General features: G+C 69.9%; 58 protein-coding genes, 1 tRNA gene, 1 pseudogene and 1 riboswitch (2 of these 61 running past the window's edge). Of the genes and pseudogenes, 27 read left to right on the top strand and 33 right to left on the bottom strand.

Features of this window, described 5'->3' with window-relative positions; all coding sequences use genetic code 11:
* A protein-coding gene (locus AB0M36_RS16115; protein WP_364157626.1) for a hypothetical protein crosses the window boundary here: on the top strand, positions 1-89 show its 3' end. 376 nt of this gene lie to the left of the window's left edge; only the last 89 of its 465 coding nucleotides appear in the window; the start codon falls outside the window, past its left edge; it ends in the stop codon at positions 87-89.
* Here the strand turns inward: AB0M36_RS16115 and AB0M36_RS16110 are convergent.
* The 11 genes and pseudogenes from AB0M36_RS16110 to ssb form a co-directional block, all read right to left on the bottom strand.
* A complete protein-coding gene (locus tag AB0M36_RS16110) occupies positions 86-664 on the bottom strand; it encodes a GNAT family N-acetyltransferase (protein ID WP_364157624.1) in 579 nt (192 codons plus the stop codon). The genes AB0M36_RS16115 and AB0M36_RS16110 overlap by 4 nt on opposite strands.
* A gap of 168 nt (positions 665-832) precedes the next feature.
* The gene (locus AB0M36_RS16105; protein ID WP_364157621.1) at positions 833-2401 is read right to left on the bottom strand and encodes an ATP-dependent DNA ligase; all 1569 of its coding nucleotides are present in this window, start codon (positions 2399-2401) and stop codon (positions 833-835) included.
* A 447-nt stretch (positions 2402-2848) separates the two neighbouring features.
* Positions 2849-3055 (bottom strand): hypothetical protein, encoded by a 207-nt coding sequence (locus AB0M36_RS16100; RefSeq protein WP_364157618.1) that lies wholly within the window; start codon positions 3053-3055, stop codon positions 2849-2851.
* A 124-nt stretch (positions 3056-3179) separates the two neighbouring features.
* Complete coding sequence (locus AB0M36_RS16095; RefSeq protein ID WP_364157615.1) at positions 3180-3359, bottom strand: hypothetical protein; 180 nt, start codon at positions 3357-3359, stop codon at positions 3180-3182.
* Positions 3360-3397: 38 nt separating this feature from the next.
* Positions 3398-4882: an FAD-dependent monooxygenase gene (locus tag AB0M36_RS16090; protein ID WP_364157612.1), complete on the bottom strand. Its 1485-nt coding sequence runs from the start codon at positions 4880-4882 to the stop codon at positions 3398-3400.
* Between the two features lies 1 nt (position 4883).
* Positions 4884-6236 (bottom strand): dipeptidase, encoded by a 1353-nt coding sequence (locus AB0M36_RS16085; RefSeq protein WP_364157609.1) that lies wholly within the window; start codon positions 6234-6236, stop codon positions 4884-4886.
* 98 nt (positions 6237-6334) lie between these two features.
* Entirely contained in the window at positions 6335-7405 is a 1071-nt protein-coding gene (locus AB0M36_RS16080; RefSeq protein ID WP_364157606.1) for a M48 family metallopeptidase, read from the bottom strand.
* 21 nt (positions 7406-7426) lie between these two features.
* The gene (locus tag AB0M36_RS16075) at positions 7427-8044 is read right to left on the bottom strand and encodes a hypothetical protein (RefSeq protein WP_364157603.1); all 618 of its coding nucleotides are present in this window, start codon (positions 8042-8044) and stop codon (positions 7427-7429) included.
* A gap of 76 nt (positions 8045-8120) precedes the next feature.
* Positions 8121-9683 carry a cobyric acid synthase gene (locus AB0M36_RS16070; protein ID WP_364157600.1) on the bottom strand — a complete coding sequence of 521 codons (1563 nt, stop codon included), beginning with the start codon at positions 9681-9683 and terminating at the stop codon, positions 8121-8123.
* Positions 9680-10651: a cobalamin biosynthesis protein gene (locus tag AB0M36_RS16065; RefSeq protein WP_364157597.1), complete on the bottom strand. Its 972-nt coding sequence runs from the start codon at positions 10649-10651 to the stop codon at positions 9680-9682. The genes AB0M36_RS16070 and AB0M36_RS16065 overlap by 4 nt, the downstream gene beginning before the upstream one ends.
* 1873 nt (positions 10652-12524) lie before the next feature.
* A pseudogene (gene ssb, locus AB0M36_RS16060) lies at positions 12525-12899 on the bottom strand (single-stranded DNA-binding protein); the annotation flags it as partial.
* A 171-nt stretch (positions 12900-13070) separates the two neighbouring features.
* Here ssb and AB0M36_RS16055 point away from each other — a divergent pair.
* Both AB0M36_RS16055 and AB0M36_RS16050 read left to right on the top strand, forming a co-directional pair.
* Complete coding sequence (locus AB0M36_RS16055; protein ID WP_364157594.1) at positions 13071-14144, top strand: alpha/beta hydrolase; 1074 nt, start codon at positions 13071-13073, stop codon at positions 14142-14144.
* Between the two features lie 48 nt (positions 14145-14192).
* A tRNA-Arg gene (locus AB0M36_RS16050) sits at positions 14193-14268 on the top strand.
* Between the two features lie 72 nt (positions 14269-14340).
* Here AB0M36_RS16050 and AB0M36_RS16045 read toward each other — a convergent pair.
* The 4 genes from AB0M36_RS16045 to AB0M36_RS16030 all read right to left on the bottom strand — a co-directional run bounded on the left by AB0M36_RS16045 (position 14341) and on the right by AB0M36_RS16030 (position 16748).
* Positions 14341-15117 (bottom strand): hypothetical protein, encoded by a 777-nt coding sequence (locus tag AB0M36_RS16045; protein ID WP_364157591.1) that lies wholly within the window; start codon positions 15115-15117, stop codon positions 14341-14343.
* A 115-nt stretch (positions 15118-15232) separates the two neighbouring features.
* A complete protein-coding gene (locus AB0M36_RS16040) occupies positions 15233-15394 on the bottom strand; it encodes a hypothetical protein (protein ID WP_364157589.1) in 162 nt (53 codons plus the stop codon).
* Entirely contained in the window at positions 15391-16515 is a 1125-nt protein-coding gene (locus AB0M36_RS16035; protein ID WP_364157587.1) for a radical SAM protein, read from the bottom strand. The genes AB0M36_RS16040 and AB0M36_RS16035 overlap by 4 nt, the downstream gene beginning before the upstream one ends.
* Entirely contained in the window at positions 16515-16748 is a 234-nt protein-coding gene (locus AB0M36_RS16030; RefSeq protein WP_364157584.1) for a hypothetical protein, read from the bottom strand. The genes AB0M36_RS16035 and AB0M36_RS16030 overlap by 1 nt, the downstream gene beginning before the upstream one ends.
* Before the next feature lie 395 nt (positions 16749-17143).
* Here AB0M36_RS16030 and AB0M36_RS16025 point away from each other — a divergent pair, with 395 nt between their 5' ends.
* Positions 17144-18160: a hypothetical protein gene (locus tag AB0M36_RS16025; RefSeq protein WP_364157582.1), complete on the top strand. Its 1017-nt coding sequence runs from the start codon at positions 17144-17146 to the stop codon at positions 18158-18160.
* 20 nt (positions 18161-18180) lie between these two features.
* On the top strand, positions 18181-19107 hold the full coding sequence (locus tag AB0M36_RS16020; protein ID WP_364157580.1) for an inositol monophosphatase family protein: 927 nt from the start codon (positions 18181-18183) through the stop codon (positions 19105-19107).
* A 20-nt stretch (positions 19108-19127) separates the two neighbouring features.
* Here the strand turns inward: AB0M36_RS16020 and AB0M36_RS16015 are convergent, their stop codons facing one another.
* Positions 19128-19331, bottom strand: coding sequence for a hypothetical protein (locus AB0M36_RS16015; protein WP_364157578.1), 204 nt, complete (start codon positions 19329-19331; stop codon positions 19128-19130).
* A gap of 358 nt (positions 19332-19689) precedes the next feature.
* On the opposite strand from AB0M36_RS16015, the gene AB0M36_RS16010 reads away from it, so the two are divergent.
* Entirely contained in the window at positions 19690-20784 is a 1095-nt protein-coding gene (locus AB0M36_RS16010) for an SPFH domain-containing protein (RefSeq protein ID WP_364157576.1), read from the top strand.
* A gap of 56 nt (positions 20785-20840) precedes the next feature.
* The gene (locus AB0M36_RS16005) at positions 20841-21590 is read left to right on the top strand and encodes a DUF4352 domain-containing protein (protein ID WP_364157574.1); all 750 of its coding nucleotides are present in this window, start codon (positions 20841-20843) and stop codon (positions 21588-21590) included.
* Between the two features lie 119 nt (positions 21591-21709).
* Here the strand turns inward: AB0M36_RS16005 and AB0M36_RS16000 are convergent, their stop codons facing one another.
* The 5 genes from AB0M36_RS16000 to AB0M36_RS15980 all read right to left on the bottom strand — a co-directional run bounded on the left by AB0M36_RS16000 (position 21710) and on the right by AB0M36_RS15980 (position 25706).
* Positions 21710-21895 carry a hypothetical protein gene (locus AB0M36_RS16000; RefSeq protein WP_364157571.1) on the bottom strand — a complete coding sequence of 62 codons (186 nt, stop codon included), beginning with the start codon at positions 21893-21895 and terminating at the stop codon, positions 21710-21712.
* Positions 21896-22166: 271 nt separating this feature from the next.
* Positions 22167-22727: a hypothetical protein gene (locus tag AB0M36_RS15995; protein ID WP_364157569.1), complete on the bottom strand. Its 561-nt coding sequence runs from the start codon at positions 22725-22727 to the stop codon at positions 22167-22169.
* 436 nt (positions 22728-23163) lie between these two features.
* A complete protein-coding gene (locus AB0M36_RS15990) occupies positions 23164-23628 on the bottom strand; it encodes a hypothetical protein (protein WP_364157566.1) in 465 nt (154 codons plus the stop codon).
* A 261-nt stretch (positions 23629-23889) separates the two neighbouring features.
* Positions 23890-24735, bottom strand: coding sequence for an ABC transporter permease (locus tag AB0M36_RS15985; RefSeq protein ID WP_364157564.1), 846 nt, complete (start codon positions 24733-24735; stop codon positions 23890-23892).
* The gene (locus AB0M36_RS15980; protein ID WP_364157561.1) at positions 24732-25706 is read right to left on the bottom strand and encodes an ATP-binding cassette domain-containing protein; all 975 of its coding nucleotides are present in this window, start codon (positions 25704-25706) and stop codon (positions 24732-24734) included. The genes AB0M36_RS15985 and AB0M36_RS15980 overlap by 4 nt, the downstream gene beginning before the upstream one ends.
* Positions 25707-25948: 242 nt before the next feature.
* On the opposite strand from AB0M36_RS15980, the gene serA reads away from it, so the two are divergent.
* Positions 25949-27178, top strand: a complete 1230-nt coding sequence (gene serA / locus AB0M36_RS15975) for a phosphoglycerate dehydrogenase (protein WP_364157559.1) — start codon at positions 25949-25951, stop codon at positions 27176-27178.
* Positions 27175-28533, top strand: a complete 1359-nt coding sequence (locus AB0M36_RS15970; RefSeq protein WP_364157556.1) for an FAD-binding oxidoreductase — start codon at positions 27175-27177, stop codon at positions 28531-28533. Before serA ends, AB0M36_RS15970 begins: the two co-directional genes overlap by 4 nt.
* Positions 28534-28551: 18 nt before the next feature.
* Here the strand turns inward: AB0M36_RS15970 and AB0M36_RS15965 are convergent, their stop codons facing one another.
* Positions 28552-29892: a hypothetical protein gene (locus AB0M36_RS15965; RefSeq protein ID WP_364157553.1), complete on the bottom strand. Its 1341-nt coding sequence runs from the start codon at positions 29890-29892 to the stop codon at positions 28552-28554.
* Positions 29893-30175: 283 nt separating this feature from the next.
* Positions 30176-30838 carry a response regulator transcription factor gene (locus tag AB0M36_RS15960; protein ID WP_364157551.1) on the bottom strand — a complete coding sequence of 221 codons (663 nt, stop codon included), beginning with the start codon at positions 30836-30838 and terminating at the stop codon, positions 30176-30178.
* A gap of 240 nt (positions 30839-31078) precedes the next feature.
* On the opposite strand from AB0M36_RS15960, the gene AB0M36_RS15955 reads away from it, so the two are divergent.
* The 5 genes from AB0M36_RS15955 to AB0M36_RS15935 are packed head-to-tail and all read left to right on the top strand — an operon-like array spanning position 31079 to position 34994.
* Positions 31079-31768 carry a hypothetical protein gene (locus tag AB0M36_RS15955; RefSeq protein ID WP_364157548.1) on the top strand — a complete coding sequence of 230 codons (690 nt, stop codon included), beginning with the start codon at positions 31079-31081 and terminating at the stop codon, positions 31766-31768.
* 60 nt (positions 31769-31828) lie between these two features.
* A complete protein-coding gene (locus tag AB0M36_RS15950; protein ID WP_364157546.1) occupies positions 31829-32467 on the top strand; it encodes a 50S ribosomal protein L11 methyltransferase in 639 nt (212 codons plus the stop codon).
* A gap of 29 nt (positions 32468-32496) precedes the next feature.
* Positions 32497-32982 (top strand): MarR family transcriptional regulator, encoded by a 486-nt coding sequence (locus AB0M36_RS15945; RefSeq protein ID WP_364157543.1) that lies wholly within the window; start codon positions 32497-32499, stop codon positions 32980-32982.
* Positions 32979-34649 (top strand): MDR family MFS transporter, encoded by a 1671-nt coding sequence (locus AB0M36_RS15940; RefSeq protein WP_364157540.1) that lies wholly within the window; start codon positions 32979-32981, stop codon positions 34647-34649. Before AB0M36_RS15945 ends, AB0M36_RS15940 begins: the two co-directional genes overlap by 4 nt.
* Positions 34650-34691: 42 nt before the next feature.
* Positions 34692-34994, top strand: coding sequence for an antibiotic biosynthesis monooxygenase (locus AB0M36_RS15935; RefSeq protein ID WP_364157537.1), 303 nt, complete (start codon positions 34692-34694; stop codon positions 34992-34994).
* Positions 34995-35076: 82 nt separating this feature from the next.
* On the opposite strand, the gene AB0M36_RS15930 is transcribed toward AB0M36_RS15935, so the two are convergent.
* Positions 35077-36471 carry an ANTAR domain-containing protein gene (locus AB0M36_RS15930; RefSeq protein ID WP_364157534.1) on the bottom strand — a complete coding sequence of 465 codons (1395 nt, stop codon included), beginning with the start codon at positions 36469-36471 and terminating at the stop codon, positions 35077-35079.
* 47 nt (positions 36472-36518) lie between these two features.
* A complete protein-coding gene (locus AB0M36_RS15925) occupies positions 36519-36722 on the bottom strand; it encodes a hypothetical protein (protein ID WP_364157531.1) in 204 nt (67 codons plus the stop codon).
* Between the two features lie 369 nt (positions 36723-37091).
* Between AB0M36_RS15925 and AB0M36_RS15920 the strand changes: the two genes are divergently transcribed.
* The gene (locus AB0M36_RS15920) at positions 37092-37277 is read left to right on the top strand and encodes a hypothetical protein (protein WP_364157528.1); all 186 of its coding nucleotides are present in this window, start codon (positions 37092-37094) and stop codon (positions 37275-37277) included.
* A 15-nt stretch (positions 37278-37292) separates the two neighbouring features.
* On the opposite strand, the gene AB0M36_RS15915 is transcribed toward AB0M36_RS15920, so the two are convergent.
* Both AB0M36_RS15915 and AB0M36_RS15910 read right to left on the bottom strand, forming a co-directional pair.
* Positions 37293-37901, bottom strand: coding sequence for a DUF1360 domain-containing protein (locus AB0M36_RS15915; protein ID WP_364157525.1), 609 nt, complete (start codon positions 37899-37901; stop codon positions 37293-37295).
* Between the two features lie 10 nt (positions 37902-37911).
* On the bottom strand, positions 37912-38157 hold the full coding sequence (locus tag AB0M36_RS15910; protein WP_364157522.1) for a DUF6158 family protein: 246 nt from the start codon (positions 38155-38157) through the stop codon (positions 37912-37914).
* Between the two features lie 137 nt (positions 38158-38294).
* Here AB0M36_RS15910 and AB0M36_RS15905 point away from each other — a divergent pair, with 137 nt between their 5' ends.
* From AB0M36_RS15905 to AB0M36_RS15895, 3 genes are all read left to right on the top strand, one after another.
* Positions 38295-38783, top strand: a complete 489-nt coding sequence (locus AB0M36_RS15905; RefSeq protein WP_364157519.1) for a hypothetical protein — start codon at positions 38295-38297, stop codon at positions 38781-38783.
* Positions 38784-38813: 30 nt separating this feature from the next.
* Positions 38814-39143, top strand: coding sequence for a DUF3817 domain-containing protein (locus AB0M36_RS15900; protein ID WP_364157516.1), 330 nt, complete (start codon positions 38814-38816; stop codon positions 39141-39143).
* 204 nt (positions 39144-39347) lie between these two features.
* Positions 39348-39487, top strand: a riboswitch (cyclic di-AMP (ydaO/yuaA leader).
* 44 nt (positions 39488-39531) lie between these two features.
* Complete coding sequence (locus AB0M36_RS15895) at positions 39532-40458, top strand: NlpC/P60 family protein (protein WP_364157513.1); 927 nt, start codon at positions 39532-39534, stop codon at positions 40456-40458.
* Between the two features lie 179 nt (positions 40459-40637).
* Here the strand turns inward: AB0M36_RS15895 and AB0M36_RS15890 are convergent, their stop codons facing one another.
* Positions 40638-41639, bottom strand: coding sequence for a sigma-70 family RNA polymerase sigma factor (locus tag AB0M36_RS15890; protein ID WP_364157510.1), 1002 nt, complete (start codon positions 41637-41639; stop codon positions 40638-40640).
* Between the two features lie 609 nt (positions 41640-42248).
* On the opposite strand from AB0M36_RS15890, the gene AB0M36_RS15885 reads away from it, so the two are divergent.
* Positions 42249-42935, top strand: coding sequence for an SDR family NAD(P)-dependent oxidoreductase (locus AB0M36_RS15885; protein WP_364157507.1), 687 nt, complete (start codon positions 42249-42251; stop codon positions 42933-42935).
* Between the two features lie 74 nt (positions 42936-43009).
* Here AB0M36_RS15885 and AB0M36_RS15880 read toward each other — a convergent pair whose 3' ends face one another.
* A complete protein-coding gene (locus AB0M36_RS15880) occupies positions 43010-43855 on the bottom strand; it encodes a thymidylate kinase (RefSeq protein WP_364157504.1) in 846 nt (281 codons plus the stop codon).
* A 182-nt stretch (positions 43856-44037) separates the two neighbouring features.
* On the opposite strand from AB0M36_RS15880, the gene AB0M36_RS15875 reads away from it, so the two are divergent.
* The 7 genes from AB0M36_RS15875 to AB0M36_RS15845 all read left to right on the top strand — a co-directional run bounded on the left by AB0M36_RS15875 (position 44038) and on the right by AB0M36_RS15845 (position 49360).
* On the top strand, positions 44038-44622 hold the full coding sequence (locus tag AB0M36_RS15875) for a nucleotidyltransferase (protein ID WP_364157501.1): 585 nt from the start codon (positions 44038-44040) through the stop codon (positions 44620-44622).
* Between the two features lies 1 nt (position 44623).
* Positions 44624-44878 carry a hypothetical protein gene (locus tag AB0M36_RS15870; protein ID WP_364157498.1) on the top strand — a complete coding sequence of 85 codons (255 nt, stop codon included), beginning with the start codon at positions 44624-44626 and terminating at the stop codon, positions 44876-44878.
* Complete coding sequence (locus tag AB0M36_RS15865; RefSeq protein ID WP_364157495.1) at positions 44875-45618, top strand: metallophosphoesterase; 744 nt, start codon at positions 44875-44877, stop codon at positions 45616-45618. Before AB0M36_RS15870 ends, AB0M36_RS15865 begins: the two co-directional genes overlap by 4 nt.
* 99 nt (positions 45619-45717) lie before the next feature.
* Entirely contained in the window at positions 45718-45864 is a 147-nt protein-coding gene (locus AB0M36_RS15860; protein ID WP_364157492.1) for a GPGG-motif small membrane protein, read from the top strand.
* Positions 45865-46045: 181 nt separating this feature from the next.
* Positions 46046-46957 carry an MHYT domain-containing protein gene (locus AB0M36_RS15855; protein ID WP_364157489.1) on the top strand — a complete coding sequence of 304 codons (912 nt, stop codon included), beginning with the start codon at positions 46046-46048 and terminating at the stop codon, positions 46955-46957.
* A gap of 42 nt (positions 46958-46999) precedes the next feature.
* Complete coding sequence (locus tag AB0M36_RS15850; RefSeq protein ID WP_364157486.1) at positions 47000-47719, top strand: HD domain-containing protein; 720 nt, start codon at positions 47000-47002, stop codon at positions 47717-47719.
* A gap of 9 nt (positions 47720-47728) precedes the next feature.
* Complete coding sequence (locus AB0M36_RS15845) at positions 47729-49360, top strand: glycoside hydrolase family 13 protein (RefSeq protein ID WP_364157483.1); 1632 nt, start codon at positions 47729-47731, stop codon at positions 49358-49360.
* On the opposite strand, the gene AB0M36_RS15840 is transcribed toward AB0M36_RS15845, so the two are convergent.
* The 4 genes from AB0M36_RS15840 to AB0M36_RS15825 all read right to left on the bottom strand — a co-directional run bounded on the left by AB0M36_RS15840 (position 49338) and on the right by AB0M36_RS15825 (position 53934).
* Positions 49338-50759, bottom strand: a complete 1422-nt coding sequence (locus AB0M36_RS15840; protein WP_364157480.1) for an MFS transporter — start codon at positions 50757-50759, stop codon at positions 49338-49340. The two genes, AB0M36_RS15845 and AB0M36_RS15840, sit on opposite strands and share 23 nt — an antisense overlap.
* 9 nt (positions 50760-50768) lie before the next feature.
* A complete protein-coding gene (gene xylB / locus AB0M36_RS15835; protein WP_364157477.1) occupies positions 50769-52184 on the bottom strand; it encodes a xylulokinase in 1416 nt (471 codons plus the stop codon).
* 9 nt (positions 52185-52193) lie between these two features.
* Complete coding sequence (gene xylA / locus AB0M36_RS15830; RefSeq protein ID WP_364157474.1) at positions 52194-53369, bottom strand: xylose isomerase; 1176 nt, start codon at positions 53367-53369, stop codon at positions 52194-52196.
* Between the two features lie 91 nt (positions 53370-53460).
* The gene (locus AB0M36_RS15825; protein WP_364157472.1) at positions 53461-53934 is read right to left on the bottom strand and encodes a MarR family transcriptional regulator; all 474 of its coding nucleotides are present in this window, start codon (positions 53932-53934) and stop codon (positions 53461-53463) included.
* A 47-nt stretch (positions 53935-53981) separates the two neighbouring features.
* On the opposite strand from AB0M36_RS15825, the gene AB0M36_RS15820 reads away from it, so the two are divergent.
* A protein-coding gene (locus AB0M36_RS15820; protein WP_364157469.1) for a PP2C family protein-serine/threonine phosphatase crosses the window boundary here: on the top strand, positions 53982-55029 show its 5' portion. Its footprint extends 83 nt past the window's final position; 1048 of the gene's 1131 nt are visible here — the first part of the coding sequence; its start codon is at positions 53982-53984; its stop codon lies beyond the right edge, outside the window.

Genomic DNA, 55029 nt, shown 5'->3' with positions numbered 1-55029 from the left:
ACGTGGCGCGGATTCCGGTGACGGATCCGGATCAGGTCACGGACGTCCACCAGCGGGTCAACTACGTCAGGTCACTCGCCGCGATCTAGGACGCGGGTAGGTGCGGGACGTCGATCCAGTAACGCCGGGCCGGCCCGAACGGGGTGTCCCGGATGGTCTCGAAGACGCCGCCGCACCGCTCGATCACCGCCGCCGAGACGAGGTTGTCGACCGCGCAGACGGCCAGTAGGCGAGCGAGGCGGAGTCGTCGTGCCTCGGCGAGTATGTGGTTCAGAGCCCAGGTGGCCAGGCCGCGTCGGCGGGCAGACGGGCGGATGCCGTAGCCGATGTGTCCGGCCCAGCGGAGGTAGTCGTCGTCGCCGTAGCGCAGCGCGGTGGCGCCGAGCACGCGATCGTTCTCGACGATCCATCGGTGTAGGCAGCGGTGTTCGGTGCTTTGGCGGTCGGTGGTTGGCTTGCCCGCCGCCAGGGTGGGCGAGCCGGTCGAGGCCGGGCCGGACTGCGCTGTCAGCCTTGCCACCCAGACCGCGAATCCGGCCGGCGAGTCGACCTCATCGGACGGTCGCAGGCCGAAGCCGTCCTCGTGCAGCCCAGGACCCCATTCCGCGTGAGCGTCGAGCCAGGCGCTGTGCAGGCGGACGGTAGGTGCGATCAACTCGGGCATCCGGCCTCCGATAAGGATTCTGGGGCTTCTCGGCGTCATGTCCGCGCGTGGTGGTGCCAGTGCTGCGGACTTTGTCATGCAGCGGAGGACGCAGGCCCCGGGTCAGGCGGATTGAGCCTCGAGGCACACCGAAACGCCACCTGCCCGAGCGGCAAAAGGCCAGATCGGTCACGCTTCCGGGGGTGCTGGAAGGCCGAGTGCCTTGACCATGTCGATCGTGTCTGCCTCCTCTGCTCGCTTGTCGCCGCGGTAGCGCAGGACCCGGGCGAACCGCAACGCCACGCCGCCCGGGTAGCGGGGTGACGTCTGCACCCCGTCGAAGGCGATCTCGACGACCTGTTCGGGCCGGACCGTCACCACCCAGCCGGAGTCGTCGACGGCCAACTCCTTGAGGCGCTCGGTCTGCCAGCGCAACAGCTCGTCGGTCAGGCCCTTGAACGTCTTGCCGAGCATTACGAAGCCGCCCGTTCGGGGGTCGCGCGCACCCAGGTGCAGGTTGGACAGCCAGCCCTTGCGGCGGCCGTGGCCCCACTCCACCGCCAGGACCACGAGGTCGAGGGTGTGACGGGGCTTCACCTTGACCCAGGCGGCACCGCGCCGACCCACGTCGTACGGGGCCTCCTGAGCTTTGATCACGACGCCCTCCTGGCCAGCGGCGAGCGCCGCGGCGAAGGCCTCCTGGGCCTGCTCCGGGGTCTCGACCGTGCGGCGGCCGACGATGAGGTCGGCCGGGAGGACGTCGGCGAGCGCCGACCAGCGGACGCGGCCCGGCTCGTCCAGCAGATCGGTGCCGTCGACGTGGAGCAGGTCGAAGAAGAACGGCACGAGCGCCGGCAACTCGGGGCCGCCGGTGCCGCTCTGGCCACCCTTGCCGCCCCGGCGGGCGCCGCGGGTGGCCGCGCGGCTGGAGGTCTCCTGGAACGGGCGGGGCCGGCCGGTGGCGTCGAGGGCCATCGCCTCACCGTCGAGCACGAGTTCGCTGACGGGCAGCGCGCGAGCCGCGGCGACAACCTCGGGCAGCCGCGCGGTGATGTCGTCGAGGCTGCGCGTGAAGACGGCCACCTCGTCGCCGGAGCGGTGCACCTGGATGCGGATCCCGTCGAGCTTCACATCGGCGGTGGCGGGCGAGCCGGTGGCGATCAGGGCCGCCCCGACGTCGGGGGCGCTGCTCGCCAGCATCGGGGTGAGCGGTGTGCCGACCCGCAGGCTGATCTCGGCCAGCGCGGGGGCGCCGCCGGCGAGGGCGGCAACTGCCACCTGTTTGAGATCGCCGGAGAGCAGCAGCGCCCGGCGAACGGCGGCCACCGGAACCTCGGCGGCCCGGCCGATCGCGTCGGCGAGCAGGCCGGACTGGGCACCCTGGCGCAGCTCACCGCCGAAGAGCCCGACGAGATGCCGCTGCTCGTCCGCGGTGGCCCGGCTGAACAGCCCGGCCAGCAGGTCGCGACGGCGGGCCTGCGAGCCGGCACCGGACACCACGGAGATCTCGGCGATCCGCGCGTCGACCTCGGCGACGGTCAGGCTCGGCTCGGCGGCCGGTGGCGGCAGCTCCCGGAGGCTCGCATAGCCGACCCCGGTCTGCCGCTGCCGCAGCTCGCCGGCGAGATAGGCCGACCCGGGGGCGATCTCCTCCGGGTCGAGGCGTCGCAGGGCGTCGGCGAGCAGGTCGATCTTCGCCTTACGGCCCGAGACGGCGGTGACGGCTGCCGAGGTGGCTGCCAGGTCCAAGAACTGCACGGACTCATCCTGGCAGCCACCTACGACATTTTCCGGGCCGTCGAGACGCGCTCCCCCGTGAAGCACGTCCGGACGGCCCGGATGGCCGGATCCGCGGGCGACCCGCGGCGCGACTGGCCCGAGAGGGAACCTCCCTCTCACCCGGCACAGACCGACGGAGAGTCGGTCGAGACTGGCAGCGAATCCCTCACGGTTCGTGACGGTCACCGGGAAGCCCGAGCAGCAGTCCCCGCACCGGGGGCGAAGCTTGCCGGGCCGGCCTTCAGGGACATGCGGGCCGGCCCGGACCACCACCGGGTCAGAGGGACCCCGGCGGTCCGCCTGCCGTCCCTCCAGGCTTCGTGGCGACGAAACCCGGCTGACACCGGCGGCGGCCCTGCCACTCGTCTCGTCGTGCCCGCTCAGCAACAGGCACACGTTCCGAAGGCAGATAAACGCGAACCAAGATCAAGCGGCGACCGGCTCAACGATGCGGAACCCCCGGGCCCGAACCGCGTCGGCAACGCGACTGAGCTGGGCGTCGAGCTGACAGAGGAGTGCGGAGAGCTCCGCGAGGCGGTCGGTGAGTAGGGTGTCGTCCCACCCGGAGACGTCGATGTCTCCCAGAGCACTGCCGGCGGCGCGGAGCACCTCGAAGGCATCATTCGAACTCATGTTCGAATGCTATCAAGGCTGACCTCCCTTCCGCAGCAAACTCATCCGATCAAGCGAACCGGGGTCGCGACCGACGCCCCGAGGAGCCCATAGGCGACACCCGCCGCCCCTCACGCGGAGGCCGTCAGAGCCGACTCGCGGCTTTGACGCCCAGCGCACGGATTGCCGAGTCGCACGCGACCGGCTTTCTGTAGACCTCGGTCCCCACGTCGCCCTTACGCACCAGCACGGTCTTCGAAACGCTGTCTCCGAAGTCGATTTCCACCAGCAGCGCGTCGTCGCCGGCGAAGCCTTCGGCCGTCACGACCCGAGAGGACAAGCGCGGGAGAACCCGCGTCAGGATCAGTCTTGTGACGGCATGGCGCGACGGAACGCCTCCGCGGCTTCCTCCGGCGGCGCGGCCGCGGCGACGAATCCGTCCGGGCGCACCAGATACAGCAGGTCTTTCTTCAGCGCCGTCTGCGGTGCCGGCTCGAAGACGTGCGTCGGCAATCCGAGGTCGGGCGCGGAGCTCACCCCGCCGTACGAGTGGACCTGCCACTCCACGGCGCGCAGGACCGCATAGTTGTCGCCCGTCCATGGCAGCCGCCGTCCCACCACGGGGTCACGGGGTGCGTCCGGCAACATCGGATAGCGAATGCGCGTCTGGGACACATACTGGAAAAGGCGCGATCCGCCCGACGAGCCCGGCAACGCGCGGACGCCCACCGGGGCCAGCAGCGGCACGATGGCTCGGCGCAGCACCCGCAGCGACGTCCGCTGGGAGGTGATGAAGCCGAAGAGGCGGTCGGTCGTCGCCACAAGCGTCCGGGCTACCGGTCGACGCTCGGCTTCGTAGCGGTCCAGCCAGGACAGTCCCGCCCGGCCGTGGATGACGTCGGCAAGCTTGAACGCCAGGTTGTGCGCGTCCTGCAGCCCGGTGTTCATGCCCTGCCCGCCCACCGGCGAGTGGACGTGGGCGGCGTCACCGGCGAGGAAGAACGGGCCGTCGCGGAAGGACGCCGCCACGCGGTGATGCACGCGATAGGTGGCGAACCAGCGGGCGTCGCCATACGCGACGGTGAAATCGCGGCGGATCCGCGCGCGGGCGTCCTGCTCCCCCACCGCGCCGTCGCCGTCGTCATCGCGCACGAGGCCGATCAGCCGCCAGTTGCCGCTGCCGGTCATCGGGAAGCCGAGAAGGAAGTCGTCGGTGCCCGGCCGTACGTTGATCGCCTCCTCGACGAGCCCGGTCACGGCCGTCGCGTCGATCACGTAGAACAGGTGAGGATTGGTCACTCCGTCGAAGCCGATCCCGCAGGCCTTGCGGACGATGGAATTGGCGCCGTCCGCGCCGACGCAGAAGCGCGCCGTGATCGTCTCCCCGTCGATCACCGCCTCGACCCCGCCGCCGCCCGGGGCGACCGAGGAGACGGCGGCGCCCCAGCGAACGGCGCCGCCGAGAGCCAAGAGATTCTCGTAGAGAATCTCTTCGTTGCGACTCTGCTCCAAGACCTCGATCCATGGGTACGGCGTGAGGCCCTCGCCCAGTCGCCCCAGCGGGATCCGGCCGAACGCCCGTCCGCCGAAGCCCGGCGCGAGCGCCCGCGCCCGTTGCGCCGCCGCCAGCACCTTGTCGGCGATGCCGAGCTGGTCATACACCTCGAGGCTGCGGGCCTGCACCACCAACGCCCGTGATTCCCGGGTCGGCCCCTGCTTGCCGTCGGCCACAATGACCCGGACCCCGAGTTTGACCAGCCAGTTCGCCAGCATCAGCCCGGTGGGGCCGGCGCCGACCACCAGTACGTCGCAGCTTGGCCGGGCTCCACCCGGGGCCGGGGCCGTCACGTCACCGCTCCAGCTCTGCCACGTTGCGCAGCAGCAGGGCCTCGGCCAGGCACACCCTCGCGAACTCGCCGAGATGCAGACTCTCGTTGGGCCCGTGCGCGCTGGCGTGGGGGTCCTCGACGCCGGTGACCAGGATCGCCGCCTGTGGGAAGAGCTCCTGGAAAGTGGCGATGAACGGGATCGAGCCGCCGACACCCATGTCGACCGGCGCGACGCCGTCCCAGGCGGTGGCGAACGCCGCGCGGGCCGCGTCGAACGCCGGGCCGGTCGCGTCGATGACGCACGGCGCGCCCCCGCTCTCCAGCGTCACCTCGACGTGGGCGCCCCACGGCACGTACTTCTCGAGGTGTGCGCGGATCGCCGCATACGCCGAGACGGCGTCGTCGCCGGGCGCCAGCCGTACGCTCAGCTTGGCCTTGGCCTTGGGCACCAGGGCATTGGGTGCCTCGCTGGTCCTCGGGGCGTCGATGGCGAGCACCGCGATCGCCGGTTTGGTCCAGATGCGGTCGGTGAGCCGGCCGTTGCCGACGAGCTTGACGCCGTCGAGGATGCCGGCCTCGTGGCGGAAGCGGTCCTCCGGGTAGTCGACCGTCGCGCCCTCGCGACCGACCAGACCGTCGACCACGACCTCACCGTCGTCGTCGTGCAGGGTGCTGATCAGGCGGGAAAGCGCGGTGAGCGCGTCGGGCACCGGACCCCCGAACATGCCGCTGTGCACAGCGCTCTGCAGGGTGCTGACCTCGACGAAGCAGTTGACAAGCCCGCGCAGCGAGGTGGTCAGGGCGGGCACGCCGATGTCCCAGTTGCCCGAGTCGGCGATCACGATCACGTCGGAGCGCAGCAGCTCCTTGTGGGTCTGGACGATCTCGTCGAGGGAGTCGGAGCCGTATTCCTCCTCGCCCTCGATGAACAGCACGACGCCGACCGGCAGCTCGTCGCCGAAGGCCCGGAGAGCGGCGACATGCGCCATCACGCCGGCCTTGTCGTCGGCGGCGCCGCGGCCGTAGAGCCGCCCGTCGCGCTCGACCGGCTCGAACGGGTCACTGGTCCACAGTGCGGGGTCGCCGGCGGGCTGGACGTCATGGTGTGCGTAGAGCAGAACGGTCGGCGCCCCGGCCGGCGCGGCCTTGCGGCCGATGACCGCGGGGTGACCGCCGCCGGCCCGGACGATCTGCACGTCGAGCCCGCAGCCGCGCAGCAGCTCGGCGACGGCCTCGGCGGACCGCTCGACGTGCGAGTGGTCGAAACCGTCGAACGCGATCCCGGGAATGCGGACCAGCCGTTCGAGGTCGGCGCGGACACCGGGCAGCTCCCGCGCGATCGCGGCGCGCAGTTCGTCTTCAGTCAGGCTCATACCCTGATCCTAGGCCCGCGGCCCGGCCGGGTGCCGGGCCGCTTCGCGGGCCTGTGGACAACGGGTCGGGCCCGATCGGAACAACGGGTCGGGCCTGATCAGTTCGACGGCGGCGGCGGGTCCTCACCGCGCCGACGGCCGGCGGAGGACGCCCAGTCCCGAGCGCCACGGGCCGCCGATCCGGCCAGGTCAGCGGCGCCGTCGCCGACCTTGCGCAGGAGCCCGACCAGGGGATCCTGGGATTCGCTGAAGCTCTGCCGGTAGGAGTCGGCGGCCGCCTTCACGTCCTCGGAGACCGAGGCGTCGCCGTCGGAGTCGCGATGCGGATATTCGCCGCCGAGGATCCGCCCGTAGTCCCCGGAATCGATCCACTTGCGCAGCTCAGCGGCGCGCGCCACCGGCACGGGGTGGCTGCTCCACGCGGTCATGCCGAGTTTGTGGATGCTGTCGCGCAGGTCGCCCCCGCTCTCATACTCGGCTGCCTGCTCGAGGAACGCGGCCGTGTCGATCTGCGAAAGGTCGCCGCCGCCGGCCAGCTTCATCAGCAGGCGGGTCGAGGCGGCCGGGTCCTGGCCCGCGAGCAGGCCGGCGCGGTCGGCGGAAAGCTCGGCCTTGCGCCACCACTCGAACATCGCCGCGATGATGGCACGCAGGGCGATCGCCCCGATCGGCAGCCAGCTCAGATTGGCGGCCCAGCGGGTCAGGATCATCATGATCGTCTTGTAGACCGCGTGACCGCTGCGTACATGGCCGATCTCATGCCCGAGCAGGGCGCGCAGCTCGTCGTCCTCCAGCTTCTCCACCGCGGCGGAGGTGATCATGATGAACGGCTTGTCCATGCCGATCGCCTGCCCGTTGATCACCGGATCCTGGCTGACGTACAGCTCAGGGAGCTCGGCGACGTCGAGGGCTGTCGCAGCCTCGGTGAACCGCTGGTAGACCCGCGGATACTGGCGGTGATCGACGCGGATCGCACCGGCCAGGAACTGCAGGCGGAAGCCGCGCTCGTTCCACATGCCGAAGAACGCCTTCACCACATCGTCGAAACCACGCAACTCACGCAGAGCCGTCAGCGCACCACGATCCGCCGGGTGCTCCCACGCCCGGGAACTGATGCCGGTCAGCGTGACCCGTCGCCGCGCCGGCCGGTTGTCGTCGTCGGTCGTCATCGTCGTCCCCGTTCCCGCTGCTCACACAGCAGATCGTGGCCAATGAGGCGGCTGGCGCAACGCCTCGTAACGGTTGCCGGATCCTTCCACCGCGCCGTCGACCAGCAGATCTACGTGCGCGGCGGTGCCCTCCGCGGCGAAGTGCTCATACTCGGCAGCGCGCCAGCGCTCAAGGTACGCCCGAAAGGCAACATCGTCGCGCCCGTCCCGCGCCAAGGCCCGCCGCCACCGCATGTCGGCCGGGGCCGTGACAAAAACCGAGAAAGAAAGCTCCGGCCGGATCGCCCGGCGTGCGGACGAGACCCCTTCGATAAGTACGGCCGCAGCAGGCTCAACAGTGACAGGGCTGCCGCCGAACGCCTGCCGATGCCACAGGTAGCGCAGATAGGTGGCGGCACGGCCGCGCCGCAGCGGCTCCAGCACCTGTTCCTCGAGCCGGTCCCAGAAGGTGAATTGGTCGTCCCAGCCGTCGAGCAGATCGTCGGTGTGCACGACCGGAATGTCGGCGGCCTTCGCCAGCCGTCCGGCGAACCAGCTCTTGCCCGCGCCGCTCGGCCCGTCGACGGCGACGAGTCGAACGGGACCGAGCCGGGGCTCGGTCGCCAGAATCCGCGCGGCAAGATCGGCAAAGTCACCCATCGGGCGCTCCCGACGGAAAGCTATTCACCGGGCACCCCAGGCGGAAAGCTATTCACCGGGCACCCCAGGCGGGAAGTCACTCACCGGGCACCCCAGGCGGGAAGTCACTCACCGGGGCTCCCGGCGGGATGAAGGGGAGGCCAGCGGGTGGGCCTGACTCGATCAGCCGCCAGAGCGCATCCGTGTCGAGGTGTTGCTCGACGAGGTCGCCGAGGGTGTCGAGCGCCTTCTCGCGTACGTCGGCGAAGCGGGTGTCGGGAGCCACCACGAAACCGTGCCGGCCCGCCTGCCGCGCGGCCTGAGTCAGGAAGCGGCGGCGGAATTCGTCGGATTCGAAGGCGCCGTGCCAGTGCGTGCCGCAGACGGCGCCGACGACGGCTCCCTCGGGTGCGCCGTCCGCGTATCGGAGAAGAGGCTCCGGTGCGCCGCTGGAGACGTACCCGTGATGGATCTCGTATCCGGCGACCGGGACTTGCTCCCAGGCCGCGCCGCGCGAACGGGCCAGGGTCTTGCGCGCCCCGAAGGTGATCTCGACGGGCAGCAATCCGAGGCCCGCAACGGTGCCGCGGCGGCTCTCGACCTCGTCGTGGATGGTCTCGGAGAGCATCTGGAAGCCGCCGCAGATGCCGACCAAAGGCTTGCCGGAGGCGGCGTGCACGCGGATCGCGTCGGCCAGGCCGGTCTCGCGCAGCCACGCCAGGTCGCTGACGGTGGCCTTCGACCCGGGCAGGACGACGAGGTCGGCGTCCGCGATCTCGGCGGGCTCGACCGTGAGCCGCACGCGCACTCCCGGCTCGGTGGCCAACGCCTCCGCGTCGGTGGCGTTGGAAATGCGCGGAAGCCGCACCACGGCGACCCGCAACCATTCGGTGCCGCGCGGCTGAGCCGGCCGGCCGAGCGTCCTGCCGTAGGCCAAAGAGTCCTCGGCATCGAGCCAGATATCGAGGTCGAACGGCAGCACGCCGTGCACCGGCCGCCCCGTCGCCGCGGTAATCATGTCCAACCCGGGCCGCAACAGGCCGAGATCGCCCCGGAACTTGTTGATGACGAAGCCGCTGACCAGCGCCTGATCCTCGGGACTGAGCAGCGCCACGGTCCCGAAGAACGCCGCGAAGACGCCACCCCGGTCGATGTCGCCGACCACGATCGTCGGAAGGCCTGCCTGCCGCGCGAGCCCCATGTTGACGAAGTCGCCGTCCCGCAGGTTGATCTCGGCCGGACTCCCGGCGCCCTCACAGATGACGACGTCGTACTCCGCCCGCAACGCGGCAAGAGTCGCGTACGCAGTCTCGGCAAGCTTCGGTCGCAACGCGCGATAGTTGCCGGCGGTGACCGTGTCGACGGCCTCGCCGAGCAGCACCACCTGGCTGGAAAGATCGCTGCCGGGCTTGAGCAGCACGGGATTGAACCGAATGTCCGGCGCGATCCCGCAGGCGGCGGCCTGCATCGCCTGCGCCCGCCCGATCTCGCCACCACGCCCGTCGGCGCCGACCACCACCACCGAGTTGTTCGACATGTTCTGCGCCTTGAACGGGGCCACGTTGACACCCCGACGATGCAGCCACCGGCAGATCCCGGCAGTGAGCACGCTCTTCCCGGCGTCGGAGGTAGTGCCGGCAACCAACAGACCGCCGCTCATCGACGCCCCCCGGCCAGACCCCGGACCAGGGCCATTCCCGCCCCGATCGCGGCTGCCGCCAACCCGACCGCGCCGGAGACGCGTGCCGCCTTACGCAAGTGGGCGGCGGACGGCCGCGGCCCGTCACCCAAGAAAGGCCGCGTTTCCGTACGTCCGAAGTAGACGTTACGTCCCCCCAGCCGAACGCCCAGCGCTCCAGCCATCGCCGACTCACACTGCCCCGCGTTGGGACTCGGATGATCGAGCCTGTCCCGCCGCCACACGCGCAGCGCCTCCCCGGGCCGCCCCCGCACGAGCGGCGCGACGGCGATCGTCAGCAGGCCGGTCAGCCGTGCAGGCACGAGGTTGAGCACGTCATCGAGCCTGGCGGACGCCGTACCGAACCGGTCATATCGGGAATTGCGATGTCCGACCATTGCGTCCAAGGTGTTCGCCGCGCGATAGCCGAGCAGTCCGGGTAGCCCGGCGACACCGCCCCAGAGCAACGGGGCCACCACGGCATCGGAGGTGTTCTCGGCGACGGACTCGACGGTGGCGCGCGCCAGTTCGGGCTCGTCGAGGGCTGAGGGGTCGCGTCCGCAGAGATGGTTGAGCCGTCCCCGCGCGGCGTCGAGGTCGCCGCTCTCCAGATGACCCGCCATGACCCGGGATTCCCGCCGCAACGTCCGCCCACCGAGCACCGTCCAGGTCGCGGCGGCCACCAGGACGGCCCGGGCGGGCGGGCACCGACGCGTAACCAGGGAGAGACCAACGCCTGCCGCCATCGGAACACCGGCGGCGATGACGGCGAAGGCTGTGCCGGCACGCCTGGTCGGGGAATAGAGACGCTGCTCGAGCGCGGCGGCGGCACGGCCGAAGCCGGCGACGGGATGGAGGCGCCGCGGATCACCGAACACGGAATCCAGCACATAACCCGCCACGATCCCGGCCGCGTCGGCACCTATCGCGGCCCGCCTTGCTCGTCCCATCTGACCACCCTAATGAGCGTCGTCGCACCGTTTCGCAGTGCCTGGATATTGCCCGCATGCGGCCCTGCGGCGGGAAGCCACCACCGGGCGTTTTCGTGCCGCGTCGAGCGCTGCCGGAGCGGGTCACCTGCGTCACGCCAGGGACGGGCCACCACAATCCGGACCAACCCCACGCTCGGGACCGGCCACCTCAGTCCGGACCCTCCGCCGTGCTCGGGAGCGGCCGCCACACTCCGAACCGGCGAGCGCGCAGACCGGCCACCGCGAGGAGGCCGGGCACCGCGAGGAGGCCGGGCACCGCGAGGAGGCCAGGCACCGCGAGGAGGCCAGGCACCGCGAGGAGGCCAGGCACCGCGAGGAGGCCAGGCACCGCGAGGAGGCCAGGCACCGCGAGGAGGCCGGCCGCCGCCGGGACGGACTGGGCCGGCGGCGGCCGGGTTTCGCTGTCCGCCTCGGGTGGGCTCGGCGTTGCCCTGGGGGTGGCGCCGAGCCGTTTCCGGGTGCCACCACGGGAAGGGCAGGACAGCGCGGACGAACGGATGTCACTCACATCCGCCCGCCCGGCCGGTGGACCACGAGCTCACCCCTTGTGGCCCACCGGCTGTTCGGGGGCGGCGCAGCCGATCGGCAACGCCAGCCGACCAGACGCGCCGCAGTCGATCTGGGACGCCGCGGCCGATCAAAGACGGCACGGGTCGATCGGCAACGCCGCAGCCGATCAGAGGCCGCACGGGTTCGGTCGGTGGCGAGTCCGATCGAAGCCGGCGCGGCCGATCAGAGCCGGCGCGGCCGATCAGAGCCGGCGCGGCCGATCAGAGCCCGCGCGGCCGGTGGGGGCTCGGTTCGGGTGGGGATGAGCCCGGTCGCCGCCGGGGGGCGGCGACCGGGACTCGGCCGCTCGCTCGCGCCCGGTGCGACGAGCGGCTATGCCGCCCAGGTGGGTGCCGACCACCGAACACCCACCCGGGCGGGCCGGATGCCCGCGCCCGACCCTGGCGCAGGCTCCGGCTGCCAGCCCTCGCCGCACCCGATCGGGCGGATCGTCGGCGGCCGCGGAGGTTCGGCGCCGGTCGGATCGGCCCGTCAGGGGTGAGGGCTGGGGCTGGCGCCGCCGTTCCAGTGCCGCGGGGGTGGTGGCAGCGAAACGGCGGCAGCCCGTGGCGGGTCAGGCAGCGACCGGCTGGCGGCGCGAAGTCCGTCCCCGCACGCGTCGGGGACTCGGCTCGGCCGCTACCCGACGGTCCGCCGGCTCGGCGGAGGTCTGCTCGACGCGGCCCTGCCGGGCGGAAGCGGCTTCGTCGGCGGACGAAGCGGTGGAACTTGGAGCCGCCGAGCCGGCAGAGGTCGACAGTGCCGGGCCGCGACCAGCACCCGCCGATCCGGTTGACGTCGAAGTCGCCGAGCCGGGAGCAGAAGCGAGCGATCCGGTTGAGGGCGAAGCCGCCGAGCCGGAAGCCGGACTGGCCGAGTTGGTCGCGGCGGAAGCGACCGAGCCGGTTGAGGCTGAAGTCGTGGACGCGGAAAGGGCCGGTGCGGTGGCAGGGCTGGCGCTCTGCGCGTCGTCGGTGAGGGGCTCGACGAGCATCTCCGCTTCCTTTCTCAGAGTCGCCGCGACCGCGTCAGACGGTTGGTCGGTAGCCCGGGCTGTGTGGGCAGACACGGCCACCCCCGTGTCGAACGGCTCGAAGGCGCCGCCACGCAACGCCGGCACCGCGTCGAGTCCGTCTGGGGTGCGCGCCGGCACGTCGTCGAAGGTGGGTTCGTCGCCGTCGGGGAGGCCTTCGCCGTACACCGCGGGGGCGTCGGTGTCCGGGATCGGCGTGGCCGCCTCGCCGCGTACGTTGTCGGCCGATTCGGGGTTTTCTACGGCCGCGGTCGCGGCCGACCTGGTGCGGAAGAACTTGGCGCGGCCGCGGGACAGGTCGTGGCCGACGGAGACCGCCTCCATCTCGTACGTCGTTCGCAGGTTGCCCTCCGAGTCCGTCCAGTCGCGGGTGTAGAGGCGTCCCGCCACCACGACCGGGTCGCCGACCGTGACGGAGGACGCCACCCCCTCGGCGAGGCGGCGCCAGCAGTTGACGCGTACGCGAAGGTGGTTGCCGTCGACCCAGCGGCCGGTCTCCCTGTCCATCCGGCGTGCCGTCGACGCCACCCGGAAGTTGGCCACGAGGGTGTTGGAGCTGGCCGTCCGCCGCCATTCCGGCGCGGTGAGCACGTTGCCGATCACGACAATATTGGTGTCGAACATCGTTTCTCCTCAATCGGTCGAAGTTCGTGCGAAGAGCGTGCAGCGGATGCCACCTCGGCCGCTGAAAGTCGGGCGCCAGCCTGTGGACGAGTGCGCGATGGGGAAAACTCTGGAAGATCGACCGAATCTGCTATGGCGCTCACACCCCTACCCTTGGGTAACCTGACGGGCGTGGAGATCGACGTCCTGGGCCCGCCGTATGAGCGGCACACCATCGACCTGGGCACCGACGACGAGGGGCCGGTAGTCGCGACCCTCGTGCGGCGCCGCGGGGAGACCCCCTCACGGCGCGCGGTGCTGTATGTGCACGGCTTCGTCGACTACTTCTTCCAGACCCACCTGGCGGACTTCTTCGTCGAACGCGGCTGGGACTTTTACGCGCTCGACCTGCGCAAGTACGGCCGCAGCCTGCTCCCCCACCAGACGCCGAACTTCGCCCGCAGCCTGACGGAATACTTCCCGGAGCTCGACGAGGCTGCCCGCATCATCCGCGAGCAGGACGGCCACGACCAACTGCTGGTCGCGGGCCACTCCACCGGTGGTCTGATCACTTCCCTGTGGTCCCACGCCCGCAGCGACCGCGGCATCGTCGACGGCCTCTTCCTCAACAGCCCGTTCTTCGACTTCAACGTGCCGTGGCTGCTGCGCCGCCCTCTGGTCAAGCTTGTCGGGCGTACGAGCACACGCAACCCCTACCGCGCGCTGCCAGTGGGCACCCTCGGCGTGTATGGGCAGAGCCTGCACTCCGATCACCGTGGCGAGTGGACGTACGAGCTCGACTGGAAGCCGCTGCTGGGCTTCCCCGTACGCATGGGATGGCTCGAAGCGATCCGCCGTGGCCAGGCCCGCCTGCGCGCTGGACTGGCGGTGAACGCCCCGGTGTTGGTCGCGTGCTCCACGCGTACCTATCGGGGTAGAGCATGGTCGGAAGACGCTCGGGTGACCGACTCGGTTCTCGATGTGGAACACATCGTCAGATGGGCGCCACGACTCGGACCGCGGGTGACGATCGCCCGCTTCGACGGCGGCATGCACGATCTGACGCTGTCGGGCAAGGAGGTCCGCGAGGAGGTGTTCCGCGAGCTCGGCCGCTGGGTGGACGCGTTCATGCCGCCACGGGGAACGCCGCTGGAGGAAATCCCGCCGGCCCCGGAGGACAGCCCGGAGGCAACGGCAAGGGTGGAGGCCGAGGCGGCGAGGGCTGCCGAAACTGTCAGCGACAAAGCGGACACACCGACGGTCTGACATCTGGCTCGCCATGACGGCGCCTGGACTCTAGTATGTGCAGGCCAGGCGCTCGTAGCTCAGCGGATAGAGCAACGGACTTCTAATCCGTCGGTCGCAGGTTCGAATCCTGCCGGGCGCGCCAATCCCCTGATCTACCAGGGCGTTTCGGTCCTCGTCGATCGCGCGGATACGTATTCCTCGAGGTCGGCGCGGGTCAGGCACCGTTCGGGGCAAGCCGATAGTTGCTCCACGCTGTCGACGCTTCGACCATTCGGCGAGTCCACGGATCTGGATCCGATCCGCCGGCTTCGGCCCAAATCTTTGCGTTCGCCGCCGCGAACGCAGTTACTCCTTTATCCGGAGCTGAACGCCAGGCGGGCACCTTCGCGGCGCACCATTCCGCGGCATTGGGCCCGTGCCCAGCGGCGACGAGCCAGACAACCCAGTAGGCGGCATCGAGCCACGGCGCACCGCGCGTCGCCCAACCCCAGTCAACGATGCGCGCCCTATCGTCGCCGACGATGACGTTGCCGTAGTTCAGGTCGGTGTGCAGCAGTGCCCCACCGGCGAAGTAATGCAGGTCATTTGGATCGGCGTACGCCCGGAGGCGTTGCTCAGCGTGCCGCAATGCGATGTCAGGGCAGGCAAGCTGACCGACGTGCGTGAGAAGGTTCGCGACATGCGGCAGGTCGGGTGAGCCGGGGGCGTAATCTGCTTGGTGCCCTTCCAGCGCTTCGAAGACCAGGACATCCCAGCCGAGTTCAACCACTCGCGCTTGCAACGCCGGACCCAATGGGTGTACGTGCGGAGCGATCTCCGCCTCCCGCGCTTGCGTCCATGCCCAGCGATGATCAGACGGCAACGCCTTCACGAAGAACCGACCGTTCGGTGTGTGCAACAGAGCAGCGACCGAGCTGTTCAGGCCGTTGTCCACCGGCGGGGCTGAGAAGACTGATCCGGTGACGTCCTCGATGTTGTTGCGGACGACCATCGGGAGATGCCAGTACGAGATGCGAGCGTGCGGCACGACGAATCCTTGACGATGACGTGCTCCGGATCGCCGCGCCATGGCACGACAGCGATCCGGAGCGCTGGTGGGCGTTCGGTCAGTTGTACGGGTTGTCGTTGCCGCAGCCGCGCTCGTTCTCGATGGTGAGCGCGTCGACGCTCGTGATGACAATTCCGGCGGGTTCGTGCTTGGGCAGGTTCTTGGCGGTGTTGTAGGCCCGCGGCGGACGGCTGACGATCTCGACGGGAATGGCCGTCATGGTTCCTCCTTCATGCCGTGTTGGCAGTAGTGATTCAGTGGTGCCTTCGCTTCCTGGTACACACGGGCCATGGGTCGGCATACCCGGCAGGTGGCGGACAGCTTGCATCCGCTGCATCCACCTGTGCGAAGCATCTGGGCGTCTGCGATGGCGGGCAGACGCATGAGCCCTTGCGGGCTTTCGGCGATCAAGCTGATGGGGTTGTCGCGGCCTACCTTGCACATGGTCGCGAAGCCGTTCGGGTCGACGTGGAAAGACGTATGACCTGCCGGGCAGCCCTGGAAGACTTCACTCTTGCCGATCAGGCCGGGAACCTGCGTGGCGAGCGTGGTGCCCTTGCCGGTGTAGGTGGGCGAGATGGAGCCGTACTCCTTGAACGGCAAGCCGAGATCGCGGACGATGGCGCGCATCTCGCCGAGTTCCTCGACGTTGTGTTTGGTGATGATCAGCGTGACCTCGACCGGCAGACCAACTCCGGCCGCCGCGACCATTCCCCGGTAAGCGCTCTTGAACGCACCCCGTGTCTGTGTCAGAGCGTCGGCTGTCTCGGGGCTTGCTCCGTACATCGAGACAGTGATCTTGTGTGGTGGGTTCACGACGAAGGTCTGCAATAGCTCGTCCCGGTAGAGCCGAGAGCCGTTGGTCAAGATCTCCATCATCATTCCGGCGGCATACGCTCGCTGGTACGCGGGAACGAAGTCCTGGTCGATGAGAGGTTCCCCGCCGGTGATCTCGAACCAGATGACCCCCATGTCTCGGAGCATGTCGAGAAGACGCAGCTTCTCCGGAAGGGGCAGACCGGCGAACGGTCGCTGTTCCAGGTAGCAGTGCTCGCAGGAGAAGTTGCAGCCCTTGTTGATCTCCCACGACGCACGGCTGTACGTCACCGGGAGCACCGACGGTGCCCTCACCATCAGGACATCCCTGATCGGTAGGTCCGCAAGCTCGATGCCCCAGGCTTGACGTGCCGCGTCACCGAACCAGTCGGGCACAACGCCGTCGGAGTCCGTGAGGTCGGCCAGTTCGGCGTAGAAGGCGGACGGAAGCTGCATGGCAGCTTGCTGACCAGCCCGTACGGCGATGAACTTGTCCTCCTGCGGGCTGACTATCGCCTGGTACATCAACTCCTCCTGACTCCCATATCGATGGCTAGCTCGAAGTCGTCCGCGATCTCAGTCGGCGGCACGCTGCGAACCTGGGGGATCCATCCCATGAAGCGCGGCCAGAAGTCGATGTCGACGTCCAGCGGATGACGAACAGCGTCATCGATGGCTTCCTGCATGTGAGCTGCCATGTACATGCGCAGGAGCAATCGCGTGTGCTGGAAGGTGCTGAGCAGTTCTGCCCGCTCCACGCCGCACGGCCACAAGCTCGCCGCACTCGGGCACTGTGCAGCGCCAAGCCGGCCGCGAGGGGGAATGAACGCCCGCGGCGATTTGCCCGGCCATGCCTATCCCCCTTCTGGTGACCGCTCGCCGCCTTCGCTTGATCGCTGGGACGGCGAGCGGTGGATCCGGTGCGGCACTCGTCGTGCGAGCTGGGGAAACGTTCGCACTGGCGACGTACTCGGCACACCTGCGAAGCAGACCGCGTTCAGCCGGATTCCTGGGCAGAGCTGGCCTGCGAATTCACAGGCGATCACCGACATTGCCCGTCGGAATGGGCAACAGTAAGGTGACCGTCACGAACCGTGAGGGATTCGCTGCTCAGTCTCGACAGTGGAGAGGCCAGCATGGGCGTCATGAGCTGATGAAGCTCCATCAGGATCTGCCGAGTATCCAGGCGTTCCGATACGCGGCCGGCTTGTCGCAGGACCAAGCAGCGATCCGTTACAACGAGGTCGCCGGCAACCAGACCACCCTCGGCGGAACAACGATCAACGCGTGGGAGAGCTGGGCGCGGGCACGAGGCAGCGCAGGGGCCGGCTCCCCTCCTTCGTTCGCAAGTCTTCTCCTCCTCGCCGCCGCTTACGGACGTGGACCGCACGGCACAGCCGACGAAGTCATTTCGCCCGGCGACCTGGTCCAAGAGGCTTACGAGAAGCTCGCTCCGGAAGACCAGTTGGCGGTGAAAACCGCGGCGGGTCGCTCCTCAATCTCGGCGACGAGCGACACCCTGCGCGTACGTAACGCGGTAGTCGGCGGCTCTCCTGATGTCGACAACGTCATCGGAGCGGACTTCAATCTCGAAGTGCCGACGATCGACAACGGCAACCCGGCGATCTGCGCCTTCTCGCTCCCGAACCCGAATCCGGGGCAACTCCTGAACCTGACTTGGAACACCTTCGGCTTCGGCGTTCAGCGGTTGATGAGGCAGATCAAGAGCCTGGGTCGAAGACTCGATGCAGATCTCTGCTTCGGCGTGAACGAAGCGGGCCTGGTCATGGCGACCTTTTTGGCCTCCGCTCAGTTCAACCGCTGTGCGATCGGGTATCTGCGATGCAACCGAGTCAAGAACAGGATCATCTTCGCGGATGAGTCCCACTACCCCGAGTCGGTGGAAGCCCCGGTCATCGTGATCTGCGACTTCGAGGTCAAGCATGCCGACGTCGTCGGGCTTGTCGCCGGTGAGCTGCGCGAGCGATACCCCGGAGCAGAGCTGTACTTCGCAGCCTTCGGCGCGATGACCAAAGGCGACTTGTTGGAGGTCGACAGCTTCGAGGACCTCACCGGCGCAAAGATCATGAGAGCAGCGGACTTCGAGGCTGTGTTCATCGCCGCGACGATGAGCCCGCCCGGCATCGAGCCGCCGTTGGAACTTCGCTGAGAAGACTTGGAGACGTACTAATGGAGCACGCCAACGACATCCCGGAACTCGCCGGGAAGATCGCCGAGACGGTACGCGGAGTGATGCTGGATCTGCGTCCCCGACTCATCGAGGCGGCGCTGACGGGCAAGCGGGGCGAGAGCGAGAACCTGCGCCACGAGGACAACTTCCTGTCTGAGCACGACCTGTGGATGCACCGCCGCTACCGCGAACTCCTCACACCCGTCCTCGGCTCGTTCGTCTACGCGTCGGAGGAGGCCGAGCCAGAGGTGATCGGCGACAACCCCGCCCCCGACCTCTGCGTGCTTGTCGATCCACTGGACACGAGTGAGCTGGCGGTGCGCGGACTGCTCGGCTACACGCACGTCATGGTCTACTCACGCGCGGCGGCTCAGCCTGTCATCGCCGTGGTTGGTGACATCTTCCACCACCTGCAGCTCTTCATCGGCGCGCGAGACGACCGGGGCGTTGATCGAGCCTTCGTCACCACGGCCGACGGAGAGGCGTTCGAACTCAAGCAGAGATCCCCACGGAAGCTCTCGGAGTCGCTGGTCACCAACTTCCTCATGCGGCCCGGCGAGCGTTTCATCCCGCTGTCCCAGCAGACCCAGCTTCTCCAAGCGCTCGACGCCGAAGGCGAGGATGGCAAGCGCCGCGGTCGGATCGGCGTCGACTTCGGCTCGATCAGCCTGTGTCACGTCGCCGCCGGCATGACCGAGGCTGTCATCGAGTTCGCCAAGGGCTTCGCGATCTGGGACCTCGCCCCAGGGCACTACATCCTGCACGCCTCCGGCGGCACGGTCCTCGACCTCGAGGGGAAGCCGGTGCCCCTCGACTACCACCTCGACTCGTTCGCCGGAGTCGCCGACGCGATGGACCGGCGGCAACGTTTCGTCGCCGCTGGCAGTCTCGGCCTCGCCAAGGAGGTCGTCTCAAGCCTGCGCTAATCGCGCGCTACACGCCCAGCTCATGTCTCGCACTTCCTCGATCCGGTGTCCTGCGACGAAGACTGCTGCCCATTGCCGCCGACACCGCCGAAGTAGTCGGTCACTGCGACAGCGAACGTCGGTTGCCCTCCGCTGGGCGCCGCGCCGGTGAGGGCTGAGGCGAGGCTGGTGACAACCCCTTCACGCGCAAAGATGTGCGGGAAGTCGGTGGGAACGTCCAGCAAGGCCGTTTCACCTCGGCGCGACTGCCAGTACGCCGTGTAGTAGGGCTGAGATGGACCAGCCGCAAATCCGCGCCGAGTGGTAAGCCCTCAACATCCCACTCGATGGCCGCGCTCTCGTCGAACGGCTCGTGGACGATCAACGCGCAGATGTTGTGCCCCACGCGCGAACGTTACCGAGGCAACCGCGTTCATTTGCAATTTGCCCGATTCCTCGAGTGTGCCGTGTTGCAGAACGAGGATCGAGCGGGCCGCAGTGGATTACGGGGTGGCGAGTTTGATCATGGTTGATATCATGCGGCCGGATGATGCGGGCCGAGCACCGGCCGGCTGGGGAGATGTCGGGTAGGTCCGTATGGCGATGCTGGATAGGGTACGCGGTGAATTCATCGACATCGTGGAGTGGCTGGATGGCAGCCGCGACACGATCGTCTGGCGGTTCCCGCGGTACCACAACGAGATCAAGATGGGCGCCCGCCTCGTGGTGCGCGAATCGCAGGTGGCCGTTTTCGTCAACGAGGGCACCATCGCGGACGCCTTCGGCCCCGGCACACACACCCTGAATACCCAGAATCTCCCGGTACTGTCCACTCTCAAGGGATGGAAGTACGGTTTCGAGTCGCCTTTCAAGGCCGAGGTGTACTTCGTCAACACCCGGCAGTTCACCGACCTGAAATGGGGCACCCAGAACCCCGTCATCGTCCGGGATCCGGAATTCGGCGCGGTCCGACTTCGCGCGTACGGTGCGTACGCGTTGCGGGTCATTGATGCCCGCCGGCTGCTCACGGAACTGGTGGGCACGGACCCGGAGTTCCGTACGGAAGAAGTCGCCGATTATCTCCAGCAGTTGATCGTGAGCAGGCTGACCTCGGCGCTGGCTACCGCGCAGGTGTCCCTGCTCGACCTGGCGGCCCACCAGGAGGCCATCGGTACGCAGCTCACCGAGGTGCTCGCCGAGCAGCTCGCCTCGATGGGCCTGAAGATTCCGACCGTCATCGTCCGGAACATCTCGGTGCCGCCTGAGGTGGAGCAGGCGCTCGACCGGCGTACCCAGATGGGCATCATCGGCGACCTGCAGCGGTACACGACGTTCCAGACCGCCAATGCCATCGAGGACGCCGCCCGGAATCCCGGTGCCGCCGGGATGGGTACGGGACTGGGCATGGGGATGCTCTTCGGCCAGCGCCTGGGTGGGGCTATCGAACCGAACGCCGGCCACGCGCCCGCACCCGTGCAGCCGCCGCCGTTGCCGGCAACCCCGCAGTGGTACGTGGGTTTGGCCGGCAGTCAGCAGGGCCCGTTCGATCTCGGCGCCCTGGCCGGGCAGGTGGGCGCCGGTGCGATGACCCGGGAAACGCTGGTGTGGCGGGTCGGGATGGCTCAATGGGCACGAGCCGCGGACATACCTGAGCTCGCGCACCTGTTCGCCCACATGCCGCCCCCGATGCCCCGATGACCGGCCCGGGTAAGTCCACCGCCACCTCCTCCAGCTGCCCGTCCTGCGGAGCCGGGATGGAGGTCGACCAGGGCGCGGGGGTCATGCGGTGCCCGTACTGTCGCAGAGAGGTCCCCTTGCCGGCGCCGCAGGCCGCCGGGACCGGCTGGCCCTTCGGCACGGGTGGCGTGGGCATGCCGAACATCACGATCAGCACCACTGGTGCGTTCGCGCAGACGCCCGAAGCGATTCGTCGCCAAAAGAAGATGGTGTTGGCTGTCGCGGTGGGGACCATCCTGGCGATGGGCGCCGTCCTGACCTTCGTCTATTCGTTCATCTTCTCCACGGCGTCGACCTTCGCCGACTCGTCGTCTGGCGAGGCGGAGAAGGTGGAAGAGGTGGCCGTTGGCGCTACGGCGCGGGTCCAGTCGTTCGAGGCGACGGTCCGCGGCGTCGACTGCACCAAGCAGGAGATCACCAAACCCGACGACCCGGCGACCTCCTGGGACGACGCCACGACCGAGAAGGCCAAGGGCAAGTTCTGCGTGGTCTCCTTCTCGGTGAAGAACGTCGGCGAGAAGACCGAAGACTATCGAACCTGGAACCTCGAGGCCACGAGCCCCACGGAACGCGTGCTCGAGAGGAACAGGACCGCTGAGAGCTATGCCAACAAGGAGAAAGACGCTCTCAGTGAGCCGATCGATCCAGGAAAGACTGTCGATCAGTTTCTGGTCTTCGACGTGCCGACCGACACGTCCCTCGCATACCTGCAGCTTCTTGATGATCCGTTTGCCGATTCCATCGTCAAGGTGAAGTTCGGCTCATAGTTGTCGCTGTCCGACCTGCCGCTTCGGGCAGGTCGGACCTACCGAGCTCATCGGGCCAGACGACGGCAAGGGCACCGGGGCCGCCCGGCTTGCTGAACGGAAGTGGCGCTCACGAGGCGCTAGCTGATGACGAGAGCAGCCCAAACGGCCAGCCCGAGAGTAAGAGTGCCGGAGAACGCCGCGGCTGAATAGCCGGCGACGACCCTCGGAGTGACCTTCTCCGAGGCGCCGAGCCAGGCGGTGACGATCGAGACAATGATGGCAAACTGGATCAAGTTTGCGAGAATCAGGATGCGCGAGGACATACTCCAAATAACACATTAAGGATCGCGCTCAGGACATCAATCGGACGGACGGACAAGCTCGTCGGTCGGATGGACGGTTCAGCGGACCAAACGGCTCACCCGAGTGACCGACCGGCAGCCGCATCCACCGTTCGGCTATTTGCCGCGACACCCCGGGCAAAGCGCAGACCTGCCTACTGGGCTTGGAAGCGCCGCTCGAACTCGTCGACCACGGAGGGCTCGAAGTAGTCCAGCCGGGTGCGAGCACCAGAGACCAGCGCACCCGCACACGTCAGTACCAGCGGCACCGGCGGACGGTCGCGTAGCGCAGCACGAAGGAGTACTCATCCGGAGAAACGCTCAAGAGGCACACCTCTCCCAACAATGGCGCCGCGTCGGGCCACCAGCCGCTCTCCTCACGCTGAATCTGTCGCCATGCGGCGTTGCGGTCGGGAAGCTGGTTGAGCCAGGCGGCGAACTCGGCAGCACCTGAGCGCAACACCCGCTGACGCAGCGGCTTCGCAAATCCCAGCGGCGAGGCGGAGGGCTCGGTCCGCCTGATGCACAGCGTGACCTCGGTGGCGCCGGGAGGCACCAGCTCGCCCGGGGCGTCGACATCCGGATAGAACCCATCGGAATGCGTCGGACACCCGTCCGGTCCGAGCGGAATCTCAAAAGCGGTGCCGACGACTGACGGCCAAGGCGGTGCGGTGCGCCGCACCCAGGCGATCACGCCCGAACCGCCGAGCCCCAAGACCGCCGTCACCACCACCGCGGCAAGCCATCTCCGGCGTGGACCACGCTCGCACATAGAGATGACGGGGTGCCGTGGTGGCCGGACCGGGTTGAGCATGATCGCCAGCCTAGGAGCAGCCAGCCCGGTCACGGACCGGCAGCGCGTCGCGCAGACGGCCACAAACGGCAAGCAGCGGCCAGCCGTCCGCTGCTGCGACCTGCCCTTTCGGCCATCGTCGCCTCCTGCCCGAGAAAGCTGCAAGCCGAGAATCTACGGGCCGAGAAAGCTGCAAGCCAAGAAAGCTACAGGCCGAGAAAGGGTTGAGGGGGCGGCCGCGTGGCCTCGTACCGGTGAATCCCGCACTGTCCGCTTCGTGTCGTATCGGATTTCTCGTCCGCCGCATCCATCCTGCAACCGCACCGCTCGGCATCCCGCTACGGGCCCGACCGAGACTGACACGCAACGACGGGGGCAGGGGAATCTCGCATATGTATCTCACCTGGGCTGACATCGCGCAGACACTGCTCGCCGGCCTTGCCGGCATGCTGGGCGTCTATCTGGTGGAGGAAGGGCTGCGGGCTCTGTCCCAGCGTGGCCTGGTTCCGGCTCGATGGGCCCACAACCGGACATTCCTCACACCGCGTGGCCGCGCCCTCCAGCCGGCGTCCGACACGGATGCCCCCTGAGCAGCACTTAAGGGAGCCCGGTTGACCGGGCCGTCCACCGCCGCCATCGCGAGGCCGATGCCGAAGAACATCACGGACAGGTTCATGGCGGTGTAGCCGTAGAACGGCGTGACCACCAGCACGATCACCGGAATGGAAGCGCTGGGATCAGCGAACACGCCGATCCAGCCGAGCGCGACCATCGCGAGCCAGAACAGCATGAGCGGCTGGAACAGGCTCGCCCAGCTCATCCCGCCCCGGGCGCAGTTGTAGACGTACAGGTAGACCAGGAACGCCGCGATCACGAAGCCGAGACGCAGGCCGTGAATGAAGAGCGCGGTCACCTTCTCCATGCGGGTCGCGCTGACCACGATGAGTCCGATGAGGACCAGCCACAGGCTATTCGGAACAGCCGGGGTCGGGCGCGAAGGGGTGCGAGCCCTCCCGCAGACGTGCCAGCCGCGCCGCGTGTCGCGCCGTCAGGCCGTGGGCGCGCCGTTGCCGACGGTCGCGCCGGGCCGCCGCGGCAGCCGCCCGGCAGCGTGTCGTCTCCTCAGTGCGCGCCCGCAGCCGCTGCCGCCATTCCTGTTCCCGTTCCTGTTCCCGTGATGGCGTCATTTGCGGTTGTAGAGACGCATGGTGAGCGGGCCGAAGACGGCCACGAGGACCGCGCTCGCGATCAATACCCAGGCGGTCTCGCCGGTGTCCCAGTCGCCGGCCATCAGGGAGCGGACCGCCGCCACCAGGTGGGTGATCGGGTTGACCTCGACGAAGGCCTGCAGCCAGCCCGGCATCGTGCGCGGGTCCACGAAGACGTTGCTGAGGAAGGTCATCGGGAACAGCACCAGCATGCTGACGCCCATGACCGACTTCTCCGACCTGAGGAACAGGCCGAACATGGTCCAGATCCAGGAGAAGGCGAAGGAGAAGACCACCAGCAGCCCCACGCCGGCGACGACGCCGGCGAAGCCCCCGGACGGACGGAAGCCGAGGATCAGGCCGACCAGCATGATGGTCGTCGCGGCGAGGATGTAGCGCAGGACGTCGCCGAAGATCATGCCGACGAGGGCGGCCGGGCGCCAGACGGGCAGGGACCGGAAGCGGTCGAAGACGCCCTTCTCGATGTCGGTGTTCAGGCCCACGCCCGTGTACATCGTGATCATCACGACGCTCGTGACCATGATGCCGGGGAGCAGGAACTGCAGGTATTCCCTGGTCGAGCCGGCCAGTGCGCCACCGAACAGGTAGGTGAACATCAGCGTCATGATGATCGGGAAGGCGGTCACGTCGAAGAGCTGCTCGGGGACGTGCTTGATCTTCAGCATCGCCCGCCACCCGAAGGTCAGGGACGCGGCGAGCGCGTTGGGCCGGCTCGGCCGTTCCTCGCGGGTGAGCACGGCGGCCAACGTCTCCGCCGACGGCGTGTAGACGGTGGTGGCTTCGGTGGTCGTCGCGGTCATGCGGTCACCTCCTCGGCGATCGGCTTGTCGGTCAGCGCCAGGAAGACCTCGTCGAGGCTGGGCTGACCCAGGGAGAAGTCGTCGACCACGATCCCGGCGCCGGCCAGCGCCGCGAGGGCTCGCGACGCCTGCTCGGCGGCGCCCTGCTCGGAGCCGCTGGCGCCGGCCCGGGCGGTGAGCGCGACCTCGGACTCGGCCTGCACGCCGGTGCCCAGCACCGCCGCCAGCAGCCGCTCGGCCTCGGGGCGCTGCGCGGCGTCGCGCAGCCGCACGTGCACGGTGCCCGCGCCGATCGAGGCCTTGAGCGATCCGGGCGTGCCCTCCGCGATGACCTTGCCATGGTCGATCACGGCGATCCGGCCGGCGAGCCGGTCGGCCTCGTCGAGGTACTGCGTAGTGAGCAGAACCGTGGTGCCGTTGGCCACCACGACCCGGATGATGTCCCACACCTGGTTGCGGCTGCGCGGGTCGAGGCCGGTGGTCGGCTCGTCGAGGAACAGCAGGTCGGGGGTGTTGAGGATGCTGGCGGCGATGTCGATGCGCCGCCGCATGCCACCGGAATACTTCTTGACCTGCCGGCCGGCCGCCTCGGTGAGGCCGAACGCGTCGAGCAGCTGCCCGGCCCTGGCCCGGGCGGCGGGCTTGCCGTGGCCCAACAGGCGGGCGAGCAGCACGAGGTTTTCCGTGCCGGTGAGGTCCTCGTCGACCGAGGCGTACTGACCGGTGAGGCTGACCCGTCCGCGAACCGCGTCGGCCTCGCGGACCACGTCGTGGCCGAAGACCCGGGCCTGGCCGCCGTCGGGTCTCAGCAGGGTGGCGAGCATGCGCACGACAGTCGTTTTGCCGGCGCCGTTGGGGCCGAGCAGCCCGTAGACGGTGCCTTGCGGGACGGTCAGGTCGACGCCGTCGACCGCGCGGTTGTCGCCGAAAACCTTGACGAGACCGGACGTCTCGATCGCCGGTGCGTTCATCTCCTCATGTCCCTTCACTGGGCATGGACGCATCCTGCCGCGACCGTGTGACATTTTTCCCCGTGCGACCACCCCTGTCAGGTGCTTTCCACCCGCGGGAAGCCAAGCCCTGGAAGCGAGGAGGGCCGCCCGGCAGATGGGACCTCCGGCACACCGTCGAAGGTCCGGGCAATCCCGGGCATTAGGCTGGGACGCCTGTGAACTGGGCTTCGGCGTGGCGGCCCGGGTGAGGCGAACCCCACATGGAACGGACAATGATGATCGACCAAGCCAAGGTGCGAGTTCTGCTGCTCGAGAGCATCCACCCCGACGCGGTGTCCCGGCTCGAGGCCGAGGGTTACCAGGTCGAGGCCCTGCGCAACGCCCTCGACGAGGCCGAGCTCATCGACCGCATCCCGGGCGTGCACCTGCTCGGCATCCGCTCCAAGACGCAGGTGACCGCCAAGGTGCTCGAGGCGGCGGACAGCCTCGTCGCCATCGGCGCCTTCTGCATCGGCACGGACCAGATCGACCTCGGCACCGCCTCGCGGGCCGGCATCGCCGTCTTCAACGCGCCGTTCTCGAACACCCGCTCGGTGGTCGAGCTGGCGCTGGCCGAGATCATCGCGATCACCCGGCGGCTGACCGAGAAGAACGAGCTCATGCACTCCGGCGTCTGGGACAAGGCCGCCAACGGCAGCCACGAGGTCCGGGGCCGGCGGCTCGGCATCGTCGGGTACGGCAACATCGGCACCCAGCTCTCGGTGCTCGCTGAGAACCTCGGCATGCACGTGTCCTTCTTCGACACCGCGGACAAGCTCGCGCTGGGCAACGCCCAGCGGTGCAGTTCGCTGGACGAGCTGCTCGCCTCCACCGACGTGGTCACCCTGCATGTCGACGGCCGGCCGGGCAATTCCGGCTTCTTCGGCGCGGAGCAGTTCGCGCGGATGCGGCAGGGCGCGATCTTCCTCAACCTCTCCCGGGGCATCGTGGTCGACCATGTCGCCCTGCGCGAGGCGCTGACCAGCGGCCACCTCTCCGGCGCGGCGGTGGATGTGTTCCCCAAGGAGCCGAAGGGCCGCGGCGACGAGTTCGTCTCCGAGCTGCGCGGCCTGCCCAACGTCATCCTGACCCCGCACATCGGTGGCTCCACCGAGGAGGCCCAGGCCGACATCGGCGACTTCGTCGCGAACAAGCTGGCCCACTTCGTGCACGAGGGCAACACGACGCTGAGCGTCAACCTGCCCAGCGTCGCCCTGCCGGCCCAGGCGGGCATGAGCCGCATCGTGCACGTCCACGTCAACATGCCCGGCGTGCTGGCGCAGGTCAACAGCATCCTCGCCGAGCACCAGGTCAACGTCGAGGGTCAACTGCTGAGCACCCGCGGCGAGTACGGCTACCTGATCACCGACATCAGCGGCGAGTACAGCGACGACGTCCTCGAACGGCTGCGCGGCATGAGCCAGACCGTCCGCCTCCGGGTGCTGTCGTGAGTGACCTCGAGGACGTCCTGCGCGGCGTCGTCGGCGACCAGCACGTCCTCGTCGACGAGGACCTCAAGGCGCAGTACCAGACCGACTGGACCCGGCGTTTCTCCGGCGAGGCCCGTTGCGTCGTTCGGCCGGCGGACACCGCCGAGGTCGCCGCGGTCGTGCGGGCCTGCGCGGACGCGGGCGTGTCCCTCACCGTGCAGGGCGGCAACACCGGTCTGGTGGGTGGCGGCGTCCCGGCCGGCGGCGAGGTGCTGCTGAGTCTGGGCCGGCTCACGTCGTGCGACGACGTGGACGTGCTGGAGGCCCAGGTGACCGTCGGCGCCGGCGTCACGCTGGAACGGCTTCAGCAGCATGCCCGGCCGCACGGCCTGGACGTCGGCGTCGACCTGGCGGCCCGGTCCGCGGCCACGATCGGCGGCCTGGTCGCGACGAACGCGGGCGGCATCCGGGTGGTGCGCTACGGCAGCATGCGCGAGCAGGTGACCGGCATCGAGGCCGTCCTCGCGGACGGCAGCGTGGTGAGCCGGCTGGTCGGCCTCGCCAAGGACAACACGGGGTACGACCTCGCCCAGCTGCTCGCCGGCAGCGAGGGCACGCTGGCGATCGTGACGAGGGTCCGGCTCCGGCTCGTGCCGTTGTTGCCCGCCCGCTGCGTCGCGCTGGTCGCCGTCGACGGCGTCGCGGGCGCGCTCGACCTGCTGGCCGCGGCGCGCGCCGGGCTCCCGGCCCTGGCGGCGGCCGAGCTCTTCCTGTCCGAGGGCCTCGATCTGGTACGGGCACACGGCAATCTCGCCGCCCCGTTCGCCGAGGCGCACCCGGCGTACGTGGTGCTGGAGTGCGCGGCACGCACCGATCCCACCGACGATCTGCTCGAGGTGCTCGGCGAGTGCGAGGCGGTCCGCGACGCGACGGTGGCCTCGGACGTCACCGGTGTGGCGAAGCTCTGGGCGTACCGGGAGACGCATACCGAGGCGATCAGTGCCGCCGGCGTACCGGTGAAGCTGGACGTCTCCGTGCCGTTGCGCGAGTTGGCCGGGCTCGTCGCCGACCTGCCCGGCACGGTGGCGGCGGTCGCGCCCGCGGCCCGGCCGATCATCTTCGGTCACCTCGGCGAGGGCAACCTGCACGTCAACGTGCTCGACGCGGGCGAGCGGGCCGAGGAGGTCACCGACTCGGTGCTGCGGCTGGTCGCCTCGCGCCGGGGCAGCATCAGCTCCGAGCACGGCGTGGGCCGGGCCAAGGCGCGGTGGCTGCCGCTGTCTCGCTCGGCCACCGAGGTGGCGGCGATGCGCCGGATCAAGGCGGCGCTTGACCCGGCGGGGCTGCTGAACCCGGGAGTGCTGCTCAGCGAGTGACGGCGGTCGCGGGTGAGCTCACTGGGCGGTGTCGATCGACAGGAGGTTCACCCGGGCCGCGGCCTCGACGTCGTAGCGGTCGTTGGTCACCCAGTCCTTCGGCGTCACGGTGGATCCGGGTGGCACGTCGCGCATCGTCTTGTCGCCGGCGGCAACCGTCGTCGCGCCGCCGTTCACCTTGACCCGGACGGGGTTGCCGGCCGGCGAGGTCATGGCGAGCTCCTCGACGGCTCCGGTGGCCTTCAGCGGCACGGTGCCGGCCGCCGCGGGAAGCTGGATCTCGGCGCGCTTGGCACCGCCCGTGAGGTCGATGCCGGCGACCTTACCGGTCCGCAGGTTGAGGATCTGTTCCTCGGCGGCGCCGGAGAAGCGCAGCGTCCAGACGACCTTCGTGGAGAGCACGACCTCCACGGTGCCGGCGTCGCCCTTGCCGTCCGGCGTCAGTTGCAACCGCACGTCGTTCTGCGTGAGTGCCGCGTTCGGCAGGAAGCCGGAGTCCTCGGCGGTCGTCATCCGGTAGAGGTCTTCGCCGAGGTCTTCGCTGCGTACGGTCACCCGGGTCACCGCGCTGACCAGTTCGAACTTCGCCGCTGTGCGTCCCTGCAGGGGCGCGGTGACCACGCGCTGCGGCGAGTTCTTGCCGACACCGAGCTCGAGCACGGACGTGAGGTCCTTGTCGGGGCCGGCGAAGTAGGTGACGCCCGCGACGGTGCCGCCGAGCAGCACGGCAGCGGTGAGGGCCATTCCGGCGATCCTGACGCCCCGGTTGCGGCGTGGCGGGGCAGACGTTCCAGCGGCCGGCGCCGGTGCGGTCGGGTGCTTGGGTGCCCGGTGCGGCCGGATCTCCCGGCCCGGACCGTCGAGGAGGTCGCCGATGTGGTCGGCGCCTCCGGGTGCCGGGAAGCCGGGAAGGGGGCGTCGGGATCGGTCGAGCACCGATGCGGCGCTGACGGTGCGCACCGGGTTCGCGGCGTCGAACCACTCGTCCACGTCGGACGATCGGGATGAAGTACTCATCTCCGACACTTGGGGAACCGGCGCGGCATGCGCGGGCGGCAGATAGGAATGCGACGGCGACGGAAAGGCCCGCGCCTGCGGCGGGTGGGCCTGGGCGGGCGACGGCGCGGCGTCACGGGATCGGTGGTGCCCCGCGACCGGCGTCGCGACAGCGGGGGTGGACGGCGCGCCGGAGGTCTGCGAATCCTCACGCCAGTTGCCGCTGATCGGCCCGGCGCTCACCCCGAACGACGTACGCCCCTGGGTGGTCGGCGGCGCGGGCCCGAACTCCGGCTCGGGCGTGGGCGGGCGCCCACCGTCCGAGGGTGCGGCGAAAGCATTCCAGCTCCCGGAGTCGACCATGCTGCTGTCCTCCCACTCATCACGGAGCGCGCTGTCCACAGGCGGACGCCGGTTCGGGGCCGGGTCGGCCGCGGGACCGCGATTGGGCGATCTTTTGTCCCGGTTGGCCCAGTCCGCACCTGAATTGGACGGGAGGTTCGCCAACGCTACGGACACATCGGACGAATCGCCACTCAGACGTTCCATGCGAAAGCCCTCCCCATCCGTGGCGCCGACCCTCCATCGAAGGCGCTCCAGTGATAGGTACGGATTCCGCAGCCTCGCGGATGAGTGAAAGAGTGAACTACTCTCCGTGATGCCCGTCGGGCCGGAGCAGCCCCCTGCGGGTGGCCACCGCGACCGCCTCGAGCTGGCTGTGCGCGCCGAGCTTGCCCAGCACGGCCTTCACATAGCCACGGCACGTGTGCACGCTGATGCCGAGCCGCCGGGCGATGGCCCTCGGGTCGAGTCCGGAGCCCATCAGCACCAGCACCTCGTGCTCACGCGCGGTGAGCCCACCGGCACGCGGTCCGACGACCGGAGCGGTGCTGCGCAGCAGGCGCGCGAGAATGTCGGTCGACACGGTCATGCCGCCGCCGTGCGCGGTGCGGATCGCGTTCATCACGTCGCCCAGCGGCCCGTTCTTCGACAGGAAGCCCGATGCCCCGGCCGCGGTCGCGCGCCCCACCAACGCGGACTCGTTGTTCGCGGTCAGAATCACGAACCGCGTGTCCGGCAGGCGATGCCGCAGCAGCTCGGCGATGGCGATGCCATCGGCGTCCGGCAGGTCCGGGTCGAGCAGCACCACGTTGGGGCGCAGCTCCTGGACCATCCGGATCGCATGTTCACCCGTACGCGCATGTCCCAGGTAGTGCAGCTCGGGCTGCCCGGCCAGCGCCACACCGAGCAACTCGGCGAACGTCTGATGCCCGTCCACCACGAGCACCGTGATCGCCTCGCTCACCATTCACGCCTCCTGATCCGCCAGCGCTGGAAGTCTATGTGTCCGTGTCGCGAAGCCAAGGCGTACCAACAGTCTGACAGCACGTCCGAGCCAAGCCGACCGCAGTGCCCGCCCGCCGAGCGGATGAGGACGAGCGGCCGCCAAAACTCGTATCTTCGGCGGAACCCACCCCTCGCTTTCGGGGGACCGAACACCCCCGAAGACGCTTGTCGCACGACCGTCCCCCGTCCAGGGTGATACCCCATGTACGAAATCCAGCTTTTCGGTCGCCTCGAGGTTCGCACCCGGGGAGTGCGCCTTTCGGGCGAAGACCTCGGCGGCGCCGAGCCCCGACAGATCCTGGCTCTGCTCGCGCTGCACGGCGCGCTGCGCAAGGATGAGCTGGCCGAACTGCTGTGGGCCGGACGGCCACCCGCCGCCGTCGAGGACACGATGGAGGGTCATCTGTCCCTTTTGCGCCGCAGGCTCGATCCGGAGGCCGCGGACACCGACTCGGTGATCACCACGGCCGGCGGCGGATACAGCCTGGTCGCCGATCGGGTACGCGTCGACGTCGCCCGCTTCGACGAGCTGGTGGCCGCCGCGTCGGGCCGTACGGCGAGCCGCGCCCTGCGTCCGTTGACGGCGGCGGCCCACGTCGCCGCCCGCCCGCTGCTGGAGGACGTCGAGCAGCCGCGATGGGCCACGATCGCCCGCGAGCGCTACCGCCTGCGGGTGGTGACCGCGCTGCTGGACGCGGCCGGGCACGCCTGCGCGATCGGCGACCCGCGGACGGCGCTAACCCTGGCGGAGCAGGCGCTCGATCTCGACCCCACCTGTGCGCGCGGCAAAACGATCATGGAACGCGCCCGGCACGCCCTCGGCGACGACAGCGCGGAGCTCCGTGAGACACACCACGCGACGCCGCCGGCCCACTCAGAAACCATCACATAAGCCATCCCCGTACGGGTAATCGCGGCGACTCCGGCCGCCGCGGCGTCGAGAATCCTCCGGGTGCACACCGAGCTTCTTCCCGTACCCCTGGCCCCAGAGATCTCCCTGCACCTCGCCGGCGGCGACACGGGGTTGTTCGACGCGGCCGGCGGCGAGTTCCGCAGCGATGTCCCGCCGCCCTTCTGGGCTTTCGTCTGGGCCGGCGGTCAGGCCCTGGCCCGTTACGTCCTCGACCACCCGCACACCGTCGCGGGCCGACGGGTGGTGGACGTGGCCGCCGGATCCGGCGTCGCGGCCATCGCGGCGGCCCGGGCGGGCGCGGCGAACGTCGAGGCGCTGGACCTCGATCCGGCGGCGGCCGAGGCGACCCGGCGCAACGCCGAGGCGAACGGCGTGACCGTCCGGGCGCGCGCGGGGGACGTCGCCGAGGCCGGAGCGGCCGACGTCGTGCTGGCCGGGGACGTGTTCTACACCCGTACGGTCGCCGACCGCATGACGTCCGCGCTGCGCCCGGCCGCCGCCGCTGGTGCGCTGGTCCTGGTTGGCGACCCGGGACGCGGGTATTTCCCAGAGCGGCTCTTCGTCCGCAGGGCGGAATACACGGTGCCGGTGCCCGCAGCGCTGGAGGAGACCGAGTCGCTGGTCACGGCCGTGTGGGAGATGCGGAACACGATGCATTCACCAACCAACCAGTTGTAGGCTGCACACATCTTGACGGGGGGTGTGGCATGGCGAAGCGGGACGACGCGGACGCCACGGGACGGCTGGCCGACGAACTTCAACGGTTCTTCCGGCTCGGCGCGCGCGCCAAGAGCATGCTCAACGTGGGAGACCTCGGCGCCGAATTCTCCGCCCTGATGCTGCTGCTCCCCCTGCACCACCTCGGGCCACTGCGGGTCACCGACCTCGCCGAGGTCAAGGGCGCCGACCCGTCCACGATCAGCCGGCAGGCGGCGCAGCTGGTCAAGGCCGGCCTCGCCCGCCGGGAGGCCGACCCGGCCGACGGGCGGGCGTCGCGGCTGGCCATCACCGACGCCGGGCTCATGGCTTGCGAACGGCTGCACGAGGCGCGGCACGCCCTGCTCAGCGAGATGCTGAGCGACTGGCCGGCCGAACGCCTGAGCGCGTTCGTCGGCCTCTTCGAAGAATTCAACAGCTCCGTCGAAGCGCGCCTGCGCACCGACCCAGCCGTATCAGCACGGGAGAGCGCGTGAGAAACAGCAGCACCACCGCAGCGGCCGGGGCCGGGCCGGGGGACGGCGCCAAGGGCGCCGAACCCAGCGGGGAATTCACCCACCGGCAGATCATCACGGTGCTGATCGGCCTGATGATGGGCATGTTCCTGGCGGCGCTAGACCAGACCATCATGGCCACGGCGACCCGGACCATCGCCGACGACCTCAACGGCTTCGACCTGCAGGCCTGGGCGACGACGGCGTTCCTCATCACCTCGACGATCTCCACCCCGCTCTACGGCAAGCTCTCCGACATCTACGGGCGCCGGCCGTTCTTCCTGTTCGCGATCGCCGTGTTCATCCTCGGCTCGATCCTCTGCGGGCTCGCGCAGAGCATGTACCAGCTCGCCGCCTTCCGCGCGATCCAGGGCATCGGCGCCGGCGGCCTCATGTCGCTGGCACTGGCGATCATCGGCGACATCGTGCCGCCCCGCGAACGCGCCAAATACCAGGGCTTCTTCCTCGCCGTCTTCGGCACGGCCAGCGTCATCGGCCCGATCCTCGGCGGTTTCTTCGCCGGCGCCGACAAGATCCTCTGGGTCGACGGCTGGCGCTGGGTCTTCTACCTCAACGTCCCGATCGGCATCGCCGCCATGATCGTGGTGGCCCGCGTCCTGCACCTGCCGCATCACCGCACCGACCACCGCATCGACTGGCCGGGCGCGCTCGCGCTCATCGTCGGCCTGGTGCCGCTGCTGACCGTGGCCGAGCAGGGCCAACACTGGCACTGGGACTCCGGCAAGGCGATCGCCTGCTACGTGATCGGGGCCATTGGCCTGGTCGCGTTCGTGATCGCCGAGCGCATCTACAAGGACGAGGCGCTGCTGCCGCTGCGGCTGTTCGGCAACCGTACGGTCGCCGTCGGCTCGATCTCCAGCACGATCCTCGGCATGGCGATGTTCGGCGGCCTCATGACCGTCCCGCTCTACCTGCAGATCGTCAAGGGCAGCTCCCCCACCACCGCCGGGCTGCAGATGATCCCGTTCGTCGTCGGCATCATGGCCGGCTCGATCACCGCGGGTCAGCTCATCAGCCGCACCGGCCGCTACCGGATCTTCCCGATCGTCGGAAGCATCCTCATGGCCACGTCGCTCGGCCTCTTCGCCCTGATCGGCGCGGACACCCCGCTCTGGAAGACCATGCTGATCATGGTGCTCATGGGCCTGGGCCTCGGCGGCAACATGCAGCCGATGATCACCGCCGTGCAGAACGCGGTGTCGCCGCGGGAGATCGGCGTCGCCACCAGCTCGGTGACGTTCTTCCGCTCCATGGGCGGCACCCTCGGCACCGCGATCTTCCTCTCGGTGCTCTTCAACGTGCTGCCCCACAAGATCGGCGACGCGTACGCGGACGCCGGCATCCCCCCGCCGCAGGGCCAGGGCAAGATCGACCTCAGCGACACGTCGTTCCTCAGCAAGCTGCCGGAGCTGGTCGCCCATCCGTTCAAGGTCGGCTTCTCCGACGGCATCCAGGTCGTCTACCTGCTGGCACTCGCGGTCATGCTGGTCGGCTTGATCGTCGTCTTCTTCCTGCCGGAGATCGCGCTCTCGCAGCGCTCGGCCCAGCAGCAACGAGCGGACGACGCGGCCGCCGCGGCGGCCAGCAACGGAGTGCCGGGAGAGGTGGGCGCCGGCCCCGGTCACTGACCATCGGGTACGGGCGCAGCACGCGCTCGTACCCTGTGTCGTATGGCAGTGGTGAAAATCAACGCGATCGACGTTCCCGAGGGCGCTGGCCCCGAACTGGAAAAGCGCTTCGCCGCCCGGCAGGGCGCGGTGGAGAACGCCGCGGGCTTCCTCGGCTTCGAGCTGTTGAGGCCGGTAGCGGGCGAGACCCGGTACTTCGTCTACACCCGCTGGGAGACGGAAGAGGACTTCCAGGCCTGGTCCTCCGGCATGGGCCGCGCCGCGCACTCCGGTGAGCGAGCCCGTCCCGTGGCCACCGGCGCCGACCTCCTCGAGTTCGAGGTCATCCAAAGCGTCTCGAAGTAACCGATCGCCGCCGCCCGCCGCGACGACCAGTCGTGACGGGCGGCGACTTTCGGCGCGGCGACTTTTGGCGCGGCGACGGCGGTCAGGCGTGCCGGGCGGCGGCGGCGATCAGGCGCTCGGCGACTTCCTCGCGCGGCAGGCCCAGCCGTTGCGAGGTGTCCCGCAGCACGTCGTAGGCCTCGCGGACGCCGCAGCCGCGTTGGGCGATGATCACGCCGGCCGCGCGGTCGACGGTCGAGCCCGCGCACAGCCCGGCACGGCGGTGGACCTCGCCGAGCAGGAGCTCGGCCTGGCCGACCACCGCCATCGCGGTGAGCAGCGCCTCGGGGTCGATCCCGGGCTGGGTCGCGAACAGGGTGACCGCCCCGACGGCCGCCCGCCGGAGATCCAGCGGGATCGACGCGACGGCGTGGACGTCCTCGGCTCGGGCGCGCTCGGCCAGTTCGGGCCAGCGCCCGTCCGTGGACAGGTCATGAACGGCGACGACCGCGCGCGTCCGGGCCGCCTCGAGGCTGGGGCCGTCGCCGGTCGCGTACTGGAGGTCGTCGAGGGCCTGGGCCCGGGACCCGGACGCGGCCAGCGTGGGCGGGCCGCCCTCACCGATCAGCGCCACCGAGCAGCGCACCGCTCCCGGCACCACGCCCGCCGCGAAGACCGCGAGGCGGTCGAGCGCCTGTGGGACATCGTCGGCGCCGAGCAGCAGGACGGACAGCTCGTGCAGGAGCCCGGCCACCTCCACCGGATGCGGCGCTCCCCGACCGTCCCTGGCCGGGTGTGCGCCCGCCGCGCGGCCACCCTTGGCCCGTGGGGCCTGGCGGCTCTGCTGGGCCTGGCGGCCCCGCTGGGCCCCTCGGATGGGCCGGCGCGCGTTGTCGCCACCCCGGCGCCCGTTGCGCTGCCGACGCCGCCGCTGGGCGGCGTCTCTGCCCGGCACCTCATCCGGAGCCGGCCGCGCCCCGGCGCCGCCCGCGCCAGGCCGGGCAGCACCCACGCCGGGCCGGACGACACCCGTGCCGGGTCGGGCCGCACCCGTGCCGGGTCGGGCCGCACCCGTGCCGGGTCGGGCCGCACCCGTGCCGGGTCGGGCCGCACTCGTCCCGGGTCGAGCCGCGTCAGCGCCAGGCCGAGCAACACCAGGTCGGACCGCCTCCGCACCAGGCCGGGCGTCACCCGTGCCGGGTCGGGTCGCGTCGACGCCGGGCCGAGCGTCACCCGCGCCAGGTCCGGTCGCGTCCGCACCGGGCCGGGCGTCACCCGTTCCGGGGTGGGTTCGGTCGGTGCCGGGTCGGGCGCTGTCGGGCGTAGGTGGGGTGCTGGTGGCGGCCGGGAGCGCGGGGATGGAGACCGTCGACTCGGCGGTGCGCCGGGACAGCCCTCGGATGTCGAGCCGGTTGGGGTCAGGCGTGGACGCGGCGGCCGCTGGCGTGCCGCGACGCGACGCCGACCGCCGCTCTGTGCTCCGTTCCGGGGCAGACATTTGCCCGATATTGCCATGCTGATCCATGAACACGAAAGTGGTGTCCACTAACGGGTGCCATCCGTGGGCGTAACCGTCTGACCCGACGCTCGATGTTCCAGAAATGTGCTCGGCGCGGCGCCGGGGGTTTCCTCGCGCTCGTCCGACTCGGCGAGAATCGCCTCGGCCTGCGCCCGCGGGTCGACACTTCCGGCGGCCCGCTCCTCCGGCAGCAGGTCGACCGCTCGCCGCTGCACCCGATCATCACTCATACGCGTTCGGTACCCGCGATCGGCGGCATCGAAAACCCTCACGGGCGATCCTCGGTCGGGCCCGGAAACAACGCCGCCCCCGGCTGTGCCGGGGGCGACGCAAGATGCCGGTGTGCAGGTCGCCTCGCGGCGAAAGGCTCAACGCGGCTCCAGCCGAACGGTATTCCGCGAAGGCAAAGGGTGAGGCCCGGGGACACTGGGCACACCGGCATCTGGTCTCAACTGTCGGCAGTACCCCGCCATTCCAAGAGCTTTTGTGACCTGGACCACAGGATTTGCCCGGTGCCGACGCGCCGCGCCGCTCGTTTGCCCGCCCTCACGCCGGGTAGTCGGTGCCGTGAGCGACGATCTCGACGTCTAGGGAGCGCCATGACGCAGCAGAACGAACGCCTGCCCGCCCTCGGGGACGACGACGGCACCCCCGACAAGGAGGGCGACTTCGCCGGGGAGCACGACACCACCGCCGTGGAGCCCGCCATCGTCGAGGGACGCGACGATGGCGAACAGGAGAGCCCCCGCGGCTGGTCGGGGATGGAGAACGACGGCCCGCCGTGACGGCCCGTCGGCGGGTCAGGCCGACGCGATCACGCGAACGCTCGCTTGCTGTCCCGGCCGCTCCTCGTCACCGTTTAGCTCGGGGTCACCGTTGAGCTCGGGCCCGCCGTCTGCCGCCTCCTTGGCGACGGAGTACGCCAGCTGGAGGAAGTCCGAGACCGCCGTCGCCGTGAAGACGGTGGCCGCCAGCCGGGTCAGTCGCGGTGCGAACACCAGCCCGCTGGTCAACCCGGTAGCCACCCAGACGGCGAGGCAGAAGGGGCAGCTGACCAGTTCGCCGATCGAGTGGCGCACGCTGCTGCCCTGGTGGCGTACCTCCTCGTTGACCTCGCCGTCGCCACCCGGCTCGTCGTAGCGGGTGAAGGGCGCCCGCAGCGGGCTGGTGATCGCGTCCTTGGCGATCAGCCGGCTCAACTTGTGAGTGGCGATCGAGATGAGCACCACGTCGGCGATGGCTGGCCGCTCCGGCGCCGTACGCCCGGTGATCTTCGCGGCGATGCCCAGGCTGCCGGCGAGCACGCCGAACGCGCCCATCATGGCCGCGTAGCCGTCGAGGGGCCGGTGCTCGTGGGGGGCGTACTGCCGGCGCAACCGGTCGAGCCGGGCGCGTACCGAGGGAGACATGCGGTTCCTCTCAGAAGTCCTGCGTGAGCCGGTGCGGATCGACCTCGCGCCCGGGGTGACGGGCCAGGTATTCGGTCTCCAACTCCGCCGTACGCCGCAGGTGGTTCGCGAGCGCCGCGTCGGGACCGTGCCGCAGCGTCGCGAGCCGCGTCCGGTGCAGGCTGGAGAGCTCGCGGATCAAATCGTCGTCGGCGAGGCCCGCAGGGTCGATGCCCTGCTCGGTGCCGACGCGGTCGCCGACCTCGGAGTCGCTCATGATCTCTCCCTTTCTCCGGTGCTTGCCGCAACGGTTTGCCCGTGCCACGTGCGGTCAAACCCCGCCACGCGGCCACCCACCCGGGCCACGGGCAGCGGCGACTCTGGCGGGCTCGGGCCTGCCGGTACCCTCGACGCATGAGAGCGCTGTGGACCCTGGCGTGGATCGCACGTCACGTGGTCGCCCTCGTACTCATCGTCGGTTTCCTGGGCCTGGGCTGGTGGCAGTACAGCCGCGCTACCGGCGGCAACAGCCTCAGCTGGGGCTACACCTTCGAGTGGCCGGTGTTCGCGTTCTTCGTCGGCTTTCTATGGTTCCGCGAGGCGCAGCAGGAGCTCAAGGCCGCCCGACAGACGCCGGAACACCCGGCCGAGGAACCGGCCACCCTCCAGCCGGACGCCACGGACGCGGGCACCCCGAGCTCGGAGGCCGGCGCCGGCACGACCGATCCGGCGTCGGACGAGCCCGTCACGGTGCGGCGTCCGGTGCGTGCTTCCGTGAACCGGCAGGCGCCCTCGCCCGAGGATCCGGAGCTCGACGCCTACAACGACTATCTCGCCTGGCTCAACGCCCACCCCGGGGCCCGGCCGGGCGACTATCCCGGACGCAGGAACAGCATCAAGTAAGCGGAACAGCATCAAGTAAGGACGTGGATCGTGCAGGGAGCCCTCACCCGCTACCGGATCATCGCCTGGATCGTCGGCGTGGTCCTCGTTGTGCTCATGCTGGTGGGCATGCCGCTGAAGTACCTCGGTGACAACGACACCGTGGTCGCGACCGTCAGCCCGGTCCACGGCTTCCTTTTCATGGTCTATCTGGTGGCCACCTTCGATCTGAGCCGCCGCGTCGGCTGGTCGCAGGGCCGGATGCTGCTCGTGATGCTCTCGGGCACGGTGCCGCTGCTGTCCTTCTGGGCCGAGCACGTCGTCTCGCACAAGTGGGCCGTCCAGCCGGTGGCGGCCCCGGCCGCGATGGCGGAGAAATAGAAAGTAACGCTGCGAATCGCGCGCATAGCAGCCTGTTATCAGGATCATTCCGATAATTGCGATAATCGGTGCAGGTCACTCTTCCGGCTCTTGTGTTAATCGAGATCGCCGATAAGTTGGTGCGGTTGGTCCGGTCCGCAGCCACACCCTCACGTGGCGCCGGGCGACGCCGCCGAGTCTCGACGGCGGAGACGGTGACCCCATCCCCCTGGGGCGCCGCGACCGTCTCGACGATCCGGGGAACCACCGAAGTAGCACCTGGGGTGAATCCGCGTTCCGCGCGGTAGGGCCTTCTTCCCGCCCGAATCCGTCAGCTAACCCGGTAGGCGGCACAGCGGAAGAAAGGCCAGTACCGTTGCCACACGCCCGCACGAGGCTACGCACCCTGGTGGTCGCCGCCCTGGCGATCGTGCTCTCCAGCACCGTCGCCCCGGCCGCGCACGCGGCACCCTCCACCACTGAACTCACGAAGAAGATCGAGAAGGCATCCCACCAACTCGAGGACGTCGTCGAGTCCTACAACAAGATGCGCATCAGCCTGAAGAAGACACAGGCCGAGGAGAAGAAGCTCGCCGCGTCACTCGCTCCCGCGAAGGCGGCCCTGCAGGTCGCCGGCTCGCAGATGCAGGTGATCGCTTCTTCGGCGTACAAGACCGGCCAGGTCGGCACCATGAACATCATGTTCGAGGGCGGCGAGAACCTCATCGAACGGATGTCCTTTCTCGAGCAGTTGTCGCGCGACCGCCAGCGGGACATCGACACGTTCACGGCCACCACGCAGAACTACTCGGAGCGTCAGTCCGCGCTGAAGGCCACCCAGGCAAAGCAGGCGGCCGAGGTCAAGGAGCTCGGCTCCCGCAAGAAGAAGATCGAGGGCGACCTCAAGGAGCTGTACGCCATGCGCACCGCGGCGTACGGCAAGGCGACCGAGAACGGCTCGGCGTACACCGGCGACATCCCCGATATTTCCGGTAAGGCCGGGGTGGCGGTCACGTTCGCGTACAACCAGATCGGCAAGCCGTACTCGTACGGTGCCGGCGGTCCGGGCGCTTACGACTGTTCGGGCCTGACGTCGGCCGCCTGGCGCGCGGCGGGCAAATCGCTCTCCCACAACGCCGCGGCGCAGTTCAGTGAGACGAGTCGGGTCAGCCGATCTCAGCTCGAACCCGGCGACCTGGTGTTCTACCGCGGCCTCGCCCACGTGGGCATCTATGTCGGCGGCGGGCAGATCATCCACGCGTCAGTGCCCGGCGAGCCGATCAGCAAGGTGTCGATCGACATCATGCCGCCCTACGGGTACGGCCGAGTGAACTGACCACGCCGTAACCGCACCACGCACGAAGGCCGGTGTCCCCCTCGGGGCACCGGCCTTCCGCTTGCCCAGGCAACCAGAATGGCAACGAGGCAAGGAGCGAGGCAAAGCGAGGCAACCAGAAGGCCGGCGTCCCTTGCGGGACACCGGCCTTCGACGTTGCGGGGAGGTGGGACTACGGGTCAGGCGGCCTGCAGACCCTCGGCGCGGGCCAGCTCACGCAGCCGGCCCAGAGCCTGGATCTCGAGCTGGCGGATGCGCTCCCGCGACAGCGAGAAGCGCGACGCCACCTCGGTCAGCGAGTGCTCCCGCCCGTCCTCGAGGCCGTAGCGGGCGCGCATGATGCCCGCCGACCGGTCGTCGAGGTGGTTGAGCAGGCCCTCGATGCGCTGACGCTCGAGCGCCGTGAGCACGATCTCCTCCGGCGACGGCGCGTCGCTGTCGGCGACGAGGTCGCCGAGGTTCGTGTCGCCGTCGTCGCCCACCGGGGTGTCCAGGGACACGGTGTCCTGGGCCCAGCGGGTCAGCTCGGTGACGCGCTCCACCGTGACGCCCAGCGCCGCGGCGACCTGCGCGGGTTCCGGGTCGGCGCCGAGCTCGCGGACGAGCTGGCGGGTGACGTTGCGCATCCGGTTGACGTCCTCGACGAGGTGCACGGGCAGGCGCACGGTGCGCTCCTGCTGTGCGATCGCCCGGCTGATCGCCTGGCGGATCCACCACGTCGCGTACGTCGAGAACTTGTAGCCGCGCTCGTAGTCGAACTTCTCCACGGCGCGGACCAGGCCGGTGTTGCCCTCTTGGATCAGGTCGAGCATCGGCATGCCCGAGCGCACGTACCGGCGTGCGATCGAGACGACCAGGCGCAGGTTGGCCCGGATGAACAGGTCCTTGGCCCGTCCGCCCTCGACGACCAGACGTTCCAGCTCCTCCCGGCTCACGCCGCGACGGACGTCACCGCTCTCGAGCAGGTGCTCGGCATAGAGGCCGGCCTCGATTGCCTTGGAGAGGTCGACCTCCCTGGCGGCGTCCAGAAGCGGCGTCCGGGAGATCTCGTGCAGGTAGACGCCAACGAGGTCGCGCTCCTCGGCGACTTCGTCCGTCCGCATCACGGTGTTCTTCTCCACGTTGCCCACGGTCCCCTCATTGCCTTCACTAACCCTGTTACGGGCAATTCCTGCGTCCATCAGCCCTCCCCGTAACGTCCGCAGTTCGTGCATTGCGGTGCTGGCACCTACGTAACAAGTGCTGCACTGCGCTGATTCCGGCTGCTGGGTCGAAAGTGACACGAATGCCTGAGCGTCACCTGAGAGTCGAGTGGATACTTACTGAAGAGAGCTCCCAGGGAAGGCATTCGGAGCCGCGCCTGGCGCAGGGTGCGTCCACCGACGCCTACCCTTCGCCCGATACATGACACCATCAGCCCCTCATCCGTCACAGCGACGGGCGTCACGGATACCCTTGCGACGCTCATCACTACCCAGTACGGCTCGGTAGCCAGTTGGGTTCACGTCCAGCATCGACAGGTTGCCGCCAGGCTTGATGTAAACGCCACGGCGAAGATCCCGGCGCCGCTGAAGGTCCGGGAACCCCTGACACCATGCGGCACATCGCGCCGCAGATCACTAGCCCATCCGGGTGACCCCCGCACGGGCGACCATCGAGTGCCCTAGTCGTTTCCGCTATCCGGGGTGGCCACACGGACAGTGATGGAAAACACAGCCCCGCAACGGCCTTGGCGACCCGATTGGGGCCCGATCGCCGAGGACTACGGTGACCGCATGACGGAGCGCCCTATGACAGAACGCAGCGCTGTGGTGACGGGCGGAGCCGGCGGGCTCGGCGGCGCCGTCCTGGAGACTCTGCGTGACGCGGGCTGGCGCGTGGTGGCGCCCGTACGAGCCGGCGCGACGAGCAGACTGCCGGCGGGCGTGACCGGCGTCGAGGCCGACCTCGGCGTCCCGGAGGACGTCGCCGCGGCCGTGGCGCTCGCCGCCGCGGAGCCGGGTGCACCGCTGACGGCCGTGATCAACCTGGTGGGCGGCTTCGCGATGGGCGCTCGGGTGCACGAGACGCCGGTGGACGACTTCGAGGCGATGCTGCGGCTGAATTTGCGGCCGACGTACCTGGTGACGGCGGCCGCGCTGCCTCACCTGGTGGCGGCCGGCGGAGGCTCCGTGGTGTGCGTCTCGTCCCGGGCCGCGGTCGCACCCTTCCCTGGGGCGGCCGGGTACATCACCGCCAAGGCGGCCGTGCTCGCGTTCGCCAACGCCGTCGCGGTCGAATACCGCAAGGACGGGGTACGGGCGAACACGGTGCTGCCGAGCGTGATCGACACTCCGCTCAACCGCCGGGAAATGCCGGACGCGAACCACGCCCGATGGGTCACCCCCGCCGACATCGCCCGGGTGATCGCCTTCCTCGCCGGCGACGACTCGGCACCAACCAGCGGCGCGACCATCCCGGTCTTCGGCGACGCCTGAGCCCAGCGCAAGGCCGGCCCAGCGTGAAGCCGGCCCCAGCGTTAGGGCGGCCCGGCGATAGGGCGGGCCCGGCGTTAGAAGGCCTCGGTGAGTTGGAGGGTCAGGGCGGTAGCGGCGGCGGCCAGGGCCGCGACTGCCACCAGCGCGGCGCGGGCGTGTGAGACCAGCGCGGCACCTACACCGCGACGAGGGCGCGGGATGTCGGCGTCGGTGGGCCGGCCGGCGGGCGGGACCTCGGCTTCGGTAGGACCGCCGGCGGGGAGCGGAATGGCCAGGTGGGCCAGGAGGGCGGCCTGGACCTGCTCCGGCGTGCCGTTCGCGTCGATCACCACGAAGGTGCCGTGCTCGGGCAGGGACCGGTAGGCGGCGGCCGCGGCCCGCAGGTAGGACATTTCCTCGTGGTCGTAGCCGCGGCGCTCGATGCGGTCGTAGGCCACCGCCGGGTCGACCTCCAGCAGGAACGTCACGTCCGGACGGGGGAAGACCCGGTACGCCAGCCTCGCCCGCCGCTCGGCGCGGTTGAGGCGCTCCGGGCGGGGTGTCTTGGCGTGGGCCCGGATGCTCGCGTACTGGCATACGGCGTAGCGGTCCATGACGGCGACCTCGCCGGTGAGGCGGCGGCGCAGCAGGGTGCGCAGGATCGACAGCCAGCGCAGCGCGGATTCCACGACCAGCATGGTCCTGCGGCCCAGCAGATGCTCACCGTCGCGGCGGCCCAGGGTGGCGGCGAGCCGGCCGAACCAGCGCCGGCCTCCGGCGTTGCGGCGGTAGCTCGCCGGCATCCCGCGAGCCGCCAGCGTGGCCGCCAGCAGGTGCGCGCTTGTCGTCTTTCCGGAGCCGTCGATGCCGACGAGGGCGATGGTGCGGGGAGGCTGGGCGGAGGCGGCGGAGGCAGGCACGAGGACGGGTCCGGGAACCATACCCACCGAGGGTAGCCGCAGGTGTCACCCACGGTTCCTCGGCGACGAGCCGCTCCGGGCGTACAAAATGGGTCTTAGTAATGGAATTTGACCTTGGGCATTGGACGCCTCGCGTTACAGATGAGGCCGTGAGGGGTAGTCGTTCCGTCTGGAAACGACATCAAACGACACAGGGAGACGCCATGCCGTATCGGGTGGACGAGGGCCTGGTGAACACGCTCAAACGGGTGGCCTCCGTGCTCAAACAGGCCGAGATCCCGTTCGCCCTCGGCGGCAGTTTCGCCGTGTACGCCCACGGCGGGCACTCCAGCGATCACGACGTCGATTTCCTCATCCGCGAACAGGACAAGGAGCGCGCGCTCGACGAATTGTCCGCGGTGGGTTTCGAGGTGGAGCAGCCACCGGAGGACTGGCTGGTCAAGGTCTACGACGACGGCCGGATGGTGGATCTGATCTACCGGCCGGTCGAGTCGCCGGTGACGGACGCCACCCTGCGCGACACGGTGATGCGTCCGGTCGAGGCGATCAACATGCCCGTGCTGTCGGCGACCCAGCTGATGGTGCACAAATTGCTCAGTTACACCCAGCACTACTGCGACTTCGCCACCGGCCTGCCCGTGGCCCGCTCGCTGCGTGAGCAGATCGACTGGGACCGGGTCCGGCGGGAAACCGTGAAGTCGCCGTACGCGGAGGCGTTCCTGAAACTGCTGGACCGCCTCGAGGTGGTACCGGAGCCGGGTAACGCACAGCTGACCGTGGGGGGATGAGATGACAACACACATCGACGAATACCTGGAGGCGGAGATTCAACGCCTCCTGACCGAGACCGGCGCGGTCGCCGAGCAGGGCATCACCCTGCAGCGGCGGGAGCACCTGCTCGTGCTCGGCGGCGAGGTCGAGAGCGCCCAGCGCCGCGACGAGATCTGCCGGCAGATCAACACCCGGTTCCCGGACGTGGAGATCGCCTGTGACATCGGCATAGTGCGCGCCTCGGCGCCCAGTGAGGTGGAGGAGATTTCATGATCCGGATCGCCGCAGTGGGCGACGTCCACGTGGACAAGGATGTCGTCGGCCGCTACCGGCCAGCGCTGGAGAAGCTGCCGGACGTGGCCGACGCCCTGCTGGTCGCGGGCGACCTCACCCGCCACGGCACGGTCGACGAGGCGAAGTGCATGGCGACCGAGTTCGGAGGGCTGGGGGTGCCGGTCGTCGTGGTGCTCGGCAACCACGACCATCAGAGCGACCAGGAGGCCGAGGTCACCCGGGTGCTCACCGATGCCGGAATCATCGTGCTGGAGGGCGACGGCACGGTGCTCGAGATCAACGGTCACCGGCTCGGCATCGCCGGGGCCAAGGGCTTCGGTGGCGGGTTCGCCGGGGCGTGCGCCAGCGCGTTCGGCGAGCGCGAGATGAAGAACTTCATCGGCACCACGGAGGCGATCGCGGAGAAGCTCGGTGCGGCCCTACGGGGACTCGAGTGCGATGCCCTCGTGGCTTTGACGCACTACGCCCCCGTGCCGGAGACGCTGGTGGGCGAGCCGCTGGAGATCTATCCGTTCCTGGGGTCGTACCTGCTGGGGCAGGCCATCGACTCGGCGCCGACCGCACTGGCCCTGCACGGGCACGCGCACCACGGCTCGGAGCGGGGTCGCACGCCGGGCGGGGTGCCCGTCCGCAACGTCGCGCACGCGGTCATCAAGCAGGCCTACAACGTCTACCAGCTGCTGTCGGAGAATGTGGACGCCGAGCTGGTGCCCGCCTGATCCCGATTTGCGCCGCGAGGCCCCGCCCCCTCAGGGACGGGGCCTCCATCGTGTGTAGACCCGGGTTTTCAACTTCCGCCACTCGGGTATCAGCTGACCATGGAACTTTTGCTCTGGATTCTCGCAGTCGTACTCGTGGTCGCCGGCATCCTCGCGCTGTTCCGGCGGCAGATCCTCTGGGGCGTCGTGCTCATCGTCGTCGGTCTGCTCGTGGGCCCCGGCGGTGTGAGCATCTTCAGCAGTTAGACCCCCGACCCCGCCCTCCGACCCGCACCGGGGTCGCCGTAGAGCCGTCTCTCGCAGGCAGCTCTACGGTGGCCCCGGTTCACTATGTAGTGACACGCACACGAAGTGCGATGTCGTAGATCGGACTCATGGCTGAATCCTCATCGAATCGATCCCCCCGATCTTCGCGAGGTGTCCGGCTGTGGCCGAGGTCCATCACTTCACCTATGGTGCGTTCAACCCGATCGCCTCTTTCCTCGTGGCGATGCTCGGGTCCTTCCTGGGCCTCCTGTCGACCGGCCGGGCACGCTCCGCGCGTACTCGTGGCCGGCGCAGCCGATGGCTCATCATCGCGGCGTTCTCGATCGGCGGCGCCGCCATCTGGCTCATGCATTTCACCGCGATGCTGGGCTTCGACGTGCCGCAGAGTCCGGTGCGCTACAGCCCGATGCTCACCATGACCAGCCTCGGCCTGGCCGTCCTCGCGGTCGGCTTCGGCCTGATGGTGGTGGGCCACGGCCGGCGCAGCCTGCCACGGGTCGTGCTGGCGGGGGTGCTCACCGGCGCGGGCGTGCTGGCGATGCACTACACCGGCATGGCCGGCATGCACGTCGTCGGCACGATCCACTACGACATGCCGATGGTCATCGCCTCCGGCGTCATCGCGGTGGTCGCGTCCACCACGGCCCTGTGGTTCACCGTCTCCGTCAAGGGATGGGCGCCGATGCTCGGCGCCGCGGCGATCATGGCCGTCGCCGTCTGCGGCATGCACTACACCGGCATGGCGGCCATGGGTGTGGAGCTCGGCACCACCGTGACCGGTCCGACGACCGGCATCCGGCCCCTGCTGATGATCGTGCCCATCACCCTGGTCAGCGCCGCCACCATCCTCGGGGTCGCGCTGAGCGCGCTGCAGGCCATGACCGAGGAGGAGTTCACCGACGGAGCCGGCATCCCCCGACGCGGGGTGCACGCCGAGAACCACCACCCGTGGTCGCTCAAGCAGGCGTCGCTGTCGGCCACCCGGCGTACGCCCGGCAGCCGGCCGTCGCCGAGGCCCGTACCGCCGCGTAAGTCCGTCACCGACGAGCCGCTGATCAACGTTCCTTCCTGAGCCGGGCCCCACGCCGCGGCGCCGTCCGGTATACCTGTTCGGATGGCGCCAAGGATGCTGCTGTCGATGCCGTTACACGCGATCACCGAGGTGTTCGGCGAGGCGGGCCTGCGGGACCGGTTCAATCTCGAGATCGAGAGCCTCCCGGACGGCGACCGGCGGCAGCTCGAGGACGCGCTGGAGCTGGCGTCCCAGTTGCACGCCGACGACCGCCGGGTCCGGGAGCCGTACCTCAACCATCTGCTGCGAGTCGCCATCCGCATCGTGCGCTACTACGGCATCCAGGACGTGGACGTGCTGACGGCGGCCCTGCTGCACGACGCGGTCGAGGACCATCCCGCCGAGCTGGCCGGGCTGTCCCCGGCGCTGGGGCACCAGAAGCTGACCGACGCGGCGCTCGAGGAGTTGGCCCGGCGCTACAACCCGCGGGTGGCCGGGCTGGTCAGCGCGGTCACCAACCCGGAGTACGACCCGGGACGGGACCGCCACGAGCAATACCGCACGCACGTGGCGGACAGCCTCGAGCACGATCCGTGGGCCCGGGTCATCAAGGTGAGCGACTTCACCGACAACGGGCTGGGGGTGATCCACACGACGGACGACAAGGCGCGCAGCTCGGCGATCAAGTACCGGCCGCTGGTGCCCAAGCTGCGCGAGCTGGTCCGCCGGCCGGACACCCCGCTGTCGCAGGCCGTGAAGGACCACATCCTCGACCAGCTCGACCTGGCTGAGGAGAGGTTTGCCGCCATCCTGGACGGATAGCCTGGATGCATGCCCTCCCCGACTGACTGGTGGCGCAGCGCCGTCATCTACCAGATCTATCCGCGCTCCTTCGCCGACAGCGACGGCGACGGCATGGGCGACCTGCCCGGCATCACCGCGCGGCTGAGCGACCTGCGCGACCTGGGCGTGGAGGCGGTCTGGCTGTCGCCGTTCTATCCGTCGCCGCAGAACGACGCCGGTTACGACGTCTCCGACTACCGCTCGGTCGACCCCCGCTTCGGCGACCTGGACGACGCCGACAAGCTGATCGCCGAGGCCCGATCGCTGCGCCTCAAGGTCATCGTCGACCTCGTGCCCAACCACACCTCGAGCGAGCACGCCTGGTTCCGGGCCGCGCTGGCCGCCGGTCCGGGCAGCCAGGAGCGGGAGCGCTACATCTTCCGCGACGGCCGCGGGCCGGACGGCGCCGAGCCGCCGAACGGATGGCGCAGCGTCTTCGGCGGCCCCGCCTGGGAGCGGGTGGCCGACGGCCAGTGGTATCTGCACCTGTTCGACGTCTCCCAGCCCGACCTGAACTGGGGCTCCGATCAGGTACGGGCCGAGTTCGAGGCGATCCTGCGCTTCTGGCTCGACCGGGGAGTCGACGGCTTCCGGGTGGACGTGGCACACGGCCTGATCAAGGACGCCGATCTCGCCGAGTACGAGTACGCGAGCGAGATGATCCTCGGCGGCCTGGCCCCGGAGGGTGCCCCGCCGCCACCGATGTGGGACCAGGACGAGGTGCACGACATCTACCGGCAATGGCGGGCGGTGCTGGAGTCGTACGAGGGTGATCGGATCCTCGTCGCCGAGGCGTGGGTGCAGCCCGCGGAGCGGCTCGCGCACTACGTCCGGCCGGACGAGATGCACCAGGCGTTCAACTTCGAGTACCTCGACACCCCGTGGTCCGCCGACCCGCTGCGCCGGGTCATCGACTCCACGACCAGCGCCAACGCCGCGGTCGGCGCCCCGACCACCTGGGTGCTCTCCAACCACGACGTGGTGCGGCACGCGACCCGGCTGGGCTATCCGGTGGGCGAGCCGCGCCGGCTCGGCATCGGCGTGGACGACCCGCAGCCGGACGCGCCGCTGGGGCTGCGCCGGGCCCGGGCCGCCTCGATGCAGATGCTCGCGCTGCCCGGCTCGGCCTACCTCTACCAGGGCGAGGAGCTGGGGTTGCCGGAGCACACCGAGATTCCGGACGAGCTCCGGCAGGACCCGGCGTGGGAACGCTCCGGACATGCCGAGCGGGGACGGGACGGTTGCCGGGTGCCGATCCCGTGGGAGGCGGACGCCCCCTCGTACGGCTTCGGCCCCACCGACGCGAGCTGGTTGCCCCAGCCGGCCTCCTGGGCCGAGTACGCCCTCGACCGCCAGCGTGACGTGCCGGGCTCGACGTACGAGCTCTACCGCTCGGCGCTGCGGCTGCGGGCCACGCACGCGCTGGGCTCGGGCACGCTGACCTGGCTGGACACCCCCGCCGACGTGCTGGCGTTCCGCAACGGCGACCTGGTGGTCCTGACCAACTTCGGGACCACGCCGGCCGAGCTGCCGCTGGGCGCCCGGGTGCTGCTGACCAGCGAGCCGCTGACCTCCGACGGCCGGGTGCCGCAGGACGTCACGGTCTGGGCGCGTGCGTAGGGGGCGCTTCCCGGCTCACGTGCCCATGATCCGCATAGGTGGCCAGGCTCGCATGGGTGTCCGCCATGTCCCTGGCCACCGTCCGGCTCGCGAGCCAGTACATGATTCCGGTGGGGATGAAGAAGAACTGGAACGCCGCCAGCCCGACCGCGTAGTTCAGCGGGGGCGGGAAGGCGCCCGACAGAGAGCGGAAGGCGACCCCGACGAGCGCGTTGCCGCCGGCGCGGCCCACGCCGTTCGCCAGGTTGCCCAGGCTGTAGACCGTGCCGCGGTGCTCGGGCGGATTGACGTCGGCGATCATCGCGAACCAGTTGGGCGAGTTCGCGGAGGTCAACGCGAGGGCGAAAACCGCGGTGGCGAGGCTGAGGCCGGCGATCGGATCGGTCAGCACGTCGGCGAGGACGGCGCGGATCACCTCCCCGGTGCTGCCGCCGTCCGGGACGTCGATGCGTAGCGGCACGAAATAGAGCACCACGTAGAACGGTACGGCGGCCAGCACCCCGACCGCGGCGACCAGCGCCCGGCCGCGGGGCGTGCGGCGCTGGAGGCGGTCCCCGATGAGCCCTCCGAAGACCGACAGGGTGCCGCCGAGCTGGAAGAGGCTGGCGAAGACACTGCCCACGATGATCGCGGTGGACGTCGAGTAGCCCTGGTCCTCGGCCCTCGCCCGGAACAGCACCGGAAGCCACACCAGGGAGCCGAACGCGATCTGCGCGGAGAGTCCCTGGAAGATCAGCCAGATGTTGGTGCGCCGCGCCAGGATCCGAGGCAGATGATCGTGGTGGATGCGCTCGTCGTACTCGACACCTCGCAGCTCGGGCTGGCTGTCGCCGCGCGGCACGTTGTAGGTGAACACGTAGGCGATCGCCGCCACCACGCCGGCGGCCGCGACCACCAGGAACGGCCGGCGCCAGTCTCCGGCGCCCAGCAGGCCGCCCACCATCGTGCCGCCGAGCGTGCCGGCACCCTGCGCCAGCCCCCAGAAGCTCATCACCAGGCCTCGGCGCCGCGGCGAGATGAGGTCGCTGACCACCGAGAAGCTGACGCTGGCGACGCCGCCGAGGCCGATGGCGGCGAGGACCTGCGACAGCAGGAACGACGGGTAGCCGCCGGCCAGTCCGGACCAGGCCGTGCCGAGCACCCAGATCGCGGTGCCGGCGATGAGCACCGGCTTGCGGTTGGTGCGATCGCCCGCGTACGCCCAGCCGATCGCGGCGATGGCGCTGAGGAGGAACATGACCGTGGTGGCCAGCGCGATGTGCCCCTCGCCGACGCCGAAGTCCGCGCCGATGCTGCCGTACAGCGGGGGGACGAGGCCGATGGCGACGTTGTCGAGCGATGCGAGGACGACGAACACCACCACGCTGTACGTGCGATGTGCCGGACCGCCCTTGTTCACCGCAGAAGGTTAGCGGGCCGTCCGGGTGATGACGCTGTCCCGGGCCGCCGCGTACTGCTCCCGGATCACGGGGACGCTGTCGTCCTCGTACAGCTCGGTGTTTCCCGCCGGCCAGGTGGGGGGTGCGTCGCCGCCGGCGATGACCCAGGCGGCCTGGCGGGCAGCGCCGTCCGCGACGTATTCACCCGGCGCGGGGACCAGCACCGGCAGCCCGAATAGCGCGGGGGCGATCCGGCGGACGGCGAGGCTGCGCGCGCCGCCGCCGACGAGCACCGCCCGGTTGGCGGCGGCACCCCGCGCGACCAGGGCGTCCAGCCCGTCCGCGAGCGCGCACAGCATGCCCTCGACGGCCGCCCGGGCCAGATGGGCGGGATCCGAGGTGCGCAGGGTGAGGCCGTGGATCGCGCCGGTGGCGTCGGGCCGGTCGGGGGTGCGCTCACCTTCCAGGTACGGGATCAGCACCAACCCGTCCGCCCCGGCCGGCGCCGTCAACGCGAGCCGGGAAAGCTCCGCGTGGTCGACGCCGAGCAGCCTGGCCGCCGCGTCGAGGACCCGGGCCGCGTTGAGGGTGACCACGATCGGCAGAAACCGGCCGGTGGCGTCGGCGAACCCGGCCACCGTCCCGCTCGGGTCGTCGGGGGCCACATCGGAGGAGACGAACACCGTGCCGGACGTACCGATGGAGATCACGACGTCTCCGGGCAGCGCGCCGGTCCCCAGGGCCGCGGCGGCGTTGTCGCCGGCGCCCGGACCCAGGGGGGCGCCGGACGGCAGGCGGCCGGCGACGCCGGTCGGGCCGAGCACCTCGGGCGTGTGGACGCGCCGCCCGAAGCCGAGCTCCAGCAGGTCGGGGCGGTATTCGCCGGTCACGGCGGACCAGTAGAGGGTGCCGCTGGCGTCGCTGCGGTCGGTGCGCAGGGTGTCGAGGCCGGCGGCCCCGGACAGCTTCCAGGTCAGCCAGTCGTGCGGCAGGCACACCGCGGCGACCCGACTCGCGGCGTCCGGTTCGTGGCGTGCCAGCCAGCGCAGCTTGGTGAGGGTGAAGCTGGCGACCGGGACGATGCCGACCGCGTCGACCCACGCGCGACGGCCGGCGTCGCCGCCGCCCAGGTCCGCGATCAGCTCGGCGGCGGCGCCGGCACTGCGGGTGTCGTTCCACAGCAGCGCCGGGCGGACCACTTCGCCGTCCTCGTCGAGCACGACCATGCCGTGCTGTTGGCCGGCCACGGAGGCGGCGGCGACGTCGTCCAGGCCACCCGCCTCCGCGACGGCCTGGCGCAGGGCGGACCACCAGGCGTCGGGGTGCACCTCCGTGCCGTCGGGATGACTCGCGCGCCCCTGCCGGACCAGTTCGCCGGTCGCGGCATCGCGGATGACGACCTTGCAGGACTGCGTGGAGCTGTCGATCCCGGCGACGAGAGGCATGACGTCCCCTCAGGCCCGAAGGAGGTGGTCGACGGCCAGCTGGTGCAGCCGCACGAACCCGTAGCCACGCGCGCCGGCCGCGTCGACGTCGAACCCGCTCTCGTCGGCAAGCAGGTCCCGGTAGGTCTCGCCCTCGCTCAGGGTCGGCCGGGCCAGCTCGGGCACCCCGGACTCCGCGAGCGCCGCCCGCACCTCCGGGTCCGCCCGGAAGGCCTGGGCCCGTTCCTTGAGCAGCAGGTACATCCGCATGTTCGCCGCGGCCGACGCCCAGACCCCCGGGTAGTCCTCGGTGCGCGACGGCTTGTAGTCGAAGTGCCGGGGTCCGTCGTAGCGGGGACCGCCACCGGGCGTGCCGTGCTCCAGCAGGTCGACCAGCGCGAAGGCGTTGAGCAGGTCGCCGTGGCCGAAGACCAGGTCCTGGTCGAACTTGGGGCCGTGCTGGCCGTTGAGGTCGATGTGGAACAGCTTGCCGTGCCAGAGTGCCTGGGCGACGCCGTGGGCGAAGTTCAGGTTCGACATCTGCTCGTGCCCGACCTCGGGGTTGATCCCGAACAGCTCGGGGCGTTCGAGCTCGTGCAGGAACGCGATGGCGTGCCCGGCGGTGGGCAGCAGGATGTCGCCCCGCGGCTCGTTCGGCTTCGGCTCGATGGCGAACCGCAGGCCGTAGCCCTGGTCCTCGGAATACCGCGCGAGCAGGTCGAGAGCCTCGCGGTAACGGTCGAGGGCGGCGTGGACGTCCTTGGCGACGTCGTACTCGGCGCCTTCCCGGCCGCCCCACAGCACGAGGGTCTTCGCGCCCAGCTCGGCGGCGAGGTCCATGTTGCGCAGCACCTTGCGCAGCGCGTAGCGGCGCACGCCACGGTCGTTGCTGGTGAAGCCGCCGTCCTTGAACACCGGATGGGTGAACAGGTTGGTGGTCACCATCGGCACGACCATGCCGGTCTCCTCGAGCGCCTTGCGGAAGCCGGCGATGATCCCGTCGCGGGTGTGCACGGTGGATCCGAACGGCACCAGGTCGTCGTCGTGGAAGGTGATGCCGTACGCGCCCAGCTCGGAAAGCCTGTGCACCGCCTCCACCGGGTCGAGGGGGCCACGGGTGGCGTCGCCGAAGGGGTCACGGGCCTGCCATCCGACGGTCCAGAGGCCAAAGGAGAACTTGTCGTCGCGGGTGGGCTGGAGCGGCACGGCTACCTCCACGGGGGCGAGACCGACGTGTGCGTTGCTCGCAGTATCTCGGGCATCGACCGCCACTGTCTCGCGCGGAGCGCGGGGCGACCTACGCCGTGCGCGCCTGCGATTCACCCTCGGCGCTGGCCGCGGCCGCGCTGAACTCGGTGAGACCGCGGATCAGCGCCGCGCGACCCGCGGTGCTCATCCGGCCCAGCACCTCGCCGAGGATCTCGCGGCGGGTCCTGCGGAGATCGTCCAGCAGCTGCCGCGACGACGGCGTCAGATAGAGCGCAATCTCCCTGCGGTCGACGCGGCCGGGAACCCGTTCCACCATGCCCGACGCGACGAGGCGGTCACACAGCCGGCTCGCCGAGGAAAGGATCATCTTGAGCTCGCCGGCCAGGCCGCGCAGATTGACACCCTCCTGGCGCTCGACCACCAACAGGGCGTTGAGCTGCGGCCAGGACAAGCGGGGGGTGGCGCGCTCGCGGGCGGCGTCCCAGGCGGCCAGCAAGGCGGGCGCGGCGTCGTCGACCGCCGCGGCATGGAGTGGCCCATCCGGCCCATGGTGTTCGCCCATGGTGCAGCAGAGACTACCCGTACGATGCACGTGTCAGGGGGTGAAGCGTGTCAGAACGGCTGACCGCCGTACGACGCGCCCTGGCGGACGCTCCCGCCGATCGAGTGGTGGAGTGCCTGGCCGAGGTCGTGGCCAAGGAATACGCCGCCGGCGACCTCGAGCTGCTCCTGGTCGACTATCGGCTCGCCGCCCTGCTCCCCCTCTTCAGCGGCCCGCCCGTGACGCGCCCGGGCGACCCCGCGTGGCGGTGCTTCGATCATCAGGTCGAGGTCACGGCGGGGCTGGTCAGCTACCTGCCGGTGACCGCGCGGGGCGAGCGGATGGGGGTGCTGCGCCACTCCCCCGCACCGTCGTCGCAGCTGGAGCGGGCCGAGCTGGCCGAGATCGCGACCCTGCTCGCGCACGAGTTGAAGGCGGCGGGGGCGGGCACCGACCGCTATGCCGTGGCCGCCCGGACCCAGCGGCTGACCCTGGCCGCGGAGATGCAGTGGGAGCTGCTGCCCGGACGATGCCGGGTCGAGCCCGAGTTCAGCCTGGCGGGCCAGCTCGAGCCGGCGTACGCCGTCCGCGGCGACGGTTTCGACTGGGCCGAGCACGACGGCAGGCTCTTCGTGGCCGTGTTGAACGGCATGGGCGAGGGTGTGACTGCCGCCCTGCTGAGCTCGCTGGCGGTGAACGCCCTGCGCAACGCCCGCCGCGCCGGGCTCAACCTGGCCGACCAGGCCGCCCTGACCGATCAGGCGATCTTCTCCCAGCATCGCGGCGAGGCGCACGTGGACGCGCTCCTGCTGGAGCTGGACCCGCGGTCCGGCGAGCTGACGATCGTCGACACCGGGTCGCCCCGGATGATGGTGCTGCGGGTCGGCGAGGTCATAGACCAGCCGCTGGAGCCACAGTTTCCGTTCGGCATGTTCGAGGCGTCGGACTACGAGACCCGCACGCTGCAGCTGGTCTGCGGCGACCGGCTCTTCATCGTCAGCGACGGGGTGGCCGACGCCGCCGGGGAGACCGGACGGTACGGCGACATGGCGCTGCACCGCTTCGTACGGCGTACCGCGTCACTGGCCCCGCTGCAGGCGGTGCGCTCGCTGCTGG

Origin of the sequence: Actinoplanes sp. NPDC051346, assembly GCF_040682215.1 — a bacterium.
Classification (GTDB): Bacteria; Actinomycetota; Actinomycetes; order Mycobacteriales; family Micromonosporaceae; genus Actinoplanes.
Note: the sequence above shows the minus strand (reverse complement) of the source record. Positions and strands in the feature narration are given on the sequence as shown.

What these genes read in the sequence shown, in the direction of transcription:
- AB0M36_RS15905 (WP_364157519.1), top strand. Translation starts at nt 38,295, where the DNA reads ATGAGAGCGCTGTGGACCCTGGCGTGGATCGCACGTCACGTGGTCGCC.
- AB0M36_RS16070 (WP_364157600.1), bottom strand. Translation starts at nt 9,683, where the DNA reads ATGAGCGGCGGTCTGTTGGTTGCCGGCACTACCTCCGACGCCGGGAAG.
- AB0M36_RS15955 (WP_364157548.1), top strand. Translation starts at nt 31,079, where the DNA reads ATGTACGAAATCCAGCTTTTCGGTCGCCTCGAGGTTCGCACCCGGGGA.
- AB0M36_RS15985 (WP_364157564.1), bottom strand. Translation starts at nt 24,735, where the DNA reads ATGACCGCGACGACCACCGAAGCCACCACCGTCTACACGCCGTCGGCG.
- AB0M36_RS16025 (WP_364157582.1), top strand. Translation starts at nt 17,144, where the DNA reads ATGAAGCTCCATCAGGATCTGCCGAGTATCCAGGCGTTCCGATACGCG.
- AB0M36_RS15915 (WP_364157525.1), bottom strand. Translation starts at nt 37,901, where the DNA reads ATGTCTCCCTCGGTACGCGCCCGGCTCGACCGGTTGCGCCGGCAGTAC.
- AB0M36_RS15995 (WP_364157569.1), bottom strand. Translation starts at nt 22,727, where the DNA reads ATGCTCAACCCGGTCCGGCCACCACGGCACCCCGTCATCTCTATGTGC.
- AB0M36_RS15880 (WP_364157504.1), bottom strand. Translation starts at nt 43,855, where the DNA reads ATGGTTCCCGGACCCGTCCTCGTGCCTGCCTCCGCCGCCTCCGCCCAG.
- AB0M36_RS15965 (WP_364157553.1), bottom strand. Translation starts at nt 29,892, where the DNA reads ATGGTCGACTCCGGGAGCTGGAATGCTTTCGCCGCACCCTCGGACGGT.
- AB0M36_RS16045 (WP_364157591.1), bottom strand. Translation starts at nt 15,117, where the DNA reads ATGGTCGTCCGCAACAACATCGAGGACGTCACCGGATCAGTCTTCTCA.
- AB0M36_RS16010 (WP_364157576.1), top strand. Translation starts at nt 19,690, where the DNA reads ATGCTGGATAGGGTACGCGGTGAATTCATCGACATCGTGGAGTGGCTG.
- AB0M36_RS16085 (WP_364157609.1), bottom strand. Translation starts at nt 6,236, where the DNA reads ATGAGCCTGACTGAAGACGAACTGCGCGCCGCGATCGCGCGGGAGCTG.
- AB0M36_RS15945 (WP_364157543.1), top strand. Translation starts at nt 32,497, where the DNA reads ATGGCGAAGCGGGACGACGCGGACGCCACGGGACGGCTGGCCGACGAA.
- AB0M36_RS15960 (WP_364157551.1), bottom strand. Translation starts at nt 30,838, where the DNA reads ATGGTGAGCGAGGCGATCACGGTGCTCGTGGTGGACGGGCATCAGACG.
- AB0M36_RS15850 (WP_364157486.1), top strand. Translation starts at nt 47,000, where the DNA reads ATGGCGCCAAGGATGCTGCTGTCGATGCCGTTACACGCGATCACCGAG.
- AB0M36_RS15825 (WP_364157472.1), bottom strand. Translation starts at nt 53,934, where the DNA reads ATGGGCGAACACCATGGGCCGGATGGGCCACTCCATGCCGCGGCGGTC.
- serA (WP_364157559.1), top strand. Translation starts at nt 25,949, where the DNA reads ATGGAACGGACAATGATGATCGACCAAGCCAAGGTGCGAGTTCTGCTG.
- xylB (WP_364157477.1), bottom strand. Translation starts at nt 52,184, where the DNA reads ATGCCTCTCGTCGCCGGGATCGACAGCTCCACGCAGTCCTGCAAGGTC.
- AB0M36_RS15860 (WP_364157492.1), top strand. Translation starts at nt 45,718, where the DNA reads ATGGAACTTTTGCTCTGGATTCTCGCAGTCGTACTCGTGGTCGCCGGC.
- AB0M36_RS16080 (WP_364157606.1), bottom strand. Translation starts at nt 7,405, where the DNA reads ATGACGACCGACGACGACAACCGGCCGGCGCGGCGACGGGTCACGCTG.
- AB0M36_RS15925 (WP_364157531.1), bottom strand. Translation starts at nt 36,722, where the DNA reads ATGAGTGATGATCGGGTGCAGCGGCGAGCGGTCGACCTGCTGCCGGAG.
- AB0M36_RS15935 (WP_364157537.1), top strand. Translation starts at nt 34,692, where the DNA reads ATGGCAGTGGTGAAAATCAACGCGATCGACGTTCCCGAGGGCGCTGGC.
- AB0M36_RS16075 (WP_364157603.1), bottom strand. Translation starts at nt 8,044, where the DNA reads ATGGGTGACTTTGCCGATCTTGCCGCGCGGATTCTGGCGACCGAGCCC.
- AB0M36_RS16005 (WP_364157574.1), top strand. Translation starts at nt 20,841, where the DNA reads ATGGAGGTCGACCAGGGCGCGGGGGTCATGCGGTGCCCGTACTGTCGC.
- AB0M36_RS15875 (WP_364157501.1), top strand. Translation starts at nt 44,038, where the DNA reads ATGCCGTATCGGGTGGACGAGGGCCTGGTGAACACGCTCAAACGGGTG.
- AB0M36_RS15980 (WP_364157561.1), bottom strand. Translation starts at nt 25,706, where the DNA reads ATGAACGCACCGGCGATCGAGACGTCCGGTCTCGTCAAGGTTTTCGGC.
- AB0M36_RS15885 (WP_364157507.1), top strand. Translation starts at nt 42,249, where the DNA reads ATGACAGAACGCAGCGCTGTGGTGACGGGCGGAGCCGGCGGGCTCGGC.
- AB0M36_RS15990 (WP_364157566.1), bottom strand. Translation starts at nt 23,628, where the DNA reads ATGGAGAAGGTGACCGCGCTCTTCATTCACGGCCTGCGTCTCGGCTTC.
- AB0M36_RS15890 (WP_364157510.1), bottom strand. Translation starts at nt 41,639, where the DNA reads ATGGACGCAGGAATTGCCCGTAACAGGGTTAGTGAAGGCAATGAGGGG.
- AB0M36_RS15865 (WP_364157495.1), top strand. Translation starts at nt 44,875, where the DNA reads ATGATCCGGATCGCCGCAGTGGGCGACGTCCACGTGGACAAGGATGTC.
- AB0M36_RS16040 (WP_364157589.1), bottom strand. Translation starts at nt 15,394, where the DNA reads ATGACGGCCATTCCCGTCGAGATCGTCAGCCGTCCGCCGCGGGCCTAC.
- AB0M36_RS15910 (WP_364157522.1), bottom strand. Translation starts at nt 38,157, where the DNA reads ATGAGCGACTCCGAGGTCGGCGACCGCGTCGGCACCGAGCAGGGCATC.
- AB0M36_RS15920 (WP_364157528.1), top strand. Translation starts at nt 37,092, where the DNA reads ATGACGCAGCAGAACGAACGCCTGCCCGCCCTCGGGGACGACGACGGC.
- AB0M36_RS15845 (WP_364157483.1), top strand. Translation starts at nt 47,729, where the DNA reads ATGCCCTCCCCGACTGACTGGTGGCGCAGCGCCGTCATCTACCAGATC.
- AB0M36_RS16020 (WP_364157580.1), top strand. Translation starts at nt 18,181, where the DNA reads ATGGAGCACGCCAACGACATCCCGGAACTCGCCGGGAAGATCGCCGAG.
- AB0M36_RS16110 (WP_364157624.1), bottom strand. Translation starts at nt 664, where the DNA reads ATGCCCGAGTTGATCGCACCTACCGTCCGCCTGCACAGCGCCTGGCTC.
- AB0M36_RS16035 (WP_364157587.1), bottom strand. Translation starts at nt 16,515, where the DNA reads ATGTACCAGGCGATAGTCAGCCCGCAGGAGGACAAGTTCATCGCCGTA.
- AB0M36_RS15870 (WP_364157498.1), top strand. Translation starts at nt 44,624, where the DNA reads ATGACAACACACATCGACGAATACCTGGAGGCGGAGATTCAACGCCTC.
- AB0M36_RS15930 (WP_364157534.1), bottom strand. Translation starts at nt 36,471, where the DNA reads ATGTCTGCCCCGGAACGGAGCACAGAGCGGCGGTCGGCGTCGCGTCGC.
- AB0M36_RS16000 (WP_364157571.1), bottom strand. Translation starts at nt 21,895, where the DNA reads ATGTCCTCGCGCATCCTGATTCTCGCAAACTTGATCCAGTTTGCCATC.
- AB0M36_RS16100 (WP_364157618.1), bottom strand. Translation starts at nt 3,055, where the DNA reads ATGAGTTCGAATGATGCCTTCGAGGTGCTCCGCGCCGCCGGCAGTGCT.
- AB0M36_RS16065 (WP_364157597.1), bottom strand. Translation starts at nt 10,651, where the DNA reads ATGGGACGAGCAAGGCGGGCCGCGATAGGTGCCGACGCGGCCGGGATC.